This is a genomic window from Altibacter sp., assembly GCF_019913785.1.
GTDB lineage: Bacteria > Bacteroidota > Bacteroidia > Flavobacteriales > Flavobacteriaceae > Altibacter.
Genome location: NZ_JAIOHK010000016.1, coordinates 1 through 41,461, shown reverse-complemented (window position 1 = coordinate 41,461; position 41,461 = coordinate 1). Strand labels below are relative to the sequence as shown.

Annotated in this window: 29 protein-coding genes, 2 tRNA genes and 1 pseudogene; 16 read left to right on the top strand and 16 right to left on the bottom strand. The window is 40.2% G+C overall.

Going from position 1 to position 41,461, the window contains the following annotated elements:
* Positions 1 to 91: 91 nt before the first annotated feature.
* Positions 92 to 3,985, bottom strand: coding sequence for a type IX secretion system sortase PorU (gene porU, locus K8F54_RS02335; protein WP_290786494.1), 3,894 nt, complete (start codon positions 3,983 to 3,985; stop codon positions 92 to 94).
* Between the two features lie 211 nt (positions 3,986 to 4,196).
* On the opposite strand from porU, the gene gldJ reads away from it, so the two are divergent.
* The 3 genes from gldJ (at position 4,197) to K8F54_RS02320 (ending at position 8,027) form a co-directional block, all read left to right on the top strand.
* Complete coding sequence (gene gldJ, locus K8F54_RS02330) at positions 4,197 to 5,873, top strand: gliding motility lipoprotein GldJ (RefSeq protein ID WP_290786491.1); 1,677 nt, start codon at positions 4,197 to 4,199, stop codon at positions 5,871 to 5,873.
* Positions 5,874 to 5,947: 74 nt separating this feature from the next.
* Positions 5,948 to 7,228, top strand: a complete 1,281-nt coding sequence (gene murF, locus K8F54_RS02325) for a UDP-N-acetylmuramoyl-tripeptide--D-alanyl-D-alanine ligase (RefSeq protein ID WP_290786488.1) — start codon at positions 5,948 to 5,950, stop codon at positions 7,226 to 7,228.
* A gap of 388 nt (positions 7,229 to 7,616) precedes the next feature.
* Positions 7,617 to 8,027 (top strand): YtxH domain-containing protein, encoded by a 411-nt coding sequence (locus K8F54_RS02320; RefSeq protein ID WP_290786485.1) that lies wholly within the window; start codon positions 7,617 to 7,619, stop codon positions 8,025 to 8,027.
* Positions 8,028 to 8,801: 774 nt separating this feature from the next.
* Here the strand turns inward: K8F54_RS02320 and K8F54_RS02315 are convergent.
* The 10 genes from K8F54_RS02315 to K8F54_RS02270 all read right to left on the bottom strand — a co-directional run bounded on the left by K8F54_RS02315 (position 8,802) and on the right by K8F54_RS02270 (position 18,959).
* Positions 8,802 to 8,876, bottom strand: a tRNA-Val gene (locus K8F54_RS02315).
* Positions 8,877 to 9,164: 288 nt separating this feature from the next.
* A tRNA-Val gene (locus K8F54_RS02310) sits at positions 9,165 to 9,239 on the bottom strand.
* Positions 9,240 to 9,303: 64 nt separating this feature from the next.
* Positions 9,304 to 10,521 carry a folylpolyglutamate synthase/dihydrofolate synthase family protein gene (locus K8F54_RS02305; protein ID WP_290786499.1) on the bottom strand — a complete coding sequence of 406 codons (1,218 nt, stop codon included), beginning with the start codon at positions 10,519 to 10,521 and terminating at the stop codon, positions 9,304 to 9,306.
* Positions 10,522 to 10,529: 8 nt separating this feature from the next.
* Entirely contained in the window at positions 10,530 to 13,022 is a 2,493-nt protein-coding gene (locus tag K8F54_RS02300) for a T9SS type A sorting domain-containing protein (protein WP_290786483.1), read from the bottom strand.
* A 58-nt stretch (positions 13,023 to 13,080) separates the two neighbouring features.
* Positions 13,081 to 13,902 (bottom strand): energy transducer TonB, encoded by an 822-nt coding sequence (locus K8F54_RS02295; RefSeq protein WP_290786481.1) that lies wholly within the window; start codon positions 13,900 to 13,902, stop codon positions 13,081 to 13,083.
* A 149-nt stretch (positions 13,903 to 14,051) separates the two neighbouring features.
* On the bottom strand, positions 14,052 to 14,444 hold the full coding sequence (locus K8F54_RS02290; protein WP_290786478.1) for a biopolymer transporter ExbD: 393 nt from the start codon (positions 14,442 to 14,444) through the stop codon (positions 14,052 to 14,054).
* Positions 14,444 to 15,145, bottom strand: coding sequence for a MotA/TolQ/ExbB proton channel family protein (locus K8F54_RS02285; RefSeq protein WP_290786476.1), 702 nt, complete (start codon positions 15,143 to 15,145; stop codon positions 14,444 to 14,446). The genes K8F54_RS02290 and K8F54_RS02285 overlap by 1 nt, the downstream gene beginning before the upstream one ends.
* Positions 15,146 to 15,192: 47 nt before the next feature.
* Complete coding sequence (gene nhaD, locus K8F54_RS02280) at positions 15,193 to 16,572, bottom strand: sodium:proton antiporter NhaD (RefSeq protein WP_290786473.1); 1,380 nt, start codon at positions 16,570 to 16,572, stop codon at positions 15,193 to 15,195.
* A gap of 28 nt (positions 16,573 to 16,600) precedes the next feature.
* Positions 16,601 to 17,827 (bottom strand): Glu/Leu/Phe/Val dehydrogenase dimerization domain-containing protein, encoded by a 1,227-nt coding sequence (locus K8F54_RS02275; RefSeq protein WP_290786471.1) that lies wholly within the window; start codon positions 17,825 to 17,827, stop codon positions 16,601 to 16,603.
* A 67-nt stretch (positions 17,828 to 17,894) separates the two neighbouring features.
* On the bottom strand, positions 17,895 to 18,959 hold the full coding sequence (locus K8F54_RS02270) for an anhydro-N-acetylmuramic acid kinase (protein WP_290786469.1): 1,065 nt from the start codon (positions 18,957 to 18,959) through the stop codon (positions 17,895 to 17,897).
* Positions 18,960 to 19,140: 181 nt separating this feature from the next.
* On the opposite strand from K8F54_RS02270, the gene K8F54_RS02265 reads away from it, so the two are divergent.
* Entirely contained in the window at positions 19,141 to 20,283 is a 1,143-nt protein-coding gene (locus K8F54_RS02265) for an acyl-CoA dehydrogenase family protein (protein WP_290786466.1), read from the top strand.
* 333 nt (positions 20,284 to 20,616) lie between these two features.
* Here the strand turns inward: K8F54_RS02265 and K8F54_RS02260 are convergent, their stop codons facing one another.
* On the bottom strand, positions 20,617 to 22,503 hold the full coding sequence (locus tag K8F54_RS02260) for a putative porin (protein ID WP_290786463.1): 1,887 nt from the start codon (positions 22,501 to 22,503) through the stop codon (positions 20,617 to 20,619).
* A 109-nt stretch (positions 22,504 to 22,612) separates the two neighbouring features.
* On the opposite strand from K8F54_RS02260, the gene K8F54_RS02255 reads away from it, so the two are divergent.
* The 10 genes from K8F54_RS02255 (at position 22,613) to K8F54_RS02210 (ending at position 36,464) form a co-directional block, all read left to right on the top strand.
* The gene (locus tag K8F54_RS02255) at positions 22,613 to 23,212 is read left to right on the top strand and encodes a ribonuclease HII (protein WP_290786461.1); all 600 of its coding nucleotides are present in this window, start codon (positions 22,613 to 22,615) and stop codon (positions 23,210 to 23,212) included.
* Between the two features lie 128 nt (positions 23,213 to 23,340).
* Positions 23,341 to 24,720 (top strand): hypothetical protein, encoded by a 1,380-nt coding sequence (locus tag K8F54_RS02250; protein WP_290786458.1) that lies wholly within the window; start codon positions 23,341 to 23,343, stop codon positions 24,718 to 24,720.
* A 152-nt stretch (positions 24,721 to 24,872) separates the two neighbouring features.
* Positions 24,873 to 25,781, top strand: coding sequence for a histidine kinase (locus K8F54_RS02245; protein WP_290786455.1), 909 nt, complete (start codon positions 24,873 to 24,875; stop codon positions 25,779 to 25,781).
* The gene (locus K8F54_RS02240) at positions 25,762 to 26,514 is read left to right on the top strand and encodes a LytTR family DNA-binding domain-containing protein (RefSeq protein WP_290786451.1); all 753 of its coding nucleotides are present in this window, start codon (positions 25,762 to 25,764) and stop codon (positions 26,512 to 26,514) included. The genes K8F54_RS02245 and K8F54_RS02240 overlap by 20 nt, the downstream gene beginning before the upstream one ends.
* Before the next feature lie 59 nt (positions 26,515 to 26,573).
* A complete protein-coding gene (locus K8F54_RS02235; RefSeq protein WP_290786449.1) occupies positions 26,574 to 29,072 on the top strand; it encodes a hypothetical protein in 2,499 nt (832 codons plus the stop codon).
* 90 nt (positions 29,073 to 29,162) lie between these two features.
* On the top strand, positions 29,163 to 32,102 hold the full coding sequence (locus tag K8F54_RS02230) for a tetratricopeptide repeat protein (RefSeq protein ID WP_290786446.1): 2,940 nt from the start codon (positions 29,163 to 29,165) through the stop codon (positions 32,100 to 32,102).
* A gap of 313 nt (positions 32,103 to 32,415) precedes the next feature.
* Entirely contained in the window at positions 32,416 to 32,706 is a 291-nt protein-coding gene (locus K8F54_RS02225; RefSeq protein ID WP_290786444.1) for a hypothetical protein, read from the top strand.
* A complete protein-coding gene (locus tag K8F54_RS02220) occupies positions 32,703 to 34,007 on the top strand; it encodes a hypothetical protein (RefSeq protein WP_290786441.1) in 1,305 nt (434 codons plus the stop codon). The genes K8F54_RS02225 and K8F54_RS02220 overlap by 4 nt, the downstream gene beginning before the upstream one ends.
* Before the next feature lie 2 nt (positions 34,008 to 34,009).
* A complete protein-coding gene (locus K8F54_RS02215; protein WP_290786438.1) occupies positions 34,010 to 35,743 on the top strand; it encodes an OmpA family protein in 1,734 nt (577 codons plus the stop codon).
* A gap of 22 nt (positions 35,744 to 35,765) precedes the next feature.
* The gene (locus K8F54_RS02210) at positions 35,766 to 36,464 is read left to right on the top strand and encodes a hypothetical protein (protein WP_290786435.1); all 699 of its coding nucleotides are present in this window, start codon (positions 35,766 to 35,768) and stop codon (positions 36,462 to 36,464) included.
* A 37-nt stretch (positions 36,465 to 36,501) separates the two neighbouring features.
* Here K8F54_RS02210 and lipB read toward each other — a convergent pair whose 3' ends face one another.
* The gene (gene lipB, locus K8F54_RS02205) at positions 36,502 to 37,224 is read right to left on the bottom strand and encodes a lipoyl(octanoyl) transferase LipB (protein WP_290786496.1); all 723 of its coding nucleotides are present in this window, start codon (positions 37,222 to 37,224) and stop codon (positions 36,502 to 36,504) included.
* 156 nt (positions 37,225 to 37,380) lie between these two features.
* Between lipB and K8F54_RS02200 the strand changes: the two genes are divergently transcribed.
* Positions 37,381 to 39,636: a zinc-dependent metalloprotease family protein gene (locus K8F54_RS02200; protein ID WP_290786431.1), complete on the top strand. Its 2,256-nt coding sequence runs from the start codon at positions 37,381 to 37,383 to the stop codon at positions 39,634 to 39,636.
* Positions 39,637 to 39,691: 55 nt separating this feature from the next.
* On the opposite strand, the gene K8F54_RS02195 is transcribed toward K8F54_RS02200, so the two are convergent.
* From K8F54_RS02195 to K8F54_RS02185, 3 genes are read right to left on the bottom strand one after another with little or no spacing between them, the layout of a single operon-like run.
* A complete protein-coding gene (locus K8F54_RS02195) occupies positions 39,692 to 40,216 on the bottom strand; it encodes a hypothetical protein (RefSeq protein ID WP_290786429.1) in 525 nt (174 codons plus the stop codon).
* A gap of 46 nt (positions 40,217 to 40,262) precedes the next feature.
* Entirely contained in the window at positions 40,263 to 41,003 is a 741-nt protein-coding gene (locus K8F54_RS02190; protein WP_290786426.1) for a hypothetical protein, read from the bottom strand.
* On the bottom strand, positions 41,003 to 41,161 hold the full coding sequence (locus tag K8F54_RS02185) for a YqaE/Pmp3 family membrane protein (RefSeq protein WP_219053340.1): 159 nt from the start codon (positions 41,159 to 41,161) through the stop codon (positions 41,003 to 41,005). The genes K8F54_RS02190 and K8F54_RS02185 overlap by 1 nt, the downstream gene beginning before the upstream one ends.
* 103 nt (positions 41,162 to 41,264) lie before the next feature.
* On the opposite strand from K8F54_RS02185, the pseudogene K8F54_RS02180 reads away from it, so the two are divergent.
* Positions 41,265 to 41,461 (top strand): annotated as a pseudogene (locus K8F54_RS02180) (helix-turn-helix transcriptional regulator); the annotation flags it as partial.

The window sequence follows — 41,461 nt, the reverse complement described above, 5'->3', positions numbered from 1 at the left end:
GCTGAAATATTAAAGGTGATTAAACCAACCAATATTGGTATAAGAATTTTCTTCATGAGGTATAAATTTTGACAAATATAAATTTTAAATTTTAAAGGATAACCAGTTTTTCATATTTTTCAACTCGCTGGTTGGTTAACGTAGATTTCACTGTTATCTTATATACATAGACTCCTTTTCCAATTTTATCTCCAAAATCGTCCAGCCCATTCCACACTATTTCACGGGATAAAAACCCATCTGTATTTACAATTTGGTTTTGTGTCCAAACCACTTTTCCGGTTACGGTAAATACCTGCACCTGTACTTCAAGGGGTTCGAAAGGGCGATTGTGATTAAACCAAAATTCGGTGTAATTCACAAACGGATTGGGGTAATTTAAAACACGTGTAATCTCCAATTTGTCATCACCAGCCACAATAAATTGAATATCAGCAGTTGATGAATTATTATAGACATCCCAAGCCTTAAAGGTAAGGGTATGTAAGCCTTCTTCCAGATCCCTTAATCTGTAGGAAGCCTTTCCTTTCGTAAAATCATCCACCTCGGCTTGGTAGTATTCGTTTACTACAAAGGGGTTGGATTCATCTCCATCCAAAATGGCGATCATATCATGGCCAATACCACTTGCCGTGTTTATTCCATTTTCGTCCTCCAATTTTGCAATAAGAATTGGCGAATCATTGGTAATCCCACCTGAAACAAAACTCTCGTCATTCATAAAAAGTTGGATCAACGGGCCTTGATTGTCTTCCGGAGCGTTTTCATTGAGGCCACCAACTTTAATATCCAAATTAAATCCCGTTTGATCATCGAGCACATTATCCCGTTGCGCATAAAAACTAACCCTGCCGTTGTCTACAGGAATTTGGGCATCCCGTGGCACCACAAATTCAAATTCAAAAGTACCATTGGTAACGGTGGCTTGCCCGTTAAACAATATTTCTCCAAGTGTAATAAAATCCATTATTAACAAATTCCCATTTGAATCTCGTATCCCATCATTCCCGAGAGTCCGTCGCTGCACATTTTTGTCAAACACCTTTGCCTCCAACACGCCGGAATAATCACTTAATAAAGTTCCAAACTCATCTACCACTTCACCTGCCATAGTAACGCGGCCTAATGCTTTAAGCGTATCGGTGGCCTGTGAAATAGGCGTTCCATTTAATGTAGTCAATCTAATTTTCTGTTTTGGAAAGGCCAAATGCATGGCTGGATCTCCTACATAAAAAATCACACGTCGATTGTCATCGCTAATCTGATTTTTGGAAATACGCAAGGCTTCCGCAGGGGTTTTTGGAATATTTTGTCCAAATCCGAATAATTCAGACGCAAGTACAATATTAAATTCAACTCCTAGTGAAACATTAATAGATCTTGTTGTAGTTACCAAAGCAATTGCCCCTCCTTCCTTATTCCAATAGGTAAGTTCCCCCGCTGTGATACGTAACGGATTGTCAAATTTGGTAAATTCGCACGTAACAGTAACAACGCAAGGGAAATTATCTTTATTCTTTAAGTCCTTTGCAACTTCTTTTGAATAAATAAATTCTTTCGCCAAACCGTCTTCCCCTCCATGACCAAAATACGTTACTATAAGGGCTCCAACTTCAATGGCATTCTTAATGGCATCATTAACTTCGGGATATCGGTTCCCGCCGGCAGAAGTTTCCTGTTGATAGGCGTCGGTATGTATTTTCTTTACATTTACAAAAGGTTTCTCTTGTGAAATCTGATCTCCTAAATTGTCAAGATTTACTTGCAATGCGCCAAATTCATACACGGCATCGACGTCATCAGAAATTAGCACGAAGTTATTCCGCCAATTTCCGTACGACGACTTCGATAAATAGTTTTCAATTTTATCGACCATTTGGTTGGCAAGCAACACATTGTCGACTACAATTCTTCCTACAGCAACATCCAACCTGTCGATATCCATAAGATTATCACCTGTTATCGGATCCGGTACTTCACCGCCAATAGTTCCTTCATTGTCATCAACACTTCCAAAAAAATCATCAGACATAAAAGAAGATAGACTGTTGTGGCTTAATAGTCTATGAAATGTGGGCAGTGTATTGTTATTATCCGAAAGCCTATTTTTATAGTCCACCGAAGTATCTCCAAAAAGACATAGATATTGTAAGCGATTCTCTGTGGAGGATGCATTATTATACACATACCGCACCAGATTCCTAATGGCACTGATGTCCTGTTTACCCGAGCTAAACTCCTCGTAAATCTTATCGGTCGTTACAACCTTCACATGCAGTCCGCTTAGGTTCTTATGAAGATTCGCCAATCGTAAAGCGGGTTGTATGAGAAAGGGAGGTGTTATTATTAGATAATCTATATCTTTAAAATTACCGGTTTCATCATTAAAAATAGTTCCCTTTATATCTTGGTTTACCACTTGAGTTTGATTGCTCTTAACCGGTATAAAATAATCATTCGGGTTGATAGCAACATATTGGCGCAGCTCCCCCATATTGGCTTTAAAAGAAAAGGAACCGGCACCATTCGAATTTGCTTTTGCTGAAATGGCACCCGTATTGGTAACATCCCATACTTGAGAAATTTGTGAGGCATTTCCAATTTGATATTCCCCCACACCCGAAAGAACGGCTGAATTCTTATAGCGAAATAGTAACTGTTCTCCGGAGCCTGTTAATCGGCGAAGCGCCTCAACACTTATATAATCCAAATAACCAATGCTTGAAGGATTGCCTCCGTTGTTATAGGTGAGATCCACCGATACGGTTTCCCCAGATGCCGGGATTACCACCGCATTTGAAGTTCTGAAGTCTCTAGTCGAAAACAATTGTGTTCCGCCGATCGTTGAAAACACAATTGGGTTTACGGCAGCTCCATTTATAGAGATCGCCATGGATGTATTGGTCTCGGAAGCCGCAGCGACCTTTATCGCAATATTTAAGGGTTCACCCGAAATGATATTAGGAAACCCAAACTCGAACGATTGTTCGTTTTCAATATCAAATCGGTTGCCATACCATCTTCTTCCTACTTTTCCGGGGCTATCTTCGTTTTGTTCGTGGTATTTATAATCGTGAAACCGATCAATAACATGATCGGGAGCCTGTGAGGGCTCATTCATGGTTTGCACTCGCAATCCGGGAGAATCGCCCACTGTAATATAATAGAAGGCCTCATCTGCATATGGATTTTCATGGGTATCATTTTGAAAATCATATCCAAGGGTACTTATACCATAAAAAAGTATATAATCCCCGGTATCCAAAGAACCATCTTCTTCTCCTATTACTTGTATGGCATTTTCCGGCAGATCCAGAAAGGTAGTCTCTCTATTCAAAAGCGGCAACGACTTGCCTCCATGACCATAAATCTTAATATTTCTGGCATTGATTCCATCCACATTCATCCCTAAGTCCTGCAAAAAACTTCGGTCAATTCGGTGAACGCCTGTTTTTTCAACCTTAAACTTATACCAATTCCCCGTTGCCAATACTGAATTTGTGATCGGCATGCTACCCGCAGAAGAATTCCCATTTTTATAAGTATATGCTACCGAAAAAGAAAGTACTTTTTTATATTGTCCATTGCTCTTTACAATAGGTGTAATGGTAACGAGGGTATAAATAATATCGCGTGCTTTCGAGCTCCCAATACTATATGTAAGCTTCGTGGGAACTACGCTTTTATTAATTTTTTTTAATTCTTCGGAAGTAAGGGAAGCGTACTTGACATTCGTGACCTCCAACGAATTTTCATTAGCAAAACCGGTATCTTCCCATTGAGAGCGGAAACTAATTTTTGAATCTGTTATTGAAAGATTTAGCTTATCTAGGGCCTTCTCACGCGAGAACGCACTATTTTTTTCAGAATCTTTTGAAAAATTTGTTGAAGATGGGCCCCAATCAATTCTAATGTCTTTATTTTGCGCAAGTAAATTTAGAGGAAGCGCAATAATATATGCTAAAAGTAAAATTCTTTTCATCATAACTAGTAACGCTTCAAATATACACTTAGTATGGTTGTTTTTTCAAACTTTTCGATAATTAGGTGTATATATAATATTTACGAAAGTAATACGTTAAGAATACGGTCGGTGTTGAGTCACCGAACCTTGTGGCATATTAATATTTAAAATATTATTGTGCTTTTATCGTTAATTGTTATATTGCGAACCCAATTTTTTCATATTTGAAACTATGAACTTTAGAAAAAACCTAGCATTACAGCTATTTATTGCAGTAGTTGCAACTTCCTTATTTATAAGTTGTAACAAATCTAGAGACTACAAGAACAGCTCCAGAGCTACCGGATGGAAGATGAACTCCAAAGAAGGAGGATTTCAGTATAATCCAAAAGCAAAAGAACAGGAAACCGGCCCCGGTTTAGTGTTTATTGAAGGCGGAACGTACACCATGGGTAGAGTGCAGGATGACCCAATGCACGACTGGAACAATTCCCCCAACCAACAGCACATTCAATCCTTTTATATGGATGAAACCGAAGTGACCAACCTTATGTACATGGAGTACTTAGATTGGATCAAACAGGTTTTCCCTCCATCCGATGAGAATTATCGCCGTATTTATGACGGCGCTGTACCAGATACTTTGGTATGGAGAAATCGTTTGGGTTATAACGAAGTGATGACCAATAACTATTTACGCCACCCTGCTTATGCCGACTATCCTGTTGTAGGAGTTAGCTGGGTACAGGCAGTTGAATTTAGTAATTGGAGAACAGATCGTGTGAACGAACTAATCCTAGAAGAAGAAGGAATTACCACCAGAAATGCACGCTACGAAGTAGAGGCCGGTGAAACCTTTAGTACTGAAACCTATCTGAATTCACCAACACTAACCTACGGAGGTAACGATTCCATTACCCGAGGCGGTAAAAGATCCGAATCACTTGCAAAAAGAAGTAAAGACAGTACCAATTTATACGTTCAAAGAAAAGACGGATTACTCATGCCGGATTATCGTCTACCAACCGAATCGGAGTGGGAATATGCGGCACTAGGACTGGTAGGACTACGTAGCTATAACGTATATAGAGGTAGAAAAAAATATCCATGGGACGGTCAATACACCCGATCTGGAAAAAGAAGATCACGTGGGGATCAATTGGCTAACTTCAAACAAGGTGATGGAGATTATGGCGGAATTGCAGGCTGGAGTGACGATGGAGCCGATATTACTGCACAAGTAAAGTCATACGAGCCAAACGACTATGGGCTTTATGATATGGCCGGAAACGTAGCCGAATGGGTTGCCGATGTGTATCGACCTATCGTTGATGATGAATTCAATGACTTTAACTACTATCGTGGAAACGTATATACAAAGAACGCGATTGATAAGGATGGAAAAGTAAAAATTGTCACGGCCGATTCGATCGTTTACGATACGTTAAGCAATGGTAAAATTGTTGCTAGAAACTTACCGGGAGAGATCTTACAGGTTCCGGTAGACGAAGCAGAAACCTATTTAAGAACCAATTTCTCAGAAAGTGACAATCGTGATTATCGCGATGGTGACAAACGTTCTACACGATACTTCTCAACATTTGGTGACGACTCAGAATCTGAAGTTGAAGATTCCAAACGTATGTACAATTCTCCTCAACATCAAGTTTTTGCAGATAGTACCGGTAATTTGGATCGTCAATATGATAAATCAACCAAGAGAACAACCTTGGTAGATAATCAAGTGCGCGTGTATAAAGGAGGTTCATGGAGAGACAGGGATTACTGGTTAGATCCAGCCCAACGACGTTATTTTCCACAAGATATGTCTACCGACTATATTGGCTTTAGATGTGCCATGTCGCGTGTAGGTTCAAAATCTAAAAAAGGTAAACGACCAAGAAATTAAATAGTTATAGTTTCAAATATAAAAAGCCCTTTTGAATTCGTTTCAAGAGGGCTTTTTTAGTATTTTTAATTTGTATGAAAATTGAATTATTACATCGCCATTTCTTGGAAAGCACAGGTGTTTGTACAGACACCCGTAAAATAATCCGAGGATGCCTTTTTTTTTGTCTGAAAGGAGACAATTTCAACGGTAATAAATTTGCTCAAGAGGCCTTGGATAAAGGAGCCTATAAAGTTATTATTGATGAATTACAGTACCACAAAAATACCGGAGAGACCATCCTTTCAAAAAGCGCCCTCTCCCTACTTCAGAAATTAGCATCCTATCACAGACAACAACTAAAATTGCCTATTATCGCCTTAACGGGAAGCAACGGTAAAACAACAACCAAAGAGCTCATAAACGCAGTCTTGTCGCAAAAGTTTGAAACAGTTGCCACACAGGGGAATCTAAACAATCATATAGGGGTGCCACTTACCCTTCTATCGATGAAAGAAACAACAAAAATGGGTATCGTGGAAATGGGCGCCAATCATTTAAAAGAAATCGAACAACTTTGTGCCATTGCCTATCCTGATTATGGCTATATCACCAATTTCGGAAAAGCGCATCTAGAAGGTTTCGGCAGTATACAAGGCGTGATTCAAGGAAAAACCGAATTGTATAAGCACCTGCAAACGCATCGAAAAATGGTTTTTGTCAACGCCAATGATGCCGTACAAATGCAATATTCAAAAGGGATAAAGCGCTGGACCTTCGGTAATGAACAACAGGACTGTTACATTCAGCTAAAAGATGCCACCAATAAGCTTCTTGTTACATATAATGGCGTACAAATACAAAGTAACCTTATTGGCATTTATAACTTTCACAATATAGCTGCCGCAATTGCAATGGGAGAATACTTTAAAGTCCCAGTCGAAAAAATTAAAAAAGCAATTGAGCAATACACGCCTACTAATAACAGATCGCAATTACTTGAAAAAGGTGCGCATTCAATTATTTTAGATGCCTATAATGCCAATCCAACGAGCATGATGGCTGCGATTGAAAATTTTAAGCAGGCTGCAGGGAAGCATAAGGTATTGTTCTTAGGAGATATGTTCGAATTAGGTGAAGAAGCCGAAGCCGAACACCAACATATTACATCCTATTTAGACGCGAACCCCATAGGCAAAACCTTTTTAATAGGCAGTAATTTCTATAAAACCAAAACGGAGGCCGGGCATATTACCAAAATGGAATCGTTTGAAGCGCTTCAAGCCCATTTGAACCGGCATTCCCTAAAAGACAGTTTTATTCTCATAAAAGCCTCCCGAGGGATGGCCCTAGAGCGTATTTTGGAGTTACTTTAAGGAATTAATTTGAGTAAGTGGGCATAGAAAAGTGTAATTACAAAACAAGCCAGTCTTTTATTTCATAATAGAATTAACGAATTCCATCACTTTTAACATACATTTTTGTTAAATGCCCTTCTCTAAGGTTAAACCTAGTTAATTACAATGAATATCTACATTATCATGTTATATTGAAGAGGAACAACAGTTCTTTCACTAAGAAGAGGAACAACAGTTCTTTCACTAAGATGAACAGAAAGATGTAAATAGAGAAGAAATCGATATTCCTTCTTCATATAAACCCCACCCATAAAAAATCAATTTCATATTTAAAATGAAGCTGATAGTAATAGGAAATAACAAATAAAGAGTACAACACCTCTTTGTTGAAAGTGAATTTTCACAGGTGAAAAAGAAAAATCAATTATTAATTTTTAAAATCATAAATAAAATGTCAAATAACAATCAAAATTTAATTGCAGGACTTTTAAGTGGAGCGGCGATCGGCTTAGCCATTGGGATACTATACGCACCAGATAAAGGTTCAAAAACAAGAAAGAAGATAAAAAGAAAGGCTAATCAAGCCAAAGACAAGGTTGTTCACTCGGCTCAAGACATAAAAGACAACATGATAGATAAGGCACAAGAATGGCAACATCAATTGGCTGAAAGGCTAAAAAAAGGTGCTACCGTAGAGGAAGAACTTGACAATCTTGTCACTAGCGTGGGATCTAAAACAGATGATGTGATTACAGCATTGGAAAAGAAACTGGCTGAGCTTAAAAAGAAGAATCGTAAAGTCGCTTTAAACAAATAAAAACCGCTATGAATCTTTTAAAGACTTTTAGTAAAGCTATAAATAATAGTGCGTCTTTAACCCAGGAATATACCGACCAGGAACTGGAATATCTTAAATTAAAGGTGTTTTACCATCTGGCAAAGATTTCGGTTGGGCTTGTTAAAAAACTCGTGCTTGGAATCGTATTCTTGTTATTTTTCTTTTTCTGTTCCATCGCACTATCACTTTACCTTGGGGCAGTAATTGGTAGCACTCCAATAGGCTTTTTAATAACAGCAGGAATATACCTAGTTATAGGCCTTATAATGTACATTCGCCGACATGGAATAGAAAAGTACGTCGTGAAAAAACTATCATCCAACTATTTTCAGATATGAGAAATTATAATTCATTAAAAGAAATAGCTTTCGACTTAAAAAAAGTTGATCTAAGGCGTCAAATTGCCAAGGAAGAGCTGATACTCAGTTATAATAATATAGGTTACAAGCTCACTAATAATATCATTACCAATACTTTATTAAAAACAGGAAAAACCTTAATTACTGGTTTCATTATGAAGCGGATTTTGTAAAGAGAAATCTTTGAATATACAGCAAATTTTGTTTTTATCGTTCTAGACGATAAAGAATTACCTGCGGTGATCCAGATAAAAACCACTACTGCAAATAGAAAATACAGCATATTGCACATGCTGTTATTTTTTAATTTCCTACGAATCTATAAAACTTCGTTTTCCGATTTCTCGGAAATTAAAAAATCCATTCGCCCTGCGAATGGATTTTCTGCTTGATGTGGGTCATACTGGATTCGAACCAGTGACTTCCACGTTGTCGACGTGACACTCTGAACCAACTGAGTTAATGACCCGGAAGACGCAAATATACTATAAAACCGTAATCAGAAACAAGTATTTTCTTATAGAATACTTTCCAGTTTCCTTGTTTCAAACCACTCCTTCAAGCCAAAGGCTTGGGGTTCTCGAAATATCCAATGGGATTACTTCCGTGATCCCTATGATGAAACCACTTCTGCAAATACAATCCCATGCGCTATGCGCATTGTGATTTTTGTTTACTCAAACCCTTCAAGCCAAAGCTTGGGGTTCTCGAAAACAAAAATCCCGATGAGAATTTCTCATCGGGATGGTGCTTGATGTGGGCAATGAGGGATTCGAACCCCCGACCCCCTCGGTGTAAACGAGGTGCTCTGAACCAACTGAGCTAATTGCCCTACTTGTTAGCGGTTGCAAATATAGGCTAGTTTTTAATACTCGCAAACAATTATTTCAAAAAAATCATAAAACTTCTGCAACCACAAACGTACTTCCCCCCACATAAATAAAGTCATCTTTGCCTGCAATTTTAAGTGCCGCTTTATAAGCCTTTTTTACAGTGACAAACACCTCACCATATAATTGATGGTCAGCTGCTTTTAAAGCTAGTTCATTCGCATCTAATCCCCGTGGAACGTTCGGTTTACAAAAATAATAAAGAGCGCTTTTCGGAAACAGCGGCAACAGCAGTTCTAGGTCCTTATCATTGACGGCTCCCAAAACAATATGCAGGTCTTTAAAAGATTCTTGTGCAATCTGTTCAAACACCACAGCGAGCCCTTCCTTATTATGTGCCGTATCACAAATGACCTTTGGATGTTCCTGCAATTGCTGCCAACGTCCCAACAATCCGGTATTTTTTACTACCTTTTTCAGGCCTTCTTTTATAGCCTTTTCTGAAAGCTTCCATCCGCTGTTTTTTAAGAGCCGCAATGTTGTCAATACCGTCCTTCTATTCTTCTGCTGATAATTTCCCAGTAAATCTGAAGTATACACCCCATGATCCATCATTTCCGCAAAAATGATCGCGGCCTTTTTCTCCTTGGCGATTTTTAAAAAAACGGCTTTCGTTTCTGGAACCGATTCACCAATAACAACCTGCACCCCCGTTTTTATAATTCCGGCCTTTTCCGAAGCAATCTCTGCCAAAGTTGAACCCAAGAATTGCGTATGGTCCATTCCTATATTTGTTATGACGGAAACCTCCGGACTGATAATATTCGTACTGTCCAATCTGCCTCCCATTCCTACTTCAATAACCGCAATATCCACCTGTTCCTTTCGAAAATAATCGAATGCCAAACCTACGGTCATTTCGAAAAATGAAAGTTCATTTTTTTCAAAAAACAACTTGTGTTTTGTTACGAACGTCGAAACCATCCGCTTTGGAATTACTTCCCCGTTAATTTTTATACGCTCCCGAAAATCCTTCAGATGGGGCGACGTATATAGGCCTACCTTGTATCCTGCTTCCTGAAGCACGGAAGCCAGCATATGACTTGTAGATCCCTTGCCATTGGTTCCGGCGACGTGAATGGTTTTAAAATGATGTTCGGGATGTGCTAGATAATCGGTTAACAACAATGTATTGGAAAGGTCTGCTTTGTAGGCAGCACTTCCCACACGCTGGTACATGGGTAATTGTGCAAATAACCACGCTATGGTATCGGAATAGTTTATGACTTATCCTATTTTATGAGTAACCTTTTTGTAGCCTGCTTTTTCCCCTGCTCGATCTTAACAAAATACACTCCCTGAGGCAGCTGAGAAATGTTTATGGTAAAAGTGCTATTGGGTTCTGAAAAATATTGCATAAGTACTCTTCTACCTAATTGATCGAATATGACAACCGCCGTATTCGCCGAACTTTTTGGAAGTTTAATATGTACCATTTCCGAAGCCGGATTAGGATATACGACAACTTCAGTTTTAAATAAATCTTCTTGAGTTCCTAAAACCACACCCGAGATATCCAATTTATAACTGGAACGACCATAGGTTCCGGCATATAGATATTGTGTTCCTTCATGCAGGCACAAATCGTTTACTACTACCGAGGGCATATTTTCTCCTAGCACTTCCCAGCCAAAACCTTGATTTCCGGAGGCAAGCACCCCAATATCGGTTCCAAGGTAGAGATTACCGTGCATGTCTTGTTCAATATCGTTTATAGGAATATCTGGTAAATTGGTCGTAATATTACTCCAAGAGGCTCCATTATTGATACTTCGGTAGACATGTCCATCATCTTCCCCATAACGATACCCAGAAAATGTGACATAGACCGAATTGATATCATCGCGAGACGCTAATACCTTGGTAACCCATCGGTTTGGCAAGGCAGTGGAAATATTGGTCCAATTGGCACCCCCGTCTTGCGTGACCCATACATTGCCATCGTCTGTACCTACATAAATAGTATCTGTATGAATTGGTGAGACACTAATACTGGTAATGGTACCAAAAGTGAGATTACCACCACCACTACCATTGGTAAGATCAGGACTAATAGCATTCCACGAAGATGCCCCGTCTGTAGATTTATAGAGCTGATTTGCTCCAAAATATAGAATTTGTGAGTTTATAGGGTCTAGAACAAGGGGTGCATTCCAATTATTTCGGGCACCTAATCCATTTACTACCGTTGAAAAATTTGCGCCATTATCAATAGATTTATAGACATTTCCATATTGAGACATCGTATAAATAATATTGGTATTTGTGGGGTCCACCAAAGGTTGAAACCCATCACCTCCGGTAAGAAAATCCCAATTGCCTATATCTCCGGTGGTGGTTCTTTGCGTTCCGTTGTCCTGATAACCACCATACACTTTATCCGCATTTTGAGCGTCTACGTGAATTCTGTAAAATTGGGTAATGGGCAATGAATTATCTTTTACGTAACTATTTCCGCCATTACTACTTTTGTACATTCCTCCATCATTACCCAAAAGTACTTGCCCTGGCACCGAAGCATTAAATGCAATGGCGTGCTGGTCTACGTGTACATTTGTAAATGTTGACGACCAGGAGGCTCCTCCGTTGGTCGATTTATAATTGTCGAATCCTGAATAATAAATAGTGTTCTCATTGGTTGGGTCTATAAATAACCCCCCAAACCACCACTCATAGGAGGCACTGCTAATATCACCTGAATTTACTTCTGTCCATGAATCTCCTCCATTGGTTGTTTTATATATACCTTCAATTCCGGTTTGATCTGTGAAATGGACATACAAAACATTCGGGTTCGACTGCGAAATATCGATACTAATACGTCCTAATACAGACCCCGCTGCTGGCAGACCATTGGTTAAAACAGTCCAAGTATCTCCTCCGTCGACAGAGCGATAAAGTCGTGAAGTTTCTCCAAAGTACTGATTTCTATTGGGCCTTCTCACGCGTTCCCAACTCGCGGCATACACAATATCCCCATTGGTCGGATGGATTGCCATATCGATCACTCCGGTTGAATCGCTTACAAATAATTTTTGTTCCCAGGTATCTCCATCGTCTGTCGATCTGTACACACCTCTATTGCTATCATTTCTGAACAAGGGTCCCATTGCACCAATCAGGATCGTATTGTCGTCGTTAGGGTCAAGCACTATTTTTCCTATGCTACCTACATCCGGAAGTCCTTTCACCTGCCATGTGAGTCCGCCATCGATACTTTTATAGATCCCATCACCATCGTAAGCCAAAGATCCTCCTCCAGCATTCACCTCTCCGGTACCTACCCAAACAATATCAGTATCGTTTTTGGAAATTTCTATATCGCCTATCGACAAGAATTCTTGTTCATCGAAAATAGGCTGCCAAGTAGCACCGGCATTGGTGGTTTTAAAAACCCCTCCGGAGGCTGCCCCTACATAGTACGTTTGTGCCTGGTCTATTGGAATTTCGATATCGGTAATACGCCCACCAACGTTAGTGGGTCCTGCAAATTCCCATAAAAGGCCTCCGCTGGTATGTTCTGCCACATTTTTTTTCCACTGAATGGCCTCGGAATAGGCATTGGTTTTGATCTCACCTGTTGGATAGGCACGTTGCATAAACATATAGTCGTGCGGGAATTTCTCAACGGTTTCTGAAGAATTTTCAGCTAGCTCCTTTTTAGTAGTTGACGTACATCCCATCACTAAAAAGCCAAGCAAACAAAGTAGGTAATAACGAATCATAGCTTCTTGTTTAAGAAGCCTAAAGATACTGAAAAATGTCTTGAATTAAGTTCCTAAGCTACTGTGAAAGTGTAAAACGGTAGATGATCTTTCCAATCTGTTTTGCAGGCGCCTTGTCGTCACTGTTGAATCGAGTTGCCAAAGCGGCACGCTTCGCCGGCTCCAAAAGGCATTTTGAGTTGTTGGTTGTACCACGAACTCCGGCCGTAGCACTGATCACTTTCCCATTGCGATCCACCTCTATACTCACAACTACAGTCCCGGCCTCATTACAGTCTTGAACAAATTTTTCTTTATTCAACGCCTTTCTTCCACCGAGCAGGTAGTTTCCATCACCATCTAATCCTTTTCCCGTTCCGTAATAACTACTCGCGTTAGGATCTCCGTTAGGATTGCCTTTATCACCCGGTGTATCGTCATTTCCTTCGCCTCCTTTTTGTGTGCCATCGCTTTTGGGACCATTGATCAAGCTGGAAAGCGCATCACTGGTAGATTTATCGGGTTTTGGGTCCGGTTTTTTTGGAGGATCCTTCTTAGGTTCTACTTTTTTTGGCGTCACGTTTTGTTGTTTCTTGGTTTCTTCCTGTTTAATCACCGGGGCATCCTCCTTGTCCTGTGTAACGACTTCTTCTTTTATTTCGGACTTGGGTTGGGTGACCGGCTCTGCCTCGGCTTGTTTGGGCGCCGATTTGATCGCTTCGGTGGGTTGGATGTTACCCGTACCGGTATCTGTAGTTCCAAAATTCACTGCAATACCTCGTTCCAAGGGTGGATCTAAATAGGTCATCCCTACATAAAATAGCAGAATCAGGATAATCACGTGAAGAATCACCGTGATGGTCATGCTTTTTCTTTTATGTGAGGTATCTAAGAGTTGCAAGGTTTGAAATTATAATTTAAAATAATATAACATTTAGTGTGCCAGATTGCGTTAAGGATTGAGGCAAGCTACCCCGCCTTTGCTGGTTGGCTTCAGGTGGGCAGGCGTGTAGCGCTGAAAGCCTGACCCCGCAACCGCGGGGGAACGCCCTAATTGGGCCTAACCGCCAAGACGACCTTATAATTATTTTTATTGGCGATGTCCATCACGAAGACAGCATCTTCGATTGGGACTCCCTCTTCGGCGCGCAAAATAATGGTGGGCTCTTTTTGTCCCGCCAAGGCGATTTTAAGTTCTTTCTCTATACTGTATTCTGAAACGCGTTCCTTATTTACGTAATATGCCCCATCCTTTGTAATACTTACCGAAGCTTTCTGAACATTGGAACTCTTTCCTTTGGCCTTTGGCAAAATAAGGTCTAGTGCATCCGGGGTGATAGCAGGTGAGGTCAGCAAGAAAAACACCAACAACAGAAATACGATGTCTGTCATGGAGCTCATGCTAAATTCGGCACTTACTTTATTTCTTCCGCGTAAATTCATTAGGCAGGTTCGTTTAACATATCTAAAAAGTCGACCGCTGTGGCTTCCATTTGATGCACCACCTTATCGGTTCTTACAACTATATGATTATAGCCCATATAGGCGATAATCCCGACGATTAATCCCGCGACTGTGGTGGTCATTGCTGTGTAAATTCCTTCGGCCAATGATCCCATTTCTGCCTGTCCACTGCTTGTTGCCAATTGATGAAAGGCCAATACCATTCCGATTACAGTACCTAAAAATCCAATCATAGGGGCGGCTCCGGCGATGGTGGCTAAAATACTTACATTCTTTTCCAATTTATAGACTTCCAGTCGGCCGGCATTTTCGATAGCGGTATTGATATCTTCCAAAGGGCTTCCAATTCGGGAGATCCCTTTTTCAGTCAACCGGGAAACCGGGCTATTTTGTTGGGCACAAAGCACTTTTGCTGCTTGGATGTTTCCTCCGGCAACGTGATCACGTATTTGATTCATAAAATTGCTATCCATTTTGGAAGCTGCTTTTATGGCAAAGACCCGTTCGAAATAGATATAGACTGCAACGAATAGTAGGATAAAGAGGACACCAATGATCACTTGGCCTCCCACACCGCCATTCATAAGCAGTTCCATTATTGAAAGTGTTTTTTCGGTGACTTCAGGTTCTAATTCCTGAATAGCAGGATCTACACCCTCTTGCATTAAGAAGTTTAGCATAGGTACGTTTGATTTTAATGAATAACGGGATTCGTTTCTAGAAATTGTTACGCATGGTGAAATATAACTCGCTCAATCAACAGAAAGACTCCTGCACCGGCAGCAAAGCCAATAAATGCTAACCAGGCTACCTTTTTAAGGTACCAGATAAAGTCGATTCTTTCCATTCCCATGGCGGCAACTCCTGCTGCGGAACCAATGATTAACATACTTCCTCCTGTTCCGGCAGAATAGGCTATAAAGTGCCATAATACCGAGTCGGTAGGTGATTCGAACATTCCAATGGAGGCAGCCACCAGCGGTACGTTATCGATAATGGCAGAAAGTACTCCTAGCAGCATTACAACCACATCCAGATTAGGGATGGCTTCTCGCAATACTTCGGCCAAATAACGCAGGGTTCCTACTTCTTCTCCATGTACGACTCCGTATACCAGACTTTCTAATCCGGCTACTGCCATAAGAATACCGAGGAAAAATAAGATGCTGGAGATTTCGATACGAGATAAGGCTTTGTGAGCCGAATACAAATGACGTCGTTCTTTACTGAAGTCTTCTTCGGGATGTATGTATTCAGAAACCAACCAAACAACACCTAATGCAAGCATCATTCCCATATATGGAGGCAGGTGCGTAAGCGTTTTAAAGACGGGTACCGAAACGATCATTCCCAGACCTAAAAATAACATGGTGCGGCTACTCAATAATTTTTCAGCTTCCATATCTTCTTCGGCATCTACTTCAATATTCCCTCTAAAGGGTTTTAAATAACTAGCAACGAAGAAAGGCAATATAAAGCAAACGATCGAAGGAATTACAACAAACTCAATAAGTCCGGCTGCCGTAACCTTATTGGCAATCCAAAGCATCGTCGTGGTGACATCACCAATGGGTGACCATGCTCCCCCGGCATTCGCGGCAATGACCACCATGGCCGCATACCAGATTCTATCTTCTCTTGTGTGAATTAATTTTCGCAGTAAAGTAACCAAGACAATCGTAGCTGTTAAATTGTCTATGATAGCAGAAAGGAAAAAAGCTAATATTCCTATTATCCATAGCAACTTTTTCTTACTTTTTGTTTTTACAGCTCCTTTTAATACTTCAAAACCTCGATGTAAATCGATAATTTCGACGATTGTCATGGCCCCAATCAAGAAAATTAGGATTTCGGCGGTTTTTCCTAAATGATGCAACAGGGTTCCATTGAAACCTTCTTCGGCATGTTCGCCTCCTTTCAGAAAATTAAAGGCTTGCTCCTCTGTATTTATCACATCGAACCAGCCACTATAGAATCCCACAGCCAAAACAGCCCATATCAAAGCCGCCATTATCAAAGCCGGAACGGTTTTATCCAATTTTAACGGATGCTCTAACGTGATTGAAAGGTATCCTATAATAAATATTAAAATGATGATTGATTCCATAGGTAGTGAGATTCTTTAAACGAAGCTTCTAAATTAACTGTTTTAAAGCAATTTCGAAAGCAGTTCTACTAATGTTTGTTTTTGTACTGTTGTTATCGAAGGTATTCTGAATAGCATTTTTTATAGTCATGGAGGTGTCGTTAAAAATGGCCTCATCGGTCATTTGTACTTTGCGCTCCATAAAATAGGCAAAGACACGTGCCATTCCGCAGTTACTTATAAAATCCGGGATAAGGCTAACGCGCTCATCGGTATACTCCATAATGGGTCCGAAGAATATTTCTTTATCGGCAAAAGGCACGTTTGCACCACAGCTTATCACTTCCAATCCCGTTTCCATCATCGAAGCAATTTGTTCTTTCGTAATCAATCGAGATGCCGCACAAGGTGCGAATATTTCACATTCCAGCGTCCATATTTTATGATTGATCTCTTCAAAAGACAACATGTTTTCGGCCATCAGTTTATTGCCGTCCTTCACCAAAAACAAGCGTCTCATATCTTCAAATGAAAATCCATCCTGTTTTATAATTCCACCGGTTCTGTCGATAATTCCTACTACCTTAGCTCCCATTTGAGATAGATAATAGGCCGCAGATGATCCCACATTCCCAAATCCCTGAACCACAGCTCGTTTCCCTTGCACACTTCCGCCGTAAATATCGTAGTAATGACGCACAGCTTCCGCTACGCCGTATCCGGTAATCATATCGGCTACGGTATATTTTCGTGAGACATCTGGTGAATAATGGTTATTTTCCAAGACTTTGATCACCCCTTGACGTAATTGCCCAATACGATTGATCTTATCGGCTTCGGTAGGTGTAAAATGGCCAGTAAAAACACCTTCTTGAGGATGCCACACCCCGCTTTGCTCCGTAATCGGAATTACCTCGTGTATTTCATCTACATTTAGATCGCCTCCTGTTCCGTAATACGCTTTCAATAATGGAGACACTGCCTTATACCAACGTTCCAAAACTCCTTTTTTACGAGGATCATGCGGGTCGAAATTGATGCCCGATTTGGCTCCACCAATGGCTGGGCCTGAAACGGTAAATTTCACTTCCATGGTTTTAGCCAGCGACAAAACTTCATTCATATCTAAGCCCTGACGCATACGCGTGCCTCCTCCGGCCGCACCGCCACGTAGTGAATTGATTACGGTCCAACCTTCGGCTTCGGTTTCGGGGTCATTCCAATGGAAAACTATTTCGGGATCTTTATTTTCGTACTTTTTAAGTAGTTCCTTCATTCAATCGCGTAGTTAAGGGAGCAAATATAAAAAATTGAAGAAGGCTTTGTAATATTTTAGGTTTATTTTATGGAAAGTATATAATTCCGCAGGAATGATCTTTCTGCGCACCTGTCACACTTGACAAACAATTTACCTCATTGCGAAGTTTTAATACCCCGAGTAATCCGAAGATCAGGGCTTCTTTAAACTCTATTATTTCGGGAGTTGGACGAATTAATCGCATGTTTTTTATTGTCTGAATTCTGGAAATAAGATAGTCGTTATAAGCTCCGCCACCGGTAACCAATACGGAAACACCTTCCCGACACCGATCTGCAATCTGCATTGCGATATGCTCTGTACAGGTTGACAGGATATCCATGTTCGATAGTCCTGAGTCATTCAACAGTGGAAATATAAACTCCTTTACCCATTCCAATCCGAGGGATTTTGGAGGTGCTATTTTATAGTAGGGAAGCGAATTTAATTGTCGTAGCAATGCAGGGTTTACTATGCCTTGAGCTGCCAACTCCCCCCCTTCATCATAAGGTTTTCCTAATTTTTCGGCAAAGGGATTTAGCACTATATTTACAGGACAGATATCGTGCGCGATTCTATTTCCGTTCATTTCCGAAGAAACATTGGCAAAGCCACCCAGATTGAGACAATGGTCGTACTCCCCAAAAAGCAATCGATCTCCAATAGGCACCAAGGGCGCTCCTTGTCCACCCAAGGCCACATCCTGAACTCTAAAATCGCACACCACAGTTTGACGAATCCGTGTGGCTAATTCGGGAAGATTTCCAATCTGAAGGGTAATTCCCTGATCTGGTCGATGTAAAATGGTATGCCCGTGACTGCAAACGGCGTCGAGACCTTGTATACCCTGTTTTTTTATAAATGCTGAAATAACCTCAGCAAGAAATTGGGTGTACGTTGAATTGAGCTGTTGTAGCTCAGCTTCGGAAAAAGAAATAGCTTCTTTTAGCCTGCTTTTCCAAGAATCGGAATATGCAATGGTTTCGGCATGAAGAATTTTAAAATCCCAAACTTGGTCTTCAGAAAGAGAAAAAGCGAGTTCGGCAACGTCGATACCATCCAAGGAGGTACCGCTCATTACACCGAGAATATGATAGTTATTTTTGCTCAAACTTCAGAATATTTCTAGGAATTAAAAGTACTATTCAATTATTAAAAATTCGAAATGATACTTGTTAAGTTTTTAATCTTGCAAAGATTGTTATCTATTTTGGAATTTGGTATTTGAGTTTTCTTATTTTTAGGGGTATCTTTGCAGCACTTTGTAAACTACAATTAACCCGTACCCTATTATGGATTTTAGCCTTTCTGAAGAACACATAATGATCCGAGATGCAGCGCGTGACTTTGCGAGAACCGAATTACTCCCAGGTGTGATCGAACGCGATAACCTGCAGAAATTTCCAACCGAACAGGTGAAGAAAATGGGTGAATTAGGTTTTTTAGGCATGATGGTAGATCCAAAGTACGGCGGAGGCGGTATGGACACGGTTTCTTATGTGTTGGCGATGGAAGAGCTCAGCAAGATTGATGCCTCGGCTTCGGTAGTAGTTTCAGTAAATAACTCCCTTGTGTGCTATGGTTTGCAGGCATACGGAAGTGAAGACCAAAAACAAAAATATCTGACAAAACTCGCCACGGGTGAGTCCATCGGGGCCTTTTGTTTGAGCGAACCGGAGGCGGGAAGTGATGCCACTTCGCAAAAAACCACGGCCATAGACATGGGCGACCACTATATACTGAATGGCACCAAGAACTGGATCACCAACGGAGGAACCGCTGATTATTATTTGGTCATTGCACAAACAGATAAAGAAAAGGGACATAAAGGAATTAACGCCCTAATTGTTGAAAAAGGCTGGGACGGATTCGAAATTGGCCCGAAGGAAGACAAGTTAGGAATTCGAGGCAGTGATACCCACTCTCTTATCTTTAACGATGTGAAAGTTCCTAAAGAAAATAGAATTGGCGCGGATGGTTTCGGATTTACATTTGCCATGAAAACCTTGAGTGGTGGGCGAATAGGTATTGCCGCCCAGGCTTTGGGAATTGCAGCCGGGGCTTACGATCTGGCCCGTGAATATTCTAAAGTGCGAAAGGCATTCGGCACCGAAATATGTAACCATCAAGCGATTGCCTTTAAATTGGCCGATATGCATACCTCCATTGAAGCGGCTCGTCATCTCGTGATGAAGGCTGCCTGGGATAAGGATCAAGGAAAAGATTATACCATGAGTGGTGCTATGGCAAAATTATATGCTTCGCAAGTCGCTATGGACGTTACCGTAGAGGCGGTGCAGGTTCATGGCGGAAACGGTTATGTAAAAGAATACCATGTGGAACGCTTAATGCGGGATGCCAAAATCACGCAGATCTACGAGGGTACCAGTGAGATCCAAAAAATTGTAATTTCGAGAGGGTTGTTGCGGGATTAGTATAGACACCGTGTCAAGCACTTCGCGACAAAAAATACACTCCCTTGTCATTCTGACGAAAGTCAGAATCTATGTGACCTTAGAAGTAACAGGAATGATGGACGCCGTGTCAAGCACGGCGTGACAAATCAAGGAAGAGAAAAAAAAGAGACGCTGCACCAAGCACGGCGTGACAAGAAACACACTCCCTTGTCATTCTGACGAAAGTCAGAATCTATGTGACCTTAGAAGTGACAGGAATGATGGACGCCGTATCAAGTACGGCGTGACAAAAAACACTTTTCAAGTACAGCGTGACATACCCTTGTCTTTCCGTGCTTGACACGGAAACCACTATAAAAAGAAATCCCACACCAGTCCGAAGCGGATCACAGGATCGCGATATGGGTAGCCCGGTGCCGAAAAATAATCGTTTTTACTCGTAAATAGCGAATTGATATGCTCGTATTTGAAGTAGATACGGGTTTGTTTGACCTTTGCATTGAAGAATAGGTCTATTAGCGGAAAACCTCCCAATTCCTGATCGTTCTGTACATAAAATTCGGCTAAGACCGGGTCGTAGGCATTCATATGGTATTTTGTAAAATACTTCACATTGATCCCTGTTTGTAGAAAAAGTGCTCTCTTAAACAGGTGATCTTGAAAATATAAGGACTGCCGCGTGACCAATTGAGGAACGTTGAATACTTCTTCTCCACTCACCGTCTGCTGAAACAGTACGGTATTCATTAAGGCGAATTTTCTGTACCGTATTTCTTTTTCGACCTTTATTTTCAAATAATCTACCCGATCACCGAATTGATGCGGTGTAGGCGTAGAATCGTTCGCTTTGACTGCAAAATAGGCGTAATCATCGATTCCCGTATAGCTTACCGTAGCATCGAGAAGTTTCTTTGATTTCAATTCAAATTTCAATTCCTGCGTCTTGACATTCTCTAAGCTGTTTTGCCAATTGTAATTCACATAATCGCTTTGATAGAGTAAAAAATTAAAGTTGGGCGCCACGGAATGAATTGTAAGTGAAGCCTCGGCTTTATTATCCTTGTCTAAGGCAAAAGAAGCCGCTCCCTGCAAGTAATTTCCATCAAAATCCCCGGAGACGTTGATAGCTCCTTTCCCTGAAAGTTCAAAACCGCGATACTGCTTTTTATAGGTAGCACCTGCCTCAATTTGAGTCCCTTTTAGTCTATTGGTGATGCGCCCTTCATCAAGGATCAATACCGAATTGTACCCATAGTTATAATCTGTATACCCTACAAATCCGGTGAGGCTCCCCAAAATCGAATTGTCAAAACGGGTGTACACCTTAGCTCGAAAATCTTCCAGTTTTACCTTTGTATTTAGGTCGGAAGCTTCATACGATGCCCCAAATCCATTAAACGGAGCCTTTTGTTGGTAACGGTAGAATTTATCTTCATAGCTAATACTATTTCCAATTGCGACCACCGAATAATTGAGACTGTCTTTTTTTGAAATGAGTTCGTACTCGTGATCGCCATAAAACCGCAATCCCTCCAATTTATTCTCACCATCTTCAAAATTCACATCCAATCGACCACGGTCTTGAAACTCGGGATCGTCGTTTGTAAACAATACTGTTGAGTTTGCAGTAAGTCCGCCATTTTCTTCATTAAAAACATCCTGCGCGGCCAGATGCGCCCTTAGATTGTAGCGTTTACTTTTGTTGTGATAGTTGGTTGTAAATCTAAAATTACCCGTACTGGTTTTAATATTCTGATATGCCCCAAGGGACCGAACTCCCTTATAGGCCAACGAAAAATTAAATTGTTCGGAAGTATTTATCGTAAAGAATGCATCCAGTTGTTGTCCTTGTTCAAATGCCGTTTTAAAGTAAATATTGGTCCAGGGAGTAGGTACATGATAATAATTCATGTCCTCGGCGTCCAAATAATTATGATGATGTGATTGTGCCGCAAACAGGGGTAACAAATTCAATTTGTCGAAGTTGTAGGCCAGTGTATTGTAGGTTTGTCCCACATTCGAAAAAGAAAGTAATTCAAACGCATCTTTTCGAAGGTAATTAAATCGATATTCCTTCTCAATAGAAAGCGTGGTATCCACATAGGTGGTATCACGCGCTGCCGAAATGATCTTATACAGATCAATTGGTGGCTTTTCAACTTTCTCGGTGGGATCATTTTGCGGAAACACAACTGCCGAAGCACTTAAAAAGAGAAGTAGCAAAAGAGTGTGTTTCATTGGAATTTATCTTTCGTCACAAAGGTATATTTTTAAACGGAAATGACGATATCCGATTTACGATATAAGATCAGGATTTGAGATTTTTAAAATTTGTACCTTGCTTCTCATGCTGAAATTAAAAATACATGCGCATCTATTGGAGTGTGGCACCGATGAAGCCGGGCGAGGCTGTCTCGCCGGGCCTGTTACAGCGGCTGCGGTAGTTCTGCCCGATGATTTTAGCCATCCTTTTTTAACCGATTCCAAGCAGCTTTCAGAAAAAAAAAGAATGGCGCTTCGAGAAATCATAGAGGCAGAAGCTGTTTCTTTCGGAGTTACACATGTCCAGATGGATGAAATTGATCAATTAAATATCTTGAACGCCTCCATCTTGGGAATGCACCGTTCCATCGAGCAACTTTCCAAAACCCCTGAATTTATTGCTATTGACGGAAACCGATTTAAACCATATTACAAGGTGCCTTACGAATGTGTGGTCAAAGGAGATGGTAAGTATCTACATATTGCCGCGGCCTCTATTTTGGCTAAAACCTACCGCGACGCCTATATGGAAAAGCTACACGAAGAATTTCCAATGTATAACTGGAAACAAAATAAAGGCTATCCTACAGCCGAACACCGAGAAGCTATTCGGAAATTTGGCCCAAGTCCCTATCATCGCAAGAGTTTCAGGTTACTACCCGAACAATTAAAACTCAATTTATAACAACAAGCCATCTAACCATTCAACGGCCCGATATTCCGCTCAACATCAAAAAACTCCCGCTCGCCATTTATTGTTTTAATAAATAAAGAAGTCGGCCTAGCTTTATAATTCAACTTAAAAAATGAATTATGAAAACAAGACTATTTTTACTTTTACTAGCCATCTCGACATTCACATTGAAAGCTGCAGATATTCACGTGCCTGCTGACTATGCTACCATTCAGGAAGCCATTGATGCTGCGAGTTCGGGAGATGTTATTATTGTAGCGAATGGCACCTATTTTGAAAATATTGATTTTCTAGGAAAAGACATCACGGTAACTAGTAATTATGCTACCTCAGGTGATATCAACGATATATACAATACGGTTATCGATGGGAGCCAACCTACCGATCCGGATATTGGAAGTTGCGTAAGTTTTAAGACGGGGGAAACCAACGATTCTATTTTACAAGGATTTACAATCACAGGTGGTTCTGGAACCAAAACATATAATCCGGCCGATGACGCTTATTTCAGAACCGGAGGTGGAATTTTGATAAATCAGACATCGCCCACAATCAAAAACAACATTATTAAAGAGAACCACTGTATTGCTGAAACCGGAGTTACTGGAGCCGGAGGTGGAGGAATTCGTATGGGTTTCGGGCAGCCTATTATTACTAATAATGTTATTTCTTATAATTCGGGTGGCTACGCCGGCGGAGTAATGATCGCGTATTGTGAAGGCGCTACCATTAAAAATAACTTGATTGCTTTTAACGTCGCAACCGGATCCTTCAATGGTGGCGGAGGTGTCTACGTAGACTGGGAGCCGGTCACTCTTGAGAACAATACCATTGTAAATAATCATTCCGGTGACAAAGGAGGTGCAATTATTACTACAGGAACCACCACCGTAATTATTAATTGCATTATATATGGAAATACGGCCACCAATGCGTTTCCACAAATTTTTAAGCGTTATGGCGGAAATGCAAATCTCACATATACCAATATTGAAGGCGGCTTTGACGGCGACGGCAATGAAGACGGCATGATTACAGACGACCCGCTGTTTGACAATCAAGGTAGCTTTTTATTAAGTGCTTCCTCCCCCTGTATTGACGCAGGGCATCCTGGAACTGAATACAACGATGTGGAGGATCCCGGTTCACCGGGTAATGCCTTATTTCCCGCGCAGGGAACTACGAGAAACGATATGGGTGCCTACGGAGGTCAAGGCGCAGAAGATTTTTTGTCAATTTTGGAGCACGCACCCCTAGAAGGAATTAAAATCTCATGCGCGAATCCTTATCAAAATGAAGGCGTTTTAATACACGCTTCTGAAAACGGTCGTCTGCGTATGCAAGCCTACAGTTTTGAAGGAAAACTTATCTTGAATTCAGAAGAAATTATAATTAACAAAGGAGATAATACCATTCCCCTTGTCCTGCATTCATCGGCCTTTATACTTTTTCAAGATCAAAATGGAAACAAGACCGTCTTGAAAATAATTAAAAAATAGATTTTATGATTTTAAGACAAATCATTTACTTTTAACTGATGTTAAAAAATAAATGGTTCATAAAAACAATAAGGGCTTTACTTATAGGAAGTATTAGCTCTTTTGTTTTTTGTCCTACCTGCTTTTCGGACCCACAGGAGGAAAATGTTCGCGTGTTGCTTTATTATTGTATTACGTTCTTCGTTATTTATGAGTTGATCGAATTTGGCGTTAGGAAATTCAACAAAAGCTACAACTGGATAGCACAACCTTACAAAATGGTGGCTGCAAACACGGCTTTGATCGTCCTTGTGTTTCTACCCCTTAATTATATTGCCGTAGAACTAAATTTCGGGTCTTTCCCTGAAAGGTATTCCAGAAGTCAGATCTACTTTTTAAAACTTAACAATCTTTTTACCGCCCTACTCATACTCTTATATATAAATAGTAAATATTTCTTTTCGTCCTGGGAAAAATCGGTTATTAAAACACAGGAGATTAGTAAACAGCAGGTGAAACAGGAATTGCTGGCTTTAAAGAACCAGATCAATCCACATTTCTTATTTAATAATCTAAATACGCTCACACATTTAGTAAGTGAACAAAAACCGGAAGCTGAAGCATATATTCTTGAATTATCGAATATCTACAGGTATCTGTTGGATGAAAAAAAAGCTGATCTCGTTGCGATTGAAAAAGAACTCAGTATGCTCCATTCATTGCTATATCTTTTAAAAATAAAACACGGTGAAAATATTCAGTTCACTTACCATGAGACCGATTTTAAAAACTTTAAAATCGCCACATTCACATTGCAATTACTGTTAGAAAATGCCGTCAAGCACAATGTAATAACGCGAGAAGACAAATTATACATCGAAATGTATATGGAAGAATCGTATATGGTCATTAAAAACAATGTGCTTAAAAAACCAAATAATGTATATTCCTCCGGAATTGGACTCGATAATATTATAAGCAGATACAAACTGCTGTCTAAAAACAATGTGCTTATTGAAGAAAGCGAAGCTCACTTTATAGTAAAAATACCCGTAATTACCCATGAAAGTACTTATAGTTGAAGACGATTCCCATTCGGCTGAACGCCTAGCCACTATTTTGAAAAAAACGGAGGCTACTATAGATATTCTTGCCGTTTGCGAGTCGGTAAAAGAAGCAACAAGGTGGCTGAACAAGGAAGTCTATCCAGATCTCCTTTTTTTAGACATTCAACTGTCTGATGGAATCTCTTTTGAAATCTTTAATTCAGTAAAAATAAACTGTCCCATCATCTTTATTACGGCATTCGATTCGTATGCCATTGATGCTTTTAAGGTAAACAGCATTGATTATATATTGAAGCCATATACGGCTGCCGATATAAAAAAGGCACTCGAAAAATACAAGAAGCTGGGCTATGGAACAGCGTTTAAAATGGATGAAAAGATAATTTCTGAATTAAAAAAATTAGTCATCCCCAATTACAAATCGCGCTTCTTTGCCAAAATCAATCACACAGTATATTCTATCGCTTCAGAAGAAATCCTGTACTTCAACTTCGAAGACAACGCCACAGTACTGGTGAATAACGAAAACCGCTCCTTTGTTATTCAGTATAGTCTCGATGCCCTAGAATCTTATTTAGACCCGAAACTGTTCTTCAGGATAAGCAGAGGGTTTATCATAAAAATTGACAGTATTAAAAAAATGAATATGTCCTCAAAAAGCAGGATTGAGGTAGTGCTTAAAAACAATGTCAAGGAATATGTGAGTAGAGCCAAGACGAAGGACTTTAAGATATGGTTGGATATGTGAGAATCGCTTTTTATACCTGTTGAAAACATATCGATAAACAATTGCCCTTTATCAAAAATTTGGAGTATTTACTTTCTATTTTTGTCTCAATGGGTTTTCTGAAAAATATCATTTGGGTTTTAATTGCCATCGCCGTCGTTGGATGTGAAAATACCTCTTCCAAAGAGATGGAATTGCTGGATTTTGTTCCCGAAAATGCTTCGGTAGTCTTGAAAATTTCAAATCCTACCGGAAGTGAAACCGGAATCCAATCACTACGACGCGCCCTTTCTTCCAATAGTTTGCTTTCGGCCTTCGACAGTACGAAACCAGCTGCCTTTTTTTCAGAAAAAGCACTGCTTTTAAAATACTTAAATTCTACCAGCGAAAGCCTCTTGTGCATCAATACGCCTAACGATAGCACCACGGTGTATACCTTTATTACCCGGGAGCACCCAAATTTATTTGCACCCGATTCCATAAAGGACAAAACCATCGAAACACTAACCTATAATAAGGTATCCATACAGCGTGTCACCATTGATAAGCAAGTGGCTTTTACTGCGATTAAAGACAGTGTGTTCATTGCATCCTCTTCGCAAACAGTACTGCAAAACATTCTAGAAGGAAAAACCGAACAAAGCGAAACCTTCAAAAAAATTGCACGAATTCAACAGGGCGAGGATCTCAATGTGATGCTAAATACCTCAGCGATGCCATTGACCGATTCGACCAAGGTAAATTTTGCTTCGTGGATGTCGCTGAACGTAGAGGTGCTCCCCAACGCGATAACGGCGACGGGAGTAACTATGGCGGGAGATAGTGTCCCGCAATTGCTTTCGGTCTTTGACGGATTACTGCCTCGACAAAACGATCTCGCTCAGGTCGTTCCAAATGAGGCTCTAGGTGCGATCTCGGTTACTTACAACGATGCCGAAGTATTTCAGAAAAACCTTCAGAAGTTTCGAGGAGAAGTATTTTCAGATAGTTTGGTCAACCCCCTGTTCGAATCGATTAACGAAATAGGCCTTATACGTTTAAAAACAGGTGCTGCCGTTGTTTTAAAGAGCATTGATCCTATTTTAACCGAAGAGAGTTTGCTGAAATATATTTCGGAAGATAACAGCTTCAGAGAGGTGACCATTTATAATTTTAATCAGCCCGAAATATTTACAAAAACCTTTTCGCCCTTCCTTTCGGAGGTAAGTCCCGTCTATGCGTTTCAGCTGGACAATTTCTTTATTTTTTCGGAATCAATCCCCGATGCCGAACAAATTATCACAGCCTATAAGAACAACAGCTGTTTGGCTAAGATGGGGTATTTTGAAACTGCTATCCCACAGTTGAGCACGGCCTCTTCATTGCTTATTTATAAGATGCGGGGAAGTATACCCGATGCTATTTCCCACTTCTTTTCGTCAAGGGCAGCTTCAGAAATAAAAAATGTGGACCTAACATCCTATCCCTTTGCCGCGATACAGTTTAGTTATGATCGCAACTTTGCGCATGTAAATTTGGTTTGTCAAGAAACCGGCAATAGTATTCAAAGTCCGGGCGGACTCACACAATTGTTTGGTTTGGCATTGGACCACAAATTATTAAGCACCCCGCATTTTTTCAGCAACCATAAAACACGTGGGCAGGATGTAGTTGTACAGGATGTGAACAACAATTTATACCTTATCTCGGAAAGTGGAAAAGTACTGTGGACAAAAAAACTACCCGACCCCATAATTGGAAAAATTCACGAGGTCGATCTGCTTCGGAATGGAAAAAAACAACTCGCGTTTACCACTAAAAAAGCGTTCTATGTTTTAGACAGAAATGGCAAACCGGTCTCCCCATTTCCTATAAACTTTAAGGACCCCGTTACACAACCATTGGCTGTTTTCGATTACGACAACAATCGCAAATACCGCTTCGTGGTTACCCAGGGAAAAACTATTTTGATGTACGATTCGAAGGCGCAATTGGTCAAGGGATTTAACTATAAATCGGCTTCTTCAACCATTGTCTTACCTCCGCAACACATTCGTATGGGGAATAAGGATTATTTGCTTATTGCTGAAGAAAATGGAAAATTAAATATTCTGAATCGCGTAGGATCCACGCGAATAAACGTATCCAAGAAATTTGAATTTTCAGACATTCCAATCGCTGAAGAAGCCAATCATTTTGTGATAATCACAAAGGATAATACCAAGGTCAGTATTTCACAAACCGGAAAGATCACTTCGCAGAAATTGGAAGTTTCTGAAGCGTACTATTTTTCGATGACGGGTACCACGAAAGTTACTTTGGACGATAACAAACTTCGCATTAACGGAAAATTGGTGGAACTCCCGTTTGGCATTTACAGCAAACCCTCGAGTTTCACTGTAAATAGAAAGACCTATGTTTCGGTGACCGAAACACAGGAAAACAAGGTATTTATCTTCAACAAATCCGGAATTTTACTCCCCGGATTTCCGGTATATGGAACGTCGGCCATCGATATGGGATCCAGCTCCATGCAGGGTAAAACCATCTTCGTAGTAAAAGGGTCGGAAAAAGAAATCGTATTGTATCAAATTCAGTAAATTATAAGGTGTATTCCTCATTATTTGGGTGAAAACAACAATGACATGATTTACTAATATTTGATTATCTTTAAGCAACCACAAATCTATATGAAAAAAATACTGTGTTTGCTTACCTTGATTAGTACACCTTTTTTTCATGCACAAGAAGGTGTGTCTTTTACATCTTCGATTTCTTACGAGGATTCTTTGGCAATAGTATCCTACCGCACAAAGGTGGCACAGTTTATCAATCCGAATCCGGATAGCGCCTTTTATTACTCCAGAAAAATTAAAGAGCTAGCCGTTAAACGAAAATATGGAGAAGCGATAATAGATGCCGATTATCTCATTGGAAATTGTTTTAAAAGGACACAGCAAAACGATTCGGCTGTAGTGTATTTTAAAAAGGCATTGGCTCTGTCCGAAGAATTATCGTACGATATAGGAGCCGCAAGGGCATACAATAGTCTGTGCAGGACTTACTATTTACTGGGCAGGATGGAGGAGTCGGTTGCAGCATGTGAAAAAGCGATCGAAAGGACGGCCGAGTTTGAGGATCCAAATAATTTAATCTTCGCCGACTCACATATCGCCTTGGCAACGGCCTATGCCAGACAAAATAAACTTGAGGAAGCCATTAAGAAGCTATTGGTGGTCGATTCGGTTCACAATGCAGCACCGCTACGACCCGATGTGATCGCGGCATCGTATCAGAATCTGGGAAATATCTATCTCGACCTGAAAAACTATGATGCTTCCGAGGAATACTATGTAAAGGCCAATAATGAGTTTAAAAAACTTCCGGGTGATGTCTCCTACTATTTACAAACCACCCACATCTATTTGGGACGGGTCTACTTTTTTAAGGGTGATTTAAAAAAGGCCGACAGTCTCCTAACGATAAGTCATAATTTCTTTTCGAATATCAAGGATCAGCGCAATATTGCCGAAATCAGCACCTACTTAGGACAGGTAAAGGCAAAGGAGAATAAATTAACAGAAGCGGAAAATTATTTTAAGGAAGGTTTTGCCATTCACAAGGAAAACCTGCGGAACTATGAAGCCTCTTTAAATGCGATAGAGCTGGCCAAATTGGCAATTGCGAAACTAAAGCCCAACGAAGCCATTCAATATCTAAATGAAGCCGAAAGTCTTAATCAAAGCAGTAAGAATAGTCAAGTAACGCAGGAAATGTACGAACTGCTAGCTAAAAGTGCCGCATTAAAAGGGGATTATAAAAATGCATTTAACTATACCGAAAGGGCCATACATATTAAAGATTCTCTACAAAATATTCAGAGTGCTGAAAGGATACAAGAGATAGAGGCTGTATATCAAACCGAACGCAGAGATAGAGAGATTGAACTGCTCACCTCGAAAAACCAACTGATCGAACAGCAAAAACGAAACCAACTGAATGTTTTACTGAGTGGTCTGGGCCTCACTTTCTTGGTTGGACTCTTCTTCTTTTTCCAGTACCGAAATCGGCAAAGAACCAATCGAAAACTAACCGAGTTGGACAAGGCTAAATCTACTTTCTTTGCAAATATCTCGCATGAATTTCGCACGCCGCTAACACTTATTAAGGGCCCTTTGGAAGATCAGTTAAATTCTGAAAAACTCAGCAAGAACGATCGAAAGAATTTGATTGTAGCCAAAAACAATACCCAACGGCTAGAATCACTTGTAGAACAACTATTGGCATTATCGAAAGTGGAAAGTGGAAACTTCAAACTCAAAGTCGAACCCGGGAATCTCTCTCGGTTTCTCAAAGCGCAAGCCGAAGCATTTTCGTTTAGTGCTAAAGAAAAAAATCTGGATTATAAGATACAGATAAATGAAGCTGAAAGCACACATTGGTTTGACCACGACGCCTTGGAGAAAATTATTTTTAATTTATTGGGAAATGCAATAAAGTACACAGATGAAGGGGGTATCGTCAAAATTGAGGGAGGACTTTCATCATCGAACCACTATGAGATTTCTGTAATGAACTCCGGAAGCTATTTAAGTCCCGAACAGAAAGAAAGAATATTTGAACGATTCTATCAAACAAATGTTCAAAAAACAGGAACGGGAATTGGCCTTGCACTAACCAAAGAACTTGTTGAACTTCACAAAGGGAGTATTTCGGTTGAAAGCAATGCAAACAAGCACACCTGGTTTACAGTTCGCATTCCGGTGGGTAAAGATCAATTTGAAGCAGATGAAATCCTTTCAGAAGAATTACAAAAAGGAGCGGCTAATAGGCTAAATATTTTAGAGGAATATAAAGCACATCATATACAATCCACAGAGGACGCGCCCATATTGCTCATAGTGGAAGACAACTATGAAATACGGAATTACATAGGTTCTATTTTTGAAACTTCCTATCAAATTCGAACAGCTGCAAATGGACAAGAAGGTGTTTCGGCAGCGCTGGATCTGATTCCGGATATAATAATTAGTGATGTAATGATGCCGCTAGAAGATGGGTTTGCACTTACAAAAAAGCTGAAAGAAAACGAATTGACCGCTCATATCCCGATAATACTATTATCAGCTAAAACCGAAGATGAAGATAAACTGGAAGGCATGCACAGTGGTGCCGATGCCTACCTAACAAAGCCATTCAATGCACAATTATTAAAGGCAACCGTTTTTAATTTAATTGAAAACAGGAGAAAATTACAGGCTCGATTTGCACAAGAAATAATTTTGAGGCCGAAGGATATCGCGGTGTCTACCGCCGACGAACAATTTTTGGAACGACTTCAAAAAGTGATGGATGAACATATTACCGATTCCAATTTTTCTGCAGATGCCTTTGCGGTAGAAATGAGGGTGAGCCGAATGCAATTACACCGAAAGTTAAAAGCGATTACCGGGCAATCCACGACTGAGTTCCTACGAGTGCAGCGATTAAAACTAGCCGCCAATCTGCTAAAAGAAAACAAAGTTTCTATTTCTGAAATTGGTTATATGGTAGGTTTTAACGACCCTTCCTACTTTGCAAAATGCTTTAAACAAGAGTTTGGTCGCACTCCTACCGATTATATTTCATAGACATCAAACACTGTACTAATTCTTTGTGACAGCTTCTAAACACAAGCTTGTTACATATCTTATAGTTTTAGTTACAATACTTCTATCCCGCCGCAAATAGGCAAGTTATTTTTACTCTAGAATTTTGATTCCCCAAAAATGAAAAAAAAACACCATGTGTATTCCGGGGCGATTGAGGTAACACCTATAAAACAAATATATCTCAATATAAACCATTTAACCGATGGCATATACACCCTAAAGATTACATATAAGAATAAAGTAATTAAGCAAACAACTTTTAAAAAACCCTTAATATCAAATTTGAAAAAAGATGAAAGCAATTAAAATTATCTCCCTTCTATGCTTCTTGATTTTGGGCGGTCAAGCCAATGCTCAAATTCTTAAAAAATTAGGAAAAAGAGCCGAAAGAGCCGCCGAACGCACCGTTGAAAGACGAGTTGAAAGAGAGACCAGAAAAAGCACCGACAGAGCACTAGACAGTGTAATTGACGCTCCTAAAAAGAAAAATAGACGAAAAGACAAGGCAAAACGTAAAAACGGAGACATCATCGGAAAGGAACAAGATAGCATTCAAGTAACATTTAAAGATCTGCCGTTATGAAAACAAAAGCCCTATTAATTTCACTTATTCTAGTCATTGGCATTGGCTTTTCAGCAAAAGCACAGCCATATACATTGGACGAGAAAATAAAGCCTGTAAAGTTAGAACTCCAAGATGTTAAATCGAAGCAAGGAGCCAAAAGTATTATAGCAAATTCGACCATGATGGACGAGCCCCAATATTATTATGTGAATGGCTGTAGTATGTATCAATTTATCGATGTTTTCATTTTTAGCAATTTCGGCAGTCCAAATTTCACAGTGGAATTAGCTAAGAATACCTGGAATGAAGTGGAGCGGACTGCCACTACCGGTGGATCGAAGAACGGGATTGTAAATTTTAAGCTTCGTACCGAAGGGGATTTCGGTTTTAAGATAGTACCCACAGGGAAAAAGATAAATTATTCCATCATTATTTATGCAAGCGAACCCGTGGAAGAGTTCTTAGGGTCGGCTTTTAAGAAGGCGGATAAAGATACCATCGAGGGCGGTGAAGATTCGGCTTCAGGAGGGAATTCGAAAAGTTCAGATTCCTCAAATACTATTTTGTATATTTTGCTTGGAGTAGCGCTTTTGGTGATTGGTTTTTTGGCATCGAAAGTCCTTTCAAGAAAAAAAACCACCATGCTTCTATTATTGTTCGGTTTAGGCGCTTCTATGTCCGGGTTTGCACAAGGAGTTGAAACATTCGGTTCCGGTGCATTGGAAGATGGTTCCTACGAAGAATGGCTCCGTGAAGAAGTTGAAGCAGGTGTTGAAGCTTTGGATGAAGGCTTGGATCGCCTGGGTGAAGTAGGTGAAATAATTCGAGATGATGAGCGCTACAAAACCGTTAGAGATTTGTACGACTCGTATACAGGGTTGGGCGATTGTATTAGTTCGGTACCTCCTCCGGGGATGCCACGAGTGCCCAGTTTTTGTGAAACCGACGAATGTGGCAGCTGTTTTGTAGAAGCCCGCTCCGATTTTAATACCACTCGGTATAGCTTCGAACGCCTAAAAACAATCTATAATTGTACCAAAACCTTTACCGACGCTGCCATATCTTTTGGCGACAATGTATCGGGGATACACGGTGTATCCGGCTTGGCGTGGCAGTCGGAGCGCAGAAAGATCGAGAAATCTATTAAGAATCTTCAGAAAGCCTATGACAATAAGTATAGAGATCTTTTAGAAGGCCAGAAACGCGCCTTGATGAAATTGAACGAATGTGAAGCCCAACACGGTATTTCAGACTGGTACGATCGTTTTGGCTATATGTATTATGAATTTACCGCCATGCATTATAAAAGACCCGATTGATCATGAAACCTTTTAATTTATTATTAGCGGTGTTGTTGCTCGTATCCTGCAGGAACACTTCCGAAAAGGATGCGAATAAAGACGTTTCAGAAAATAATACTGTCGAAATGGAAGTGCTTCCGGAAACAGAGGATGCATCGTTTGACGATGCCGAGTCCAAGGATAATGAATCGGACCAAAAGCCCTCCTCAGATACCTCTATTTTCGAAATCAATGAACGGTATGTCTACATATCAAAGGATGCGCTTAGTGAAGAAGAAATGAATATGTACACCGAGTTAAGTACTATAAAGACCCGTGAAAGCAATAATAATACTATAGTTTTGGACAATGGTAAGGAATTTCAGATTAACTTAAACGATTTGAAAACACATCTTTCCAACGACACCAATAAATTGAACCGCTTTAAAAATTCTATTGAGCGAAAGGTCACCCATGGCTCTATTTCGAAAGGATTTGAAATTGATGGAATAACTAGAATCCGAGAATGGGTCAATAATTATTCAGGCAGCTTTGTGGAAGATCTTTTAGGGGCGTATCTTTTGAAAAGCCGCATTGAATCACAGACCACATTAAGACGACTGGGCGTTGCCTCTAGTGAAAACAGAATTCCAATACTGTGTGACTTATTGGAAATAACGAAGGCTGAACTAGAATTATTAAAACCATTTCCACCAACCGAGAAGCTTTCAAATTCAAAAATGGCAAAAGCTGCCCTGAATTTTGAAGTACCGGAAGCGGTAGTCACTCATTTAAATTCGGCCACGTGTACGGAAGGGTTTAAAGCGATTATCACCCTATTCAAAAAAAGGCAAAGCAAGGAGCCCAGTCGCTTTATTAAAATGGCCACTGCTGCAAAAGAGGAATTCTATAATTTGAATCCCAACTGGTATGGCAGTGATGATGATATTGGCAACACCTATATAGACGCCCGCCGAAAATATATCTATTTGCCGTTTGGAAGCCTGTCGTTTGCAGACCGGGTTGTATCACACGTACTGGGATCGACACCGGGTTCCAATGCTCCCGGAACCATAGGCGAACCCGATATGGCCTTGGAAAATTTTAGATCGGCCGATCCGCGGATCGGAAATCTTGGAATTAATGGAGTATTGACGCTAGAATTCAGTGATAACACCTTGACAAATGTAAATGGCCCTGATCTCTATGTTTTTGAAATGGGGCAGATCGAACCTACCAAACTGGCAATATCCAAAAATGGAAATGACTGGATTGAAATTGGGAAAATAGAAGGAGGCACCGCTAAGGTAGATATAGAAGGTTTTGTAAAACCCGGCGAAACCTTCAACTATGTCCGCCTGACCGATTTGAATACGTTCAGTACACTTCCGGGTGCCGATGTGGATGCAGTTGCTACCATAGGCGGAGCGCTTCGGTTGAATTTGGACAGTGCCGTGCTCTTCGATACCGGTGAATTTAAGCTGAAGGAATCTGCTGCTGCATTACAAAAACTTGCCGATGCGGTAGCAGAAATTCCCAGCGGAACTATTATCGTGGAAGGACATACCGATAATGTTGGAAGTCCGCAAAGCAATAAAACCCTGTCTGAAAACAGGGCCCGTGAAGTTAGCAACTACTTAAAACAGAAATTAGCAAAGCAATACACCTTTAAGGTTATTGGCTACGGCGAAAGTCAGCCGATAGCCGCCAACGATTCGGAAGAAAACAAACAGAAAAACAGACGGGTAGAAATACTAGTGCTGCCAAAAAATTAAACTAAAAATAAATCCTATAATTATGAAAAAAAACATTCTCTTTCTATCAACCCTATTGATGCTATCTCTAACCGTTTCGGCTCAATACAGTTGCAGCAAATTTTATCCTTTTTCGGAAGGGGCCAAATCACAATTATCGCTGTATGACGGTAAGGGGAAGCTTTCCGGAATGGTGGAATATCATATCCTAAAAATTACCAATACCGGAAGCTCCCAAACCGCTTCTATGACTACCCAGCTCATCGATGAAAAAGGCAAACAAATAAGTGCCTCCGAATATGATGCAACATGCAAAAATGGTGTTGTCTCTATAGATTTTAAGTCATTGATGCGCCCTGATATGATGGATGCCTATGGCGACATGGACGTGGATACGGAAATCACGGGAACAAATCTTGAACTTCCAAATGATCTATCGGTAGGGCAATCACTACCCGACGCCGATTTAAACATAAAAATTAGCATATCTGGTATGAATATTAACATGCAGACAGTAATCACCGAAAGAAAGGTATTGGCAAAAGAAACCCTAACAACTCCAGCGGGTACATTCGAATGTTATGTGCTTACACAAACCATGGTACTGAAATCGATGGCCGCTAACCAAAGCAGGTCTTCCAAGCAATGGATCGCCGAAGGCGTAGGCGTAGTTAAGACTGAGGACTACAACAAACGAGGAAAATTGGATGGGTACAGCTTGTTAACTTCCTTTAGTAAGTAATTCAAATAAAAAAAACCGCAGCCAGACTGCGGTTTTTTTATTGATTTATCTTTTCAACCACTTTTGCTTCAAATAATTGTAAAAAGTGCTTTAGTAATTTTTCTTTTACTTCTTCCATGGAAACTTCAGTTTTACCTAATTCAACGTGTAACGAAGTCACGGCCTTACCTTTAATTCCACAAGGAATCATATGATCGAAATACCCAAGATTGGCATTCACATTTAGGGCAAAACCATGCATGGTGACCCATCTACTGGCTCGTACACCCATGGCGCATATTTTTCGTGCGAAGGGAGTCCCCACATCCAGCCAAACTCCAGTTTCTCCCTTGGAGCGTTCGGCTTTTAAACCATACTCAGCTAAGGTAAGTATGACCATTTCTTCCAAGAAACGCAGGTATTTGTGAATATCGGTAAAGTAATTTTCGAGATCTATAATGGGATAGCCTACTATTTGCCCAGGGCCGTGATAAGTAATGTCACCACCGCGATTTATCTTATAAAAACTGGCGTTTATCGCCGCGAGCTTTTCTTCAGTAATCAATAAATTGGATAGATCACCACTTTTGCCCAAAGTATACACATGAGGATGCTCCACTAACAAAAAGTAGTTGGGGGTATCTAGGTTTGTCTCTTCCCTCCGATTTTTTATCTTAATGGCTAAAATCTCTTGAAAAAGCTGCTCTTGAAAGTCCCAAATCTCCTTGTAATCTCTTAGGCCTAAATCGATAATATCTATATCCTTGTTCAAAAAAGCAATTGATTGTAATGAAGGGTAAAATTATCAATAAATTGAATAAATCGATTCCATTTTGAAGTTTTTTTAACGTTAAAACGACAATAGATTAGCGATCTATTACCAAAATTGAATAAAGTGTTATATTTTTACAATGATTAATACCTTAAAACCAATGTCATGAAAAAAAGTACCTTTAAAACAATTCTCACTTTATCCCTCCTAATTTTTTGTTTTGGGATAAATGCCCAGAACTCCTTTTCACCTTGGGAAATAGCTTCTGAGAGTGAAACAGACCATATTGAAAAAGCATTCAGAAATAGTTTTCCTCAGGAATTTCAACTGTTTGCGTTAAATACAGCTTCCTTAAGAGATGTATTGGCACAAGCCCCGGTTAGATACACAAGTAATTCAAATGTAATCGTCGACTTTCCAACTCAGAATGGGAAGCTGGAGCGTTTTCGTGTGTATGAAGCATCTAGTTTTGCTCCAGCCCTTCAGGAAAGACATCCAAATATTCGTTCCTACATGGCACAAGGTATAGATGACCCTTCGGCAATTGCACGATTTAGTTTTTCAGAAAATGATGGTTTACACGCTATGATTTCATCTGTGAATTACAGTACTATATACATAGATACTTATACCAAAGACAATAACTATTATATAAGCTATACCAGAGCTTCCCTAGAGGCAGATTCTAGAAGTTTTGAATGTTTAATTCAGGAAAGAGCCGAAATAGACTTATCTAATGCTCCTGAAAATGCAGACGATGGTATGCTGAGAACGTTTCGTTTGGCCTTGGCCTGTACGGGAGAATACGCACAGTTTCACCTAACAAATCAAGGGATTGATCCCGGTGCTACAGATGCAGTTAAAAAAGCAGCCGTGCTTACAGCGATGAATACAGCAATGACACGTGTTAATGGTATATACGAAAGAGATATCGCCGTTCATATGGAAATTATTGCTAATAATGAAGACATTATTTTCCTTATTGCAGGTACCGACCCGTATACGAATAATAGCGGAGGAACTATGTTGGGACAGAATCAAACTACATGTGATACTGTGATAGGAAACGCAAACTATGATATTGGTCACGTGTTTAGTACAGGTGGTGGTGGTATCGCCGGATTAGGTGTGGTTTGTACCACCAATCAAAAGGCAAGAGGAGTTACAGGCTTGAGTTCTCCTATAGGTGATATCTTTTATGTAGATTTTGTTTCTCATGAAATGGGACATCAATTTAGAGCAAACCATTCCTTCAATAATTCTTGTGGAGGTAACCGAAATAACGGAACTGCCATGGAGCCTGGCAGCGGATCTACAATCATGGGATATGCCGGAATTTGCCCTCCAAATGTTCAAAACGTAAGTGATGATTATTTCCACGCTATTAGTATTCAAGAAATCTGGAATTTTATATCTGCGGGAACAGGACAGTGTGCGGTACAAACACCCACCGGAAACTTACCTCCTACAGCCGATGCAGGAGCAGATTACACCATCCCCAAATCAACTCCTTTTATTTTAAGAGGAACCGCAAGTGATCCAAATGGTGGAAACGTGCTTTCGCATAACTGGGAGCAAATGAATCAACAAATTGGAACAATGCCACCTCAAAATACATCGGTATTCGGACCTATGTTTAGATCCAACGATGCGCTTGCATCACCAGACAGATATATGCCGGCCTTAGCAACTGTTTTAACCGGACAGACGCAGAGTTTATGGGAAGTTGTTCCTGCTGTCGGACGTACTATGAACTTTAGATATACGGTGCGTGATAATGTTGCAGGTGGTGCATCATCGGCGAGTGATAATATGGTGGTAACTGTTGATGGAGCTTCAGGACCTTTTGTGGTTACATCTCAAAATACAGCCACCACATGGCAAACACAAGGATTCGAAACTATAACATGGGATGTAGCAGGATCTGACGGAGCACCGGTAAATTGTGCTACGGTAGACATTTTCTTTTCGACCGATAACGGACAGACCTACCCTATGCAAATTGCCGATGACACGCCAAATGATGGAAGTCACGATGTATGGGTTCCTGTAGTGAACACGACTGGAGGTAGATTAATGGTCATCGGTTCAGACAATATTTTCTACGACCTAAATGACGGTGTTATCACGGTGGAAGGATCTTTGGCAACAACAGATTTTAATTTCGACAATTTCGCCCTATGGCCAAACCCATCAACTGGAAGCTACAACCTAGCCTTCACTCCTGCATCCGATGAGAAAATTAATATTTCATTGTACGACCTAAGAGGAAGACAAATTAGCCGTCAGGTATTTGAAGATGTTTCAACATCAAGTTTGTTTAATACAACACTTAATTACACCACAATAAACAGTGGCATGTATTTCCTAGTAGTTAAAAATGGAGATAGTGTAGTAAATAAGAAACTAATTAAACTCTAGAGATTAATAGTTTAAAAAGAAAAAAGGCTGTCTAAATAGACAGCCTTTTTTTATACTATAAGGAAGTAGTTTGTTTAATGTTGTTCAGTTCGTGTGAGGGATGTTCCATTTTAAACCTAAGGTCAAATGTTACCGAGGACTCGCTTTTTATCACCTTTAGACTTCCTCTCTCTACGCGATAATATCCCGCTTCACCCTTACAATAACAATGCTTTCCGAACAATAATTTGGCATCTTTCAAGGAAGCGTCGGTAAAACTTGAAGTAGTTGTTCCATTTGGAATCTCAAAATGGATAGTTTCCGAATAATCCCCATCCACAGTTCCCTCCGGCCCTTTTCTTAAGAAAGTATACACCACAACCGTTTTATCTCCTGCTACAATTTCGGGATACAAAGCTCCGGTGCCATCCTCCTTGATAAGAAGGCTTTTATTTTTTTGCACATCCATAGTACATACAGCTTCAGCAGGGCATTCACTATTCACATTCTTAATTTGATTGTCGAGTGTAATCACTTTATCGGCTTTTGTTTTACAACTGCTAAACAGTATAAAGGGAATTAAAAAAAATACTACTTTCATCTTATTGGTTATTTAAATTACTACATTTTGGTACTATCAATATACATCATTTTTCAAACTCCAGCTCCAAATCCAATATATCCGGGTTTTTAAAATAATCTACGAAACTGCGTTCGACCTCAATGGTTTTACCATCTAAAGAGAATGTTGCATCTTCTATAGATGACTTTACAATTTTCCGGGGAAAGGTATACTTCAATTTGTATACCATACTGCTCATAAAGGATTCAGTATTTTTCATGCTGTCTACCTGTTGCTGGTGTCTCACCTTGTCTTTTATGAAGGCATCACGTGAAAATTTACCCTTCTTATACGAATAGGCCACACCCATAACATTGTCTGTACTCTCTTCTCCCTCTACCGATGAGGCATTATTCACCCCGGGCATCAGGCTCGAAGTCTTATCCAACCCCATCATCAAATCATTGGCCTCCTCTATATTGGTAAAGTCGGTATATATATTGAAAAGCATTTTTTTGGTTTCACTGTCCATGATCATATGGATGTTGTAATTCTCCATTCTTTTCAGACTTGCTTGTTCCTCCTTTGGCAGTTGAGAAATACTATCTTTCTTTTCGGCCAAGAATTGCTTCATCGAAATGATCGTATCTATTTTGGACACTATCGAATCGGCCTCATTGCCACCAAAGGCCATGAGCTCGTTCATATTCATCTCAATATTCATACGACCACTTCCATCCTCATTTAAAACAAGGGTTTCTGTAAACTGACAACTGGAAAGCACCAATGTCAAACAGACCAACAGACTTACTTTTTTTAGTATCATTATCTTTTTGGGTTATTTAAAATTATCAATGCGGCGATCACTCCGGGTATCCAGCCACAAATCGTCAATATTAAAACGATTAAAATAGATCCGCATCCTTTATCGATTACGGCAAGTGGTGGAAACAAAATAGAAAGCAATACTCTCCATATACTCATAGTTACAAATTTACGATTAATAGTTTATTAATAGGTCTACCGAATTTGCTTTTGTTACAGGTGTTGGTTTGCAGTGACATTGTGGTTATATTAGTACGCGATTATGAAGAGTACGACAATTCTATTTCTGGCTGTATTTGGCTTTCTTCCCTTAATTTGTCAAGGGCAGTATGAGTTTTCAGGCCATATAGACACGCGAGATTGGCCCGGCGATGTATATCTCTCGGTGGTGGAGGATTACCGAAAAATATCAGGGGTGTACCCCGAGCAGATTCTTTCAAAAACAGCTCCCGATTCCAC

What these genes read in the sequence shown, in the direction of transcription:
- porU (WP_290786494.1), bottom strand. Translation starts at nt 3,985, where the DNA reads ATGATGAAAAGAATTTTACTTTTAGCATATATTATTGCGCTTCCTCTA.
- gldJ (WP_290786491.1), top strand. Translation starts at nt 4,197, where the DNA reads ATGAACTTTAGAAAAAACCTAGCATTACAGCTATTTATTGCAGTAGTT.
- murF (WP_290786488.1), top strand. Translation starts at nt 5,948, where the DNA reads ATGAAAATTGAATTATTACATCGCCATTTCTTGGAAAGCACAGGTGTT.
- K8F54_RS02300 (WP_290786483.1), bottom strand. Translation starts at nt 13,022, where the DNA reads ATGATTCGTTATTACCTACTTTGTTTGCTTGGCTTTTTAGTGATGGGA.
- K8F54_RS02290 (WP_290786478.1), bottom strand. Translation starts at nt 14,444, where the DNA reads ATGAATTTACGCGGAAGAAATAAAGTAAGTGCCGAATTTAGCATGAGC.
- K8F54_RS02285 (WP_290786476.1), bottom strand. Translation starts at nt 15,145, where the DNA reads ATGCTAAACTTCTTAATGCAAGAGGGTGTAGATCCTGCTATTCAGGAA.
- nhaD (WP_290786473.1), bottom strand. Translation starts at nt 16,572, where the DNA reads ATGGAATCAATCATCATTTTAATATTTATTATAGGATACCTTTCAATC.
- K8F54_RS02275 (WP_290786471.1), bottom strand. Translation starts at nt 17,827, where the DNA reads ATGAAGGAACTACTTAAAAAGTACGAAAATAAAGATCCCGAAATAGTT.
- K8F54_RS02265 (WP_290786466.1), top strand. Translation starts at nt 19,141, where the DNA reads ATGGATTTTAGCCTTTCTGAAGAACACATAATGATCCGAGATGCAGCG.
- K8F54_RS02260 (WP_290786463.1), bottom strand. Translation starts at nt 22,503, where the DNA reads ATGAAACACACTCTTTTGCTACTTCTCTTTTTAAGTGCTTCGGCAGTT.
- K8F54_RS02255 (WP_290786461.1), top strand. Translation starts at nt 22,613, where the DNA reads ATGCTGAAATTAAAAATACATGCGCATCTATTGGAGTGTGGCACCGAT.
- K8F54_RS02250 (WP_290786458.1), top strand. Translation starts at nt 23,341, where the DNA reads ATGAAAACAAGACTATTTTTACTTTTACTAGCCATCTCGACATTCACA.
- K8F54_RS02240 (WP_290786451.1), top strand. Translation starts at nt 25,762, where the DNA reads ATGAAAGTACTTATAGTTGAAGACGATTCCCATTCGGCTGAACGCCTA.
- K8F54_RS02230 (WP_290786446.1), top strand. Translation starts at nt 29,163, where the DNA reads ATGAAAAAAATACTGTGTTTGCTTACCTTGATTAGTACACCTTTTTTT.
- K8F54_RS02225 (WP_290786444.1), top strand. Translation starts at nt 32,416, where the DNA reads ATGAAAGCAATTAAAATTATCTCCCTTCTATGCTTCTTGATTTTGGGC.
- K8F54_RS02220 (WP_290786441.1), top strand. Translation starts at nt 32,703, where the DNA reads ATGAAAACAAAAGCCCTATTAATTTCACTTATTCTAGTCATTGGCATT.
- K8F54_RS02215 (WP_290786438.1), top strand. Translation starts at nt 34,010, where the DNA reads ATGAAACCTTTTAATTTATTATTAGCGGTGTTGTTGCTCGTATCCTGC.
- K8F54_RS02210 (WP_290786435.1), top strand. Translation starts at nt 35,766, where the DNA reads ATGAAAAAAAACATTCTCTTTCTATCAACCCTATTGATGCTATCTCTA.
- K8F54_RS02200 (WP_290786431.1), top strand. Translation starts at nt 37,381, where the DNA reads ATGAAAAAAAGTACCTTTAAAACAATTCTCACTTTATCCCTCCTAATT.
- K8F54_RS02195 (WP_290786429.1), bottom strand. Translation starts at nt 40,216, where the DNA reads ATGAAAGTAGTATTTTTTTTAATTCCCTTTATACTGTTTAGCAGTTGT.
- K8F54_RS02190 (WP_290786426.1), bottom strand. Translation starts at nt 41,003, where the DNA reads ATGATACTAAAAAAAGTAAGTCTGTTGGTCTGTTTGACATTGGTGCTT.
- K8F54_RS02185 (WP_219053340.1), bottom strand. Translation starts at nt 41,161, where the DNA reads ATGAGTATATGGAGAGTATTGCTTTCTATTTTGTTTCCACCACTTGCC.